42 protein-coding genes and 2 pseudogenes (1 of these 44 running past the window's edge) are annotated in these 57,671 nt (G+C 72.4%); 20 read left to right on the plus strand and 24 right to left on the minus strand.

Going from position 1 to position 57,671, the window contains the following annotated elements; all coding sequences use genetic code 11:
• Positions 1-145: 145 nt before the first annotated feature.
• Positions 146-1,225: pseudogene (locus ACFXGX_RS25705) on the plus strand (glutamate-1-semialdehyde 2,1-aminomutase); the annotation flags it as partial.
• Between the two features lie 265 nt (positions 1,226-1,490).
• Here ACFXGX_RS25705 and ACFXGX_RS25710 read toward each other — a convergent pair.
• Positions 1,491-2,168: pseudogene (locus ACFXGX_RS25710) on the minus strand (phosphatase PAP2 family protein); the annotation flags it as partial.
• 117 nt (positions 2,169-2,285) lie between these two features.
• Positions 2,286-4,598, minus strand: a complete 2,313-nt coding sequence (locus ACFXGX_RS25715) for an FdhF/YdeP family oxidoreductase (protein WP_384795344.1) — start codon at positions 4,596-4,598, stop codon at positions 2,286-2,288.
• A 288-nt stretch (positions 4,599-4,886) separates the two neighbouring features.
• Between ACFXGX_RS25715 and ACFXGX_RS25720 the strand changes: the two genes are divergently transcribed.
• A complete protein-coding gene (locus ACFXGX_RS25720) occupies positions 4,887-5,351 on the plus strand; it encodes a GreA/GreB family elongation factor (RefSeq protein WP_384795346.1) in 465 nt (154 codons plus the stop codon).
• Between the two features lie 73 nt (positions 5,352-5,424).
• Here ACFXGX_RS25720 and ACFXGX_RS25725 read toward each other — a convergent pair whose 3' ends face one another.
• The 6 genes from ACFXGX_RS25725 to ACFXGX_RS25750 form a co-directional block, all read right to left on the minus strand.
• Positions 5,425-5,703: a hypothetical protein gene (locus ACFXGX_RS25725; RefSeq protein ID WP_384795348.1), complete on the minus strand. Its 279-nt coding sequence runs from the start codon at positions 5,701-5,703 to the stop codon at positions 5,425-5,427.
• 94 nt (positions 5,704-5,797) lie between these two features.
• Positions 5,798-8,368 (minus strand): ATP-dependent Clp protease ATP-binding subunit, encoded by a 2,571-nt coding sequence (locus tag ACFXGX_RS25730; protein WP_384795350.1) that lies wholly within the window; start codon positions 8,366-8,368, stop codon positions 5,798-5,800.
• A 236-nt stretch (positions 8,369-8,604) separates the two neighbouring features.
• On the minus strand, positions 8,605-9,513 hold the full coding sequence (locus ACFXGX_RS25735) for a family 1 encapsulin nanocompartment shell protein (RefSeq protein WP_384795352.1): 909 nt from the start codon (positions 9,511-9,513) through the stop codon (positions 8,605-8,607).
• Positions 9,510-10,580 (minus strand): Dyp-type peroxidase, encoded by a 1,071-nt coding sequence (locus tag ACFXGX_RS25740; RefSeq protein WP_384795354.1) that lies wholly within the window; start codon positions 10,578-10,580, stop codon positions 9,510-9,512. The genes ACFXGX_RS25735 and ACFXGX_RS25740 overlap by 4 nt, the downstream gene beginning before the upstream one ends.
• A gap of 119 nt (positions 10,581-10,699) precedes the next feature.
• Entirely contained in the window at positions 10,700-11,344 is a 645-nt protein-coding gene (locus ACFXGX_RS25745) for a DUF1345 domain-containing protein (protein ID WP_384795356.1), read from the minus strand.
• Between the two features lie 105 nt (positions 11,345-11,449).
• Complete coding sequence (locus tag ACFXGX_RS25750) at positions 11,450-11,935, minus strand: PaaI family thioesterase (protein ID WP_384795358.1); 486 nt, start codon at positions 11,933-11,935, stop codon at positions 11,450-11,452.
• 121 nt (positions 11,936-12,056) lie between these two features.
• Here ACFXGX_RS25750 and ACFXGX_RS25755 point away from each other — a divergent pair, with 121 nt between their 5' ends.
• The 3 genes from ACFXGX_RS25755 (at position 12,057) to ACFXGX_RS25765 (ending at position 14,752) form a co-directional block, all read left to right on the plus strand.
• Positions 12,057-12,551, plus strand: coding sequence for a winged helix-turn-helix transcriptional regulator (locus tag ACFXGX_RS25755; RefSeq protein WP_384795360.1), 495 nt, complete (start codon positions 12,057-12,059; stop codon positions 12,549-12,551).
• 323 nt (positions 12,552-12,874) lie between these two features.
• Positions 12,875-14,242, plus strand: coding sequence for a diacylglycerol/lipid kinase family protein (locus tag ACFXGX_RS25760; protein ID WP_384795362.1), 1,368 nt, complete (start codon positions 12,875-12,877; stop codon positions 14,240-14,242).
• 69 nt (positions 14,243-14,311) lie between these two features.
• The gene (locus ACFXGX_RS25765) at positions 14,312-14,752 is read left to right on the plus strand and encodes an SRPBCC family protein (RefSeq protein WP_384795364.1); all 441 of its coding nucleotides are present in this window, start codon (positions 14,312-14,314) and stop codon (positions 14,750-14,752) included.
• Positions 14,753-14,929: 177 nt separating this feature from the next.
• On the opposite strand, the gene ACFXGX_RS25770 is transcribed toward ACFXGX_RS25765, so the two are convergent.
• The 6 genes from ACFXGX_RS25770 to ACFXGX_RS25795 form a co-directional block, all read right to left on the minus strand.
• Positions 14,930-16,105, minus strand: a complete 1,176-nt coding sequence (locus ACFXGX_RS25770; protein ID WP_384795366.1) for a glycoside hydrolase family 6 protein — start codon at positions 16,103-16,105, stop codon at positions 14,930-14,932.
• A gap of 165 nt (positions 16,106-16,270) precedes the next feature.
• Positions 16,271-17,425 (minus strand): XdhC family protein, encoded by a 1,155-nt coding sequence (locus ACFXGX_RS25775; RefSeq protein WP_384795368.1) that lies wholly within the window; start codon positions 17,423-17,425, stop codon positions 16,271-16,273.
• Between the two features lie 43 nt (positions 17,426-17,468).
• Positions 17,469-18,926, minus strand: a complete 1,458-nt coding sequence (locus ACFXGX_RS25780; RefSeq protein WP_384795370.1) for an NCS2 family permease — start codon at positions 18,924-18,926, stop codon at positions 17,469-17,471.
• Between the two features lie 297 nt (positions 18,927-19,223).
• Positions 19,224-21,611 carry a xanthine dehydrogenase family protein molybdopterin-binding subunit gene (locus tag ACFXGX_RS25785; RefSeq protein ID WP_384795372.1) on the minus strand — a complete coding sequence of 796 codons (2,388 nt, stop codon included), beginning with the start codon at positions 21,609-21,611 and terminating at the stop codon, positions 19,224-19,226.
• A 2-nt stretch (positions 21,612-21,613) separates the two neighbouring features.
• Positions 21,614-22,216: a (2Fe-2S)-binding protein gene (locus ACFXGX_RS25790; RefSeq protein ID WP_384795374.1), complete on the minus strand. Its 603-nt coding sequence runs from the start codon at positions 22,214-22,216 to the stop codon at positions 21,614-21,616.
• Positions 22,216-23,106 carry an FAD binding domain-containing protein gene (locus ACFXGX_RS25795; protein ID WP_384795376.1) on the minus strand — a complete coding sequence of 297 codons (891 nt, stop codon included), beginning with the start codon at positions 23,104-23,106 and terminating at the stop codon, positions 22,216-22,218. The genes ACFXGX_RS25790 and ACFXGX_RS25795 overlap by 1 nt, the downstream gene beginning before the upstream one ends.
• Positions 23,107-23,595: 489 nt before the next feature.
• Here ACFXGX_RS25795 and ACFXGX_RS25800 point away from each other — a divergent pair, with 489 nt between their 5' ends.
• Positions 23,596-25,269, plus strand: coding sequence for a PucR family transcriptional regulator (locus ACFXGX_RS25800; protein WP_384795378.1), 1,674 nt, complete (start codon positions 23,596-23,598; stop codon positions 25,267-25,269).
• Positions 25,270-25,405: 136 nt separating this feature from the next.
• Positions 25,406-26,185, plus strand: coding sequence for a hypothetical protein (locus tag ACFXGX_RS25805; protein ID WP_384795380.1), 780 nt, complete (start codon positions 25,406-25,408; stop codon positions 26,183-26,185).
• 296 nt (positions 26,186-26,481) lie between these two features.
• Here ACFXGX_RS25805 and ACFXGX_RS25810 read toward each other — a convergent pair whose 3' ends face one another.
• The gene (locus ACFXGX_RS25810) at positions 26,482-27,225 is read right to left on the minus strand and encodes a GntR family transcriptional regulator (protein WP_384795426.1); all 744 of its coding nucleotides are present in this window, start codon (positions 27,223-27,225) and stop codon (positions 26,482-26,484) included.
• A gap of 563 nt (positions 27,226-27,788) precedes the next feature.
• On the opposite strand from ACFXGX_RS25810, the gene ACFXGX_RS25815 reads away from it, so the two are divergent.
• A complete protein-coding gene (locus ACFXGX_RS25815; RefSeq protein ID WP_384795382.1) occupies positions 27,789-28,700 on the plus strand; it encodes a (2Fe-2S)-binding protein in 912 nt (303 codons plus the stop codon).
• 334 nt (positions 28,701-29,034) lie between these two features.
• Entirely contained in the window at positions 29,035-30,081 is a 1,047-nt protein-coding gene (locus ACFXGX_RS25820) for a DUF2637 domain-containing protein (protein WP_384795384.1), read from the plus strand.
• Between the two features lie 72 nt (positions 30,082-30,153).
• Here ACFXGX_RS25820 and ACFXGX_RS25825 read toward each other — a convergent pair whose 3' ends face one another.
• Positions 30,154-30,552, minus strand: a complete 399-nt coding sequence (locus tag ACFXGX_RS25825; protein ID WP_384795428.1) for an ATP-binding protein — start codon at positions 30,550-30,552, stop codon at positions 30,154-30,156.
• A 269-nt stretch (positions 30,553-30,821) separates the two neighbouring features.
• On the opposite strand from ACFXGX_RS25825, the gene ACFXGX_RS25830 reads away from it, so the two are divergent.
• Positions 30,822-33,866: an alpha-mannosidase gene (locus ACFXGX_RS25830; RefSeq protein ID WP_384795386.1), complete on the plus strand. Its 3,045-nt coding sequence runs from the start codon at positions 30,822-30,824 to the stop codon at positions 33,864-33,866.
• A 99-nt stretch (positions 33,867-33,965) separates the two neighbouring features.
• Positions 33,966-35,417: a helix-turn-helix domain-containing protein gene (locus tag ACFXGX_RS25835; RefSeq protein ID WP_384795388.1), complete on the plus strand. Its 1,452-nt coding sequence runs from the start codon at positions 33,966-33,968 to the stop codon at positions 35,415-35,417.
• Positions 35,418-35,446: 29 nt separating this feature from the next.
• On the opposite strand, the gene ACFXGX_RS25840 is transcribed toward ACFXGX_RS25835, so the two are convergent.
• On the minus strand, positions 35,447-37,189 hold the full coding sequence (locus ACFXGX_RS25840; RefSeq protein WP_384795390.1) for a pyruvate dehydrogenase: 1,743 nt from the start codon (positions 37,187-37,189) through the stop codon (positions 35,447-35,449).
• A gap of 100 nt (positions 37,190-37,289) precedes the next feature.
• The gene (locus tag ACFXGX_RS25845) at positions 37,290-39,431 is read right to left on the minus strand and encodes a protein phosphatase 2C domain-containing protein (protein WP_384795392.1); all 2,142 of its coding nucleotides are present in this window, start codon (positions 39,429-39,431) and stop codon (positions 37,290-37,292) included.
• A 504-nt stretch (positions 39,432-39,935) separates the two neighbouring features.
• Here ACFXGX_RS25845 and ACFXGX_RS25850 point away from each other — a divergent pair.
• Entirely contained in the window at positions 39,936-40,916 is a 981-nt protein-coding gene (locus ACFXGX_RS25850) for a helix-turn-helix domain-containing protein (RefSeq protein ID WP_384795394.1), read from the plus strand.
• Between the two features lie 36 nt (positions 40,917-40,952).
• The gene (locus ACFXGX_RS25855) at positions 40,953-41,435 is read left to right on the plus strand and encodes a DUF456 domain-containing protein (protein ID WP_384795396.1); all 483 of its coding nucleotides are present in this window, start codon (positions 40,953-40,955) and stop codon (positions 41,433-41,435) included.
• Here the strand turns inward: ACFXGX_RS25855 and ACFXGX_RS25860 are convergent.
• Positions 41,422-42,681 carry an SGNH/GDSL hydrolase family protein gene (locus ACFXGX_RS25860; RefSeq protein WP_384795398.1) on the minus strand — a complete coding sequence of 420 codons (1,260 nt, stop codon included), beginning with the start codon at positions 42,679-42,681 and terminating at the stop codon, positions 41,422-41,424. The genes ACFXGX_RS25855 and ACFXGX_RS25860 overlap by 14 nt on opposite strands.
• Before the next feature lie 267 nt (positions 42,682-42,948).
• Here ACFXGX_RS25860 and ACFXGX_RS25865 point away from each other — a divergent pair, with 267 nt between their 5' ends.
• Positions 42,949-43,317, plus strand: coding sequence for a PPOX class F420-dependent oxidoreductase (locus ACFXGX_RS25865; RefSeq protein WP_384795400.1), 369 nt, complete (start codon positions 42,949-42,951; stop codon positions 43,315-43,317).
• On the opposite strand, the gene ACFXGX_RS25870 is transcribed toward ACFXGX_RS25865, so the two are convergent.
• The 4 genes from ACFXGX_RS25870 to ACFXGX_RS25885 all read right to left on the minus strand — a co-directional run bounded on the left by ACFXGX_RS25870 (position 43,256) and on the right by ACFXGX_RS25885 (position 49,710).
• A complete protein-coding gene (locus tag ACFXGX_RS25870) occupies positions 43,256-44,794 on the minus strand; it encodes an AlkA N-terminal domain-containing protein (RefSeq protein ID WP_384795402.1) in 1,539 nt (512 codons plus the stop codon). The genes ACFXGX_RS25865 and ACFXGX_RS25870 overlap by 62 nt on opposite strands.
• A 294-nt stretch (positions 44,795-45,088) precedes the next feature.
• Complete coding sequence (gene rsgA / locus ACFXGX_RS25875) at positions 45,089-46,204, minus strand: ribosome small subunit-dependent GTPase A (RefSeq protein WP_384795404.1); 1,116 nt, start codon at positions 46,202-46,204, stop codon at positions 45,089-45,091.
• A gap of 254 nt (positions 46,205-46,458) precedes the next feature.
• The gene (locus tag ACFXGX_RS25880; protein ID WP_384795406.1) at positions 46,459-47,970 is read right to left on the minus strand and encodes a cellulose binding domain-containing protein; all 1,512 of its coding nucleotides are present in this window, start codon (positions 47,968-47,970) and stop codon (positions 46,459-46,461) included.
• Between the two features lie 417 nt (positions 47,971-48,387).
• Entirely contained in the window at positions 48,388-49,710 is a 1,323-nt protein-coding gene (locus ACFXGX_RS25885; protein ID WP_384795408.1) for a radical SAM protein, read from the minus strand.
• A 163-nt stretch (positions 49,711-49,873) separates the two neighbouring features.
• Between ACFXGX_RS25885 and ACFXGX_RS25890 the strand changes: the two genes are divergently transcribed.
• Complete coding sequence (locus ACFXGX_RS25890; protein WP_384795410.1) at positions 49,874-50,722, plus strand: alpha/beta fold hydrolase; 849 nt, start codon at positions 49,874-49,876, stop codon at positions 50,720-50,722.
• 303 nt (positions 50,723-51,025) lie between these two features.
• Here ACFXGX_RS25890 and ACFXGX_RS25895 read toward each other — a convergent pair whose 3' ends face one another.
• A complete protein-coding gene (locus tag ACFXGX_RS25895; protein WP_384795412.1) occupies positions 51,026-52,003 on the minus strand; it encodes a hydroxyacid dehydrogenase in 978 nt (325 codons plus the stop codon).
• Positions 52,004-52,231: 228 nt separating this feature from the next.
• Between ACFXGX_RS25895 and ACFXGX_RS25900 the strand changes: the two genes are divergently transcribed.
• From ACFXGX_RS25900 to ACFXGX_RS25920, 5 genes are all read left to right on the plus strand, one after another.
• Positions 52,232-53,482, plus strand: a complete 1,251-nt coding sequence (locus ACFXGX_RS25900) for an FAD-binding protein (RefSeq protein WP_384795414.1) — start codon at positions 52,232-52,234, stop codon at positions 53,480-53,482.
• Positions 53,483-53,622: 140 nt separating this feature from the next.
• The gene (locus ACFXGX_RS25905; RefSeq protein ID WP_384795416.1) at positions 53,623-54,870 is read left to right on the plus strand and encodes an ROK family transcriptional regulator; all 1,248 of its coding nucleotides are present in this window, start codon (positions 53,623-53,625) and stop codon (positions 54,868-54,870) included.
• A 268-nt stretch (positions 54,871-55,138) separates the two neighbouring features.
• The gene (locus ACFXGX_RS25910) at positions 55,139-56,401 is read left to right on the plus strand and encodes an ABC transporter substrate-binding protein (RefSeq protein WP_384795418.1); all 1,263 of its coding nucleotides are present in this window, start codon (positions 55,139-55,141) and stop codon (positions 56,399-56,401) included.
• Between the two features lie 20 nt (positions 56,402-56,421).
• Positions 56,422-57,387, plus strand: a complete 966-nt coding sequence (locus ACFXGX_RS25915; RefSeq protein WP_384795420.1) for a carbohydrate ABC transporter permease — start codon at positions 56,422-56,424, stop codon at positions 57,385-57,387.
• Positions 57,384-57,671: the 5' end (the start) of a carbohydrate ABC transporter permease gene (locus tag ACFXGX_RS25920; protein ID WP_384795422.1), read on the plus strand. 606 nt of this gene lie beyond the right edge of the window; 288 of the gene's 894 nt are visible here — the first part of the coding sequence; the start codon lies at positions 57,384-57,386; the stop codon falls past the right edge of the window. Before ACFXGX_RS25915 ends, ACFXGX_RS25920 begins: the two co-directional genes overlap by 4 nt.

The raw sequence follows: 57,671 nt of genomic DNA on the forward strand, positions 1-57,671 counted from the left end.
TACTACAAGGACGGCTCCGCCCAGGCCCTCGGCGAGCAGGCCCTGGCCCGCGCCGCCCCCCACGACCCCGCCGCGGCCGGGGACCGCCGGTTAGTGTCAACGCGAAAGGGCAGCGCCCGCCCCCCCCCGCGCGCCCCCGGCGCCGGCCCGGCGGGAACTCGACCGCGGCAGCAACTTCGTCCGGCCGTCCATCCTGGAGGTCGAGGCCGCGGAACGCTTCCTGGCCACGGTGCCGACCGCCGAGATGGTGAAGTTCGCGAAGAACGGCTCGGACGCGACCACCGCGGCGGTGCGCCTGGCCCGTGCCGCCACCGGGCGTCCGCGGGTGGCGATCTGCGCCGACCATCCGTTCTTCTCCGTCGACGACTGGTTCATCGGCACCACGCCGATGTCCGCCGGCATTCCGGCGGAGACCAACGAGCTCACCGTGACGTTCCCCTACGGCGACCTGGCCGCCACGGAGGAGCTGCTCACCCGGTACGAGGGCGAGGTCGCCTGCCTGATCCTCGAACCCGCCGCCCAGACCGAGCCCCCGCCCGGGTATCTCGCCGGGCTGCGCGAGCTGGCCGACCGGCACGGCTGTGTCCTGGTCTTCGACGAGATGATCACCGGCTTCCGCTGGTCCGAGGCGGGCGCCCAGGGCCTGTACGGCGTCGTCCCCGACCTCTCCACGTTCGGCAAGGCGCTGGGCAACGGATTCGCCGTCTCCGCGCTGGCCGGGCGCCGCGAACTGATGGAGCTGGGCGGTCTGCGTCACTCCGGCGAGCGGGTGTTCCTGCTGTCCACCACGCACGGCGCCGAGACGCACTCGCTGGCGGCCGCGATGGCCGTCCAGACCGTCTACACCGAGGAGGGCATCACCGCGCGGCTGCACGCCCTCGGCGAGCGGCTGGCCGCCGGCGTCCGCGAGGCCGCCGCCGGCATGGGCGTCGGCGACCACCTCGTCGTCCGGGGCCGGGCCAGCAACCTGGTCTTCGCCACCCTCGACGAGAACGGGCAGCCCTCGCAGGAGTACCGCACCCTGTTCCTGCGCCGGCTCCTCGCGGGCGGGGTGCTGGCCCCGTCGTTCGTGGTGAGCAGCGCGCTCGACGACGCCGACATCGATCAGACGGTCGACGTGGTCGCCCAGGCATGTGCGGTGTACCGCAAGGCACTTGACGCCGCCGATCCCACCCCCTGGCTCGCCGGACGGCCGGTGAAGCCCGTGTTCCGCCGTCTGGTGTGACCTGAGGTGAGGTGACATGGCGTCAGCGCACCTCCCGGCGGGCGGTGTCGGCCGTGCGACCGGCCGTCCGGCCCGCGATCCGGCCTTTCTGCGCGCCGGTTGACCGGCCGGCTCTGCGGTCCGTGGCGCGGTCGGCTGTCCGGTGCGCCGTGTGGCCGGCGTTCCGGTCCGCCGTGTGGCCGGCTCTCCGGTCCTCCATGCGGTCGGCCGGCCGGTTCGCGGGACGGCCGGCCGGCGGCCGTCGCGTCGTCCCGTCGGTCCGGCGGTCCACCGGCCGGTCATCCGCCCGGCCGGTCGTCCGGTCCGCCGTCCGGTCGACCAGCCACGCGGCTGCCGGGACCACCGCCAGCGCGGTGCACCAGCCGCCGAGGGCGTCGGTCGGGTAGTGCGCGCCGAGGGCGACCTGCGCCCAGCCCATGGCGGCGCCGGCGGTCAGCGCCGCGCCGAGCACGAGTGCGGTGCCCGCGGTCCTGCCGAGGCCGAGCCGGCCGGTCGCGGTCAGCGCCACCGCGAGGGCGAGCGCGGTGGCGAAGGCGGTGTGGCCGCTCGGGTAGGACAGGTTCCCGTCGCCGTGAATGGTGCGCCCCACCAGGGACTTGAGCAGCGTCGCCGTGACCACGGCCACGGCGGCGCCGACGGCGACGAGCGCCGCGGCGCGGGGACGCCGAAGGAGCAGGCACCCCGCCATGAGGGTCACGACCAGTGCGGTCGCGCCGGCGGGCTCCCCCAGGAAGTCCAGTGCCAGAGCGACGCGCCGCCACGACGAGCCCACGTCGTACGCCGCTGTCCCGAGCCGCGCGTCCACCGGGCCGGGCTCGCTGTCACCGGCGTAGAAAACCCCGAGCGCGAGGACCGTCAGCGCGGCGAGGACCGCGGTCAGCGCGAGCTGTAATCGGAGTGCCGGGGGCACCACGGCGGCTTCCGCCTGACGCCAACTCCCCACCGACGAACCCCCGTTGTGTCCGACTCGGCCCGTACGCGAGCCTTTGTCACCCTAACCAAGAACGCGGGCGCGGCGCACCGGCGCCGGGTAAGGAGCGAGTCAACACTTGGCGAAGTCTCAGCCGGACGGCGCGATGGTGACCTTGACGTGTTTCATCAACGGCTGGTCGCTCTGGACGCTGTAGTCGCCGATCGCGCAGAGGACGTTCATCTCGGGCATGTAGCCGGCCGCGCAGCCGCGGGGAATGTCGTAGGGGATGGCCAGATAGCCGTCGAGACTGCGGTGGCTGCCGTCCTTGGCGGTGCTGACGATCTCGACCGGGGTGAACTCGGAGATGCCGCGTTCGCGCATGTCGTCCTCGTTCATGAAGACCAGCGTGCGCAGGTTCTTGACGCCCCGGTAGCGGTCGTTGTCCGAGTAGATCGTGGTGTTCCACTGGTCGTGGGACCGCATGGTGCCGAGCGCGAGGGTGCCGGGTTCGGGGATCACGTCGGGCAACGGGGCCGCGGAGAACTCGGCCAGGCCCGACGGGGTGAGGAAGACCAGTTCGCGGGCGGGCTGTTTGATCCGGAACCCGAGCGGCAGGCGCACGCGCCTGTTGCAGTCCTCGAATCCGTCGAGGACCCGGGCCATCGTGTCGCGGATGCGGTCGTAGTCCTCGATGTACCACTCCCACGGGGTCCCGCTGTCCGGGAGGGCGGCGCGCGCGATGCCCGCGATGACGGCCGGCTCGGACAGCAGGTCCTTGGAGGCGGGGCGCTTCATGCCGACGGACAGGTGGACCATGCTCATCGAGTCCTCGACCGAGGTGCTCTGGAGCCCGCCGCGCTGCTGGTCCTTCTCGGTCCGGCCCAGGCACGGGAGGATCAGCGCCCGGCGGCCGTGCACGAGGTGGCTGCGGTTGAGCTTGGTGCTCACCTGGACCGTGAGGTCGCAGTTGCGCAGGGCCGCGTAGGTGTACGGGGTGTCGGGCGCGGCGAGGGCGAAGTTGCCGCCCATGCCGACGAACACCTTCACGTCGCCGCGGTGCATGGCCCGGATGGTGGCCACGGTGTCCATGCCGTGCTCGCGGGGCGGGTCGATCCCGCAGACCTCGGCGAGCCGGTCCAGGAACTCCCCGGCCGGCCGGTGGTCGATCCCGCAGGTCCGGTTGCCCTGGACGTTGCTGTGCCCGCGCACCGGTGAGGGGCCGGCGCCCTCGCGGCCCAGATTGCCGCGCAGCAGAAGGAGATTGACGATCTCCCGTACGGTGTCGACGCCGTGCTCGTGCTGGCTGACGCCGAGGCACCAGCTCATGATGGAGCGGTCGGCGTCGCGGTACACGCGTGCCGCCTGGAGGATGCCGTCCCGGCCGATCCCGGACTGGCGCTCGATCGCGTCCCAGGAGGTGGCCTCGCAGACCGCGCGGTACTTGTCGAAGTACGCCGTATGACGGTCGATGAACTCCTGGTCCAGGGCCTTGGGATCCGTCGCGGACTGCTCCAGGATCGCCTTGGCCATCCCCCGCAGGAGCGCCATGTCGCCGCCGATGCGCGGCTGGAGGTTCAGGGTGCTGGTCCGGGTGGACTTGAGGACGGCCATGTCCGTGAAGTCGTGCGGGACGATGGTCCGGGTGGCGGCGGCCTCGATCAGGGGGTTGATGTGCACGATCTGGGCGCCGCGGTGGTAGGCCTCGGCGAGGGCGGTGAGCATCCTCGGCGCGTTGGAGGCGGCGTTGACACCCATGATGAACAGGGCGTCGGTGGTCTCCCAGTCCTTGAGGTCGGCGGTCCCCTTGCCGGTGCCGAGCGATGCCGTCAGCGCCCGGCCGCTGGCCTCGTGGCACATGTTCGAGCAGTCGGGCAGGTTGTTCGTGCCCAGTTCGCGGGCCAGGAGCTGGTAGAGGAACGTGGCCTCGTTGCCCAGGCGTCCCGAGGTGTAGAAGGAGGCCTGGCCGGGATCGTCGAGTTCGCGCAGCGTGCGCCCGGCGAGTTCGAACGCGTCGCGCCAGGCGATCGGCACGTAGTGGTCCGACTCCGGGTCGTAGACCATCGGTTCGGTCAGCCGGCCCTGGTCCTCCAGGGCGTAGTCGCTCCAGCCGGACAGCTCGGTCACCGAGTGCGCGGCGAAGAACTCGCGGCCGACCCGCTTGCCGGTCATCTCCCACGTGACGTGCTTGATGCCGTTCTCGCAGATGTCCAGGTGCAGGCCCTTGGTGTCGTCGGGCCACGCGCATCCCGGGCAGTCGAAGCCCGTGTTCTCGTGGTTCATGCGCATGATGGCGCGGGGGCCGTCCACGAGGGCCCGTTCCCGCACGAGGAACCGGCCCACGCTCTTGGCCGCACCCCAGCCGGCGGCCGGGTGATGGTACGGATGGAATTCCGGTTCGCCCTGCGGGTCGGGCCCGACGTGGGGCACCCGGCCGTCCTGTCCGTTCTGGGATGCGTTCAAGAGTCTCACCGACCTAGGTCGTGTCCGCACCTAGCACTGGGGTCGCCTTCCGTGGTTGGCGGCGTGCTTGCGGCGGCCCTTCTTCTTCCGGCGTCGCTTCGAGGACATGGGGCCTCCCTGGCTCACTCGTGACGCACGCGCGGGACAGCGCGAAGCGTCCTGAACTCCGGTGCCCCACGATTCCATACATCACATACCACCGCGATCCGACTCATCAGCGCACAAGCCTGCGTGGATATGCTGATACCACTCCGATTCGACTCAGACTGCGCACACCGAGGAGCAGGCATGGCCAGCGAACCGGCACCGATCAGCGAGGCCGCCCGGCAGGCACTGGAGCGGGAACGCGACGACCTGCGCACCGAACGCGCGACGGTCGCGGCGACCCTCCAGGACTCGGACGCGGAGGTGGGCGACCACGCGGACGCGGCCGACGAGTTGCAGCGCGCGGACGACCTGCGGCGCCTGGATGACCGGATCTCGCAGATCACCACACGGCTCGCCGGGGCGGACGTGGCGGGTCCCCCGCCCACGGACACGGTCGGCGTGGGCAGTACGGTCACCGTCCGGTTCGCGGACGGCACGACGGACACGGTTCAGATCGGCGAGGGGGCCGCGGTGCTGGACCGGACGCTCGTCACGGCCGACAGCCCGCTGGGGCGTGCGCTCCTCGGCCACCGGGCGGGCGACACCGTGGACTTCCAGGCACCCGACGGACCCGGCAGCGCGGTCGTGGTCTCCCTGGGCACGTAACCGCATGGCGGCGGGCCGACCGGAGGATCCGTGATCCGGAGTCCTCCGGTACGTTCGCGGCCCGCGGTGGGCCTCAGTCCCCGTAGCTGGAGGGCGGATAGGGGGCCCTGCCCCGCCGGGTGACATCGCCCGTCGGGATCCGGCCGGAGCCCACCTCCAGATCGATCTCCACGCGCTCGCGCCGGTAGGCGGCCTCGGGATCGTCCATGGGCCCGCCGAGCAGTCCGGCTTCCCGCCGCTCGCGGACCGTACGTGCGTAGAGCTCGTCGTCGTCGGACCGCAGGGGCATTCCCCTGTTGTGGGCGTGCTCCGGATCGCCTTCGACAGCCTGGTTGGACTTGTGGTGCGTCATGCGCAGCCTCCTCAAACGACTGCCCGGCGTCTCGCGAGCCCGGGCAGGTCCTCGGTGTCAGGAGTCCTCCGTCCCGTCGTTCGTCGTACGTCGGTCACTTCGCTGTGTCGCCGGCGGGCGCCGCGCTCCCCCGCTCCGCCTCCGCGCCGTCGCCCGAAGGCCCGTCGCCCGAGGCGCCGCCGGCCGCGGCGCCCTTGCGCACGGTGCAGCGCACGGAGCCGTCCCGGTCCTCGGCGACGATCGTGTCGCCGGGTTCGGCCTCGCCGCCGAGCATCAGCTCCGCGATGCCGTTGTCGAGCTCCGTCTGGATCGTGCGCCGGAGCGGGCGCGCGCCGAACTCCGGTTGGTGGCCGTGGGCGATCAGCAGCTTCTTGGCCGCCTCGGTCACCTCCAGTTTCATGCCCTGCGCGTGCACCCGGCGTTCGCTCCGGCCGAGGAGATGCCCGACGATCTGCGCCAGATCGTCCTCCTTCAGGCCGTGGAAGATGATGATGTCGTCGATGCGGTTCAGGAACTCGGGCAGGAACCGGGTCCGCAGCTCGTCCATCAACGCGTCCTTGAGATCGGACACATCGCCCTTGTGGTCCAGGATCCGGTGCGCGCCGATGTTGGACGTCATGATCACGACGCAGTGCCGGAAGTCGACGGTGCGCCCCTGACCGTCCGTCAGCCGCCCGTCGTCGAGGATCTGGAGCAGCGTGTTGAAGATATCGGGGTGCGCCTTCTCCACCTCGTCGAACAGGACGACGCTGTACGGCTGTCTGCGGACCTTCTCGGTCAGCTGCCCTGCCTCGTCGTACCCGACGTATCCGGGCGGCGCCCCGACGAGACGGGCGACCGTGTGCTTCTCCTGGAACTCGCTCATGTCGAAGCGGACCATGCGGCTCTCGTCGCCGAACAACTGCTCGGCGAGGGTCTTGGCCAGCTCCGTCTTGCCCACGCCGGTGGGGCCGAGGAAGAGGAAGGAACCCACGGGGCGGTTCGGATCGCCCATGCCGGCCCGGTTGCGGCGTACCGCCTGCGAGACGGCGGTGACCGCCTCGTCCTGGCCGACGATCCGGGAGTGCATCTCCTCCTCCAGCTTCAGGAGCTTCTCCTTCTCGCTGGCGGTGAGCTGGGACACCGGGATGCCGGTGCGCCGGGAGACGATGTCCGCGATGTCACGGGCGGTCACGGACACGACACCGGCGCGCCGCTCCTCGATGCCCGCGAGCTCGCCCTCCGCCTCGGCGATCCGCCCCTTGAGCTGTCCCGCGCGCTCGAAGTCCTCGGCGGCCACGGCCTGATCGCGCTCGCGGCGCAGCTTCGCGATGCGGTCCTCGCGTTCGGAGACCTCGGTCGAGCGGACGGCGCCGCGCAGCCGCACCCGGGCGCCCGCCTGGTCCATCACGTCGATCGCCTTGTCGGGCAGGAACCGGTCGCTGATGTAGCGGTCGGACAGTTCCGCCGCGGCGGCCAGGGCTCCGTCGGCGAAGCGGACCTGGTGGTGCGCCTCGTACGCGTCGCGGAGCCCTTCCAGGATCTGCACGGTCTCCTCGACCGACGGCTCGGGCACCATCACCGGCTGGAAGCGGCGTTCGAGCGCGGCGTCCTTCTCGACGTACTTGCGGTACTCGTCGATGGTCGTCGCGCCCACCACGTGCAGCTCTCCGCGGGCCAGAGCGGGTTTGAGCATGTTGCCCGCGTCCATGGAGCCCTCGCCGGTCGCACCCGCGCCGACGACCGTGTGCAGTTCGTCGATGAAGAGAACGATCTCCCCGTCCGACGCCTGGACGTCCTCGATGACCTTCTTCAGCCGCTCCTCGAACTGTCCGCGGTACTGGGCTCCCGCCACCATGCCGGACATGTCGAGGGAGACGACACGCTTGCCCTTGAGCGTGTCCGGGACGTCACCGGAGACGATGCGCTGCGCGAGTCCTTCGACGATCGCGGTCTTGCCGACGCCCGGCTCACCGATGAGCACGGGGTTGTTCTTGGAGCGCCGGGAGAGGATCTCGATGGTCTGCTCGATCTCCTCGGCGCGTCCGACGACCGGGTCGAGCCTGCCGGCCTTCGCCTCCTCGGTGAGGTCCCGTCCGAACTCGTCGAGGGTCGTGGCGGGCTTGTCGGGCTCGGCGGGGCGGCTTTCGGGACGGGCCGTGCGTTCCGTGAGACCCGCGAGCTTCTGCGCGTCCTGTCCGTCGGCGCGCAGCAACCGGGCGGCGCCGGTGTCGGCGTCGCCGAGCAGGGCGGCGAGGATGTGTTCGGGGCCGATGTAGGACACCCCGGCCGCCTGCGAGCGTGCGTACGCGGCGGCGAGGGTGCGCTTGGCCGCGGGGGTCAGGCCCGGCTCCGAGGACGGTTCGCTGCTCTCCCGGGGGAGGACCTCGGCGAGCTGGGCCGCGAGGGCGTCGGGGTCCAGCTCCGCGCGGGCCAGCAGCGAGCGGGCGGGTTCGACCTTCGTGGCGGCCCACAGCAGGTGCTCCGTGTCGAGGTCGGAGGTCCCGTCCTGCTGGGCGCGCTGTGCGGCCAGGTTCAGGAGCTCCTGCGAGGACTCCGTCAGCAGCCGTCCGATGGGTACGCGCTGCACGGCCGGTGGAGACGACGCGGGCGACATCCCGAAGAAGCGGTTCAGCAGATCACCGAAGGGGTCGGACGAGCCGAAACCGTAGGACGACATCGACATGGACAGCTCCCGGTGCGGCGACGAGTCCTTTCCACCATTTCGCGGCGCCTATTGGTCCGCAACCGGAGCGGCCATCCGCGCCGCGAGGGTCCTGGCCTGCGCGTTCATCCCGGTGAGGGCGGAACTCACCGAGGGGAAGCGGGCGTTGGTGAGCGCCGGAAAACGGGATACGGCCCGGCCCGCGGACCCCCGCGAGGGCCCGCCCCGCCCGGGTGACACGCGCGCACCCGCCGGGCTCAGACCGCTCCCCCGCCGGTGTCCCTGTCCCCGCCCACGTGCCCGTTCGTGTCCCTGCCCGAGTCGGTCGACGGGTCGAGTGCCACCACGGCCTCGTCCGTGTGGACGAGGAAGGTCAGGGTCTGGCGGAAGTACAGGTCGACACCCGTGGCGTCGTGGGCGGTGTAGCCGATGGCGAGATCCTCGCCGAGGCGCAGTTCGTAGTCGCCGCCCCGGGTGGTGAGCAGGAAGGCCCCCTCCACGGCGGGTGCCCAGATCAGCCGGCCGTCGAGCAGCCTGCCGAGGTGGGCGGCGACGGGATAGCCGTGGTCGGAGGTCTCGCTGACCGCCGTGTACGCCTCCGCCCCCAGCAGCAGCGCGTACGGGCCCTGCACGCCGGCCAGCCGGAGGGTGCTCAGGGCGTGGCTGACGGCGTCGGGGAAGTCGCACGGCTCCGCGGGAAGACGGAGCACGGGGTTGGACGTACGGGTGCGCAGACCGTCGACGCGGGCCGCCGCGTATCCGTTGAAGACGGTCTGGTCCTCGGCGAACGCCATGGTGCGGGCCGCGTCCTTGACCGGCTGCCAGTCGGAGTCCTGGGCGCCCCGGTCCACGTCGTCGACGGCGTCGCGGCTCACCCGGAACGGCACGGTGAGCTCGACCAGGGGCTGAACCTGGCGGAGCCGGGCCGCGACACCGGGTGACGGGCCGTCGATGCGGGACAGATGGCCGGTCCCGACGGCGGCGAGAACGGGCCCGTCGGGGCCCGTGACGTCCACGACGCGCCGGCCGGCGAGGTTGCGCCGGAACGTGCGGCGCGCCTCGTCCTCGATCTCGTTCCACGCGGCGGGCGTGACGGGTGCGAGTTCGCGGTGCAGGTTTCCGGTTCCGGCGGCGCCGGCGGTGGTGGCGTCGGGTGCGGTCGTCATGTGCGGACTCCTTTGAGGCTGCCGATCCCCAGTGAGCCGTCCGGCGTCGCGGCCTCGCCGTTCACGGCGGCGGGGCCGGCGGCGGGCTCGCGGGTCACGGCGGTCGGTTCCCCCGCGCCCTCGTCCGCCTCCCGCTCGCCGGGGGCGGCGGGAAGGTCGTCGAGAAAGCCGGCGGGCGGCACGTGGAAGAGGCATCCGGTGATCGCGGTCGAGAAGTCGAGGATGCGGTCGTGCGTGGCCCGGCCGTCTCCGAGGAACATGTTGCGCAGCATCTGCTCGGTCACCTCGGGGGTGCGCGCGTAGCCGATGAAGAAGGTGCCGAACTCGCCCTCGCTCAGGGTGCCGAACGGCATGTTCTCCCGCACGATCTTGCGTTCGTCGCCGTTCTCGTCGGTGACGGTGTTGCGGGCGACATGGGAGTCGGCCGGTTTGATCTCGTCGGGGAGTTCGGTGTTGGCGAGCTTCGTGCGCCCGATGACCCGCTCCTGCTCGTCCGACGGCAGCGCGTTCCAGGTCCGCAGGTCGTGCAGGTACTTCTGGACGATCACGTAACTGCCGCCCGTGAAGGCGGGATCCTCGTCACCGACGACCACGGCGTCGACGGCCGCCGGGCCCTCGGGGTTCTCGCTGCCGTCGACGAAGCCGAGCAGGTCGCGCTCGTCGAAGTACTTGAATCCATGGACCTCGTCGACCACCGTGACCGCGCCCTCCAGCCGTTCCACAATGAGCCGGGCCAGTTCGAAACAGAGGTCATGGCGGCGGGCCCGGAGGTGGAAGAGGAGGTCTCCCGGCGTGGCCGGGGCGCGGTGGCGCCGGCCCGTCAACTCCACGAACGGGTGCAGTTCCTGGGGCCGGGGACCGCTGAACAGCCGGTCCCAGACGGTCGATCCGATGCCGACGACACAGCCCAGTTCGTCGTCCGGGGCCCGGAAGGAGACGGAGCGGCGCAGTCCGGAGACGTCCTCCAGGAGACCGCGGACCGTGTCCTCGTGCCCCGGCGTGACGGTGACCACGAGGAACACCGTGGCCCTGGCCGGTCGGGAGATCACAGCCTGTGGCTCGGCCAAGAGTCGGCCTCCTCATGGGACGCGGAGGTGTCCGTCGCGCACGGACCGGACGGTTCTTGCTCCCATCCTGCTGCGTCCCGGGGCAAACCGCACCAGAACGGCTCGCTCCCCCGCCTGCGTCAGCCGCTCACGAGTCCGACGACGACATTGATGGCCGTGGCGAGGATGCTGGTGCCGAACACGTACGACAGGAGGCAGTGCCTCAGCACGATCGAGCGGATCTCCACGCTGGAGACGCTGGTGTCGGACACCTGGTAGGTCATCCCGAGGTTGTAGCTGAAGTAGAAGAAGTCGCGGTACGCCGGTGGGTCGTCCGTGTTGAAGTCGATGCCGCCGTTCCCGTCGTAGTACAGGTAGGCGTAGCGGGTGGCGTACATCAGGTGCAGGGCGGCCCAGGCCAGGAACACTCCGCCCAGGGCGGTCACGGCCACGGCGTCACCGCGGTCGGACCCGCCCCCGCGCAGGAGCAGCAGGGCGATGGCGCCCAGCCCGCACAGGGCGACCGCGACCACGACGAGTTCGTCGGTCAGCGGGCGCAGGTCCTCCCGGCACGCGCTGCCGCGGGTCGCCTCGGCGCTCATCGGCCACAGCACCACCCAGCCGGCCAGGACGAAGAACAGTTCCGTAGCGGCGATCCCGGCCAGCGAGCCCAGGAAGACGTCGTTCGAGAATCCGACGGCCACCCCGACCGCGGCACCGAGGATCAGCGAGATGATCAGGCGCGGCACGGCGTTCAGGGGCAGTCTCGGCAGGCTGGTCCTCATACGCCGTCACGCTAGGGCATGTCCGTGGCGTCCCGCCTGCCCGGCGGCGCCCGGCAGGTCCTGGCCCCGGGACCGCCCGGCCCGGTGGAGACGGCGGGCGGCGGGTCAGACGGGGAACAGCAGGCAACTGCTGGTGGTGTGGGCGAGCAGCCGGCCGGACGCGTCGAGGAGCTCCGCCTGGGCGAGCGCGGTGCGGCGGCCGCTGTTCAGGACGGTGCCTACGGCGTGGACCCTGCCGGTGTCCACGGTGACCGGGCGCAGGAACTTCACGTTCAGGTCGAGCGAGGTGTAGCCGGTGCCCCGGGGCAGCACGGACTGCACCGCACAGCCCGCCGCGGAGTCCAGCAGGGTGGCGTAGATGCCTCCGTGGACGCTTCCGATCGGGTTGTAGTGCTCCTCCCCCGGGATCAGGGAGAAGACCACCCGGCCGTGCTCGACCTCTTCGAGAATTATGCCGAGGGTCGCGGAGATCGGCGGTGCGGGGAGCCGTCCGGCCTGCATCTCGCGGAGGAAGTCGAGACCGCTGTAGCGGGCGACGGCGTCCGCGCAGACGGCCGGGTCCTCCCAGTCGTACGTACGAGACCTGCCCATGCTTCTCCCACACTCCCCGCTCGGACGATCTGACTCTGTTTTTCACAGTCAGCCGGTACGACAGAAGTTAGCCAGCGCCACACCTGGCTGTCAATCTCACAGTCAGCCTACGATGGGGCTCATGACGTGGCTCGACACCAGTACCGAGAACTGCACGGTCCAGCGGACGCTCGACCTGATCGGCGAGAAGTGGTCGATGCTGGTCCTGCGGGACGCGATGAACGGCGTACGGCGCTTCGACGACTTCCGGCGCCATGTCGGGCTCTCCGAGAGCGTGTTGGCGGACCGGCTGCGGAAGCTGGTCGCGGCCGGGATCCTGGACACCGTGCCGTACAGCGAGCCCGGCAGCCGCGCCCGTAACGAGTACCGGCTCACCCGCAAGGGCTGGGACCTGTGGCCCGTCATGATCGCCCTCAAGCAGTGGGGCGACCGCTACACGGCGGATCCCGAGGGGCCGCCGCTGGAGGTCGTGCACGCGGACTGCGGCGAGCAGGTGCGCGCGGCGGTCGTGTGCGGGGCCGGACACGGCACGCTGATCCCGCCGGAGGCCCGGACCCGCCCGGGCCCGTCGGCACGACAGGCGGAGCCCGCCGCCCGGCCCGCTTCCGGTCGGTGAGGCACCCGGGCCCCGCTCCCGGCGGTGTCACCCGGTCCCGCTCCCGGGCGGTGAGGCACCCGGGCCCGCCGCCGGGGCGGTGAAGATGTTTGGGGCGCCTTCGGACGGCGAACCGGAGGGGACGCCCGGCACGAAACGGGCCGGGACACAGGCCGCCTCGTGGTGCTGGGGCCCGGCTCGTGGCAGCGTGACCCCATGAGGGCTGTCCCGGCACGTCGGACATGGACGTCCGCCGCGCGGGCATCCGGTTCCGCGTGACCGGCGATGCGGTGCCCTCTCGGACGGCGGCCGCGGTGCCGGACGGACCGACCGGTGGAGGAACGATGAGCACGGAGACGGGGCCACCGGCCCGCGAACGATGGGCGGCGAGAGCCTCGCTCGCGGCGGCGGCGCTCGCCGTGGCACTGCCGCTCGCCTTCGGGGGCGTACGCGGCCTCCTGCTCCTGCTCGCCGCTCTCGCGGCCATGGCCGTCGCGGCCGCGGCGCTGTGGTGGGCGCTGACCCGGCGCGGCCCGGTGCGCTGGATCGCGGGCCTGCTCGCCGTCGTGCTCCCGCTCGCCGTCGTCGTGGTCCTCGCGATCACGCTGCTGTGGACCCTGCTGCTGTCCCCCGTGCTGTGGATCGCCGCCGTGTGGTGCGGCCGCTACGCGCTGCGCAGCGCCCGCGGCCGGGTCAGGTCCATGAAGGAGCACCGCACTCCGCCGCCGCGACGGCCGTTCGTCATCATGAATCCCCGGTCCGGGGGCGGCAAGGTGGAGCGGTTCGGTCTCGTGGAGAAGGCCGAGCGGCTGGGCGCCCATGTCGTGCTCCTCGACCCGGAGCGGCACCAGGACGTCACCGAGCTGGCTCGGCGGGCGGTCGCGGACGGGGCCGACCTGCTGGGCGTGGCGGGCGGCGACGGGACGCAGGCGCTCGTCGCCGCGGTCGCCGCCGAACACGGTCTGCCGTTCCTCGTCGTCTCGGCCGGCACCCGCAACCACTTCGCCATGGACCTCGGCCTCGACCGCGACGACCCCGCCACCTGCCTGGACGCGCTGAAGGACGGGGTGGAACTGCGGGTGGACCTCGGCTTCGCCGGAGAGCACCCGTTCGTCAACAACGCCTCCTTCGGGGCCTACGCGGCGGTCGTCCAGGATCCCGCCTACCGGGACGACAAGATCGGCACGATCCTGGAGCTCCTGCCTGACCTGCTCACCCGCCAGCGCGGACCCGAGCTGACCGCCCACGCCGCCGGCACGACGCTGGAGGCGCCGCAGGCCGTACTGGTGAGCAACAACCCCTACCGCACGAACGACCCGGCGGGTCTGGGCCGGCGCGAGCGGCTGGACTCGGGGCTGCTCGGGGTTCTCGGCGTCAAGGTGGACAGCGCGGTCGAGGCCGCCGCCCTGCTGCTCTCCCCCGTCCCGCACGGCCTGTCGGTCCTCACCGCGCGCGAGGTGGTCGTGACCGCCGACGGCGGCGAGCTGGAGGCCGGCATCGACGGCGAGGCCATGGTCCTGCCCACCCCGGTCCGCTGCCGTGTCGAAGCGGGCGCGCTGCGCGTACGTGTCCCGCGCAAGCGCCCGGGCGTCCCCGCGGTCCAGCCAACCCTGGACTGGCGCCGGCTGATGGCCATGGCCCTGCTCGTGAGCCGCACGGCCGGTGTGCACCGCCCGGGCCACGGACCGGGGCGGGCGGACGGGAGCCGTTGACGGCGTCCGCCCCGGACGCCGGAGAGTCCGTCTCCGGTCCGCGGTCTTCCCAGCGCCTACGATCGTGCCGTGGTCCTCTTCGTCCTGGAACGCGTGTCCCGGCACTCGGTCGCCGAGAGCTGGCGGCGGCTGACCGACTGGCCCCGGCACGCGGACGTCGTGCCGCTGACCCGGGTCACCGTGCGCACACCGGCGCCGACGCGGCGGGGCACGGTCTTCGTGGCACGGTCGGGACTCGGGCCGCTCGCGTTCGACGACCCGATGGAGGTCGTCGCGTGGAGCCCGCCGGGCGACGGGGGCCCCGGAACGTGCCGGCTGGTCAAGCGCGGCACGTTCGTCACGGGCTGGGCCGAGTTCGAGGTGCATCCGGCGGACGGCGGCGGTTCACGGGTCCTCTGGCGGGAGGATCTGAATGTACGCGGCCTCCCCGCCTTCACCGACCGGCCGCTGGGCGGGACGGCGCGGTGGATGTTCGGGCGGGCGGTGGACGGGTTGCTGGGGCTGGGGTGAGCCCCGGCCGTACGCCCGAGCGGCGGCGACCGGGGCACGTACCCCGTTCTCAGGTCCTTCGGCGGGCCCGGCTCCCGGGGGCCGGCCTCCCGAGACGTCGACGCCCCCGGCGGTCAGGCTCTTGGAAGGCCGGCGTACTCGGCCGTCACGCTCCCGGAAGGCCGGCGTACTCGGCCGTCAGGCTCCCGGCAGAAGCGGCGGCTCGGCCAACCGAGCCAGTTCCAGTGCCTGTTGGGGGAACCAGTCGCCCGCCTTCGGGTCGACCGTGCCGCGTTCGGGGTCCTCGGGGCCCGTAGTTCCGCGCAGGCAGAGGCCGTCCGACTCGCCGGGCGTCTTGATCCACAGGCGGGCGTCCTGGAGCGGGTCGCCGGTGTGCAGCGTCGGGCGGGCGCCGAGTCCGCGGTTCGGCGGGTTGCACCAGTCCTGCGCGTCGGTGTACTTGCCGGCCGGCGGGGTCCAGGTGCCCTGCCCGTTGCGGCTGGAGTCCGTGACGAAGTGCTTCATCCGGGAGGGCGGGGTCGTCACCCGCGCGTCGATCCAGGCCTGTGCGTCGGCGCGCGGCCACCACTGGTTGGGGCACTGGGCGACGTCACCGCCGCCGTCGGCGTAGGCCAGGCAGGACGAGATGAGCTTGCCGTACCAGGAGTTGGCGTCGTCGGTGTGGTAGTTCGAGGCGTTGGTGTAGAAGCCGGAGGCCCGTGCCACCCCGCCCTGGATCAGCCGCGGCACGATGTCGTTGACGGAGTGCCAGCCCGGATGCCCGGTGTCGAGATACACCTTCGTGCCGCGCAGCGGCTCCAGAGCGTCGACGGCGTAGTTGACCTCGGTGTAGCGCGCGGCCGTCTTCCTGCCCTGCGCGTCGTCCTGGCCGCAGTCGGAGGGCAGCAGGGCGAGGGCGTCGGGTTCGAGGGTGACGATCGCGTCGCCGCGCCCGATCCCACGGGCCACCGCGTCGATCCAGGCCTGGTACTCCACGGTGTTCGCGGCGCCGCCCGCCGAGTAGTTGGAACAGTCCCGGCCGGGGATGTCGTACAGCGCGAGCGCCGGGATCGCGCCCTCACGGCCCGCGTCGCGGACCACAGCGCGGACCTCCTTCTCCACCTCGGCCGGCGTCTGGTCGCCGAACCACACGGACTGCGGCGTGTTCACCATCGCCAGGATGCCCGCCGCGTCGCGCAGCCGGCCGGCCCGGGCGAGGCCGAGGGCCTGCCGGTAGGCCGCCGGGTTGGCGTCGGGGACGTACAGCGACGGTCCGCGGCCGGCGGACTGTGCGGCCTGCGCCGGCGGTGCGGCGAAGAGGGCGGCCAGACCGACGGACAGGGCGGCGAGCCAGATGGGCGTACGTCGTCTCATACAGGTTCACTCCGGGGTCGCGTCGGTCACGAGGGACTTGCGGGAGCGCTCCCACAGGAGGTTCGCCGAGAGGCGGGCGCGCGTCAATACGGGGCACGGAAGAACACGAATACCGGCCACGGAAGAACCCGCCCGAAAACAGCGCGACGGCCCGGAGGCGGGCCCTCAGGCCACCGACCCGATGCGCCGCACCGGGGCCGAGGGCGCGTCGTGATGGATGGGGGTGTGCGCCCCGGTGAGGGAGACCCCGCTTCCTCCGCGCCGGTCGGCCACGATCTCCGCGGCGATCGACAGGGCCGTCTCCTCGGGGGTCCGCGCCCCGAGGTCCAGGCCGATCGGCGACCTGAGGCGGGCCAGCTCCATCTCGGTGACGCCGACCTCGCGCAGCCGTTCGTTGCGGTCCAGGTGGGTGCGGCGCGAGCCCATGGCGCCGACGTACGCCACGGGGAGCCGCAGCGCGAGCCGGAGCAGCGGGATGTCGAACTTGGCGTCGTGGGTGAGGACGCACAGGACGGTGCGGGAGTCGACCTCCGTGCGTTCCAGATAGCGGTGGGGCCACTCCACGACGATCTCGTCCGCCTCGGGGAAGCGGGCCGCCGTCGCGAAGACGGGACGGGCGTCGCACACCGTCACCCGGTGGCCGAGGAACTTGCCCACCCGGACCAGCGCCGAGGCGAAGTCGATGGCACCGAAGACGATCATGCGCGGGGGCGGGACCGAGGACTCCACGAGGACCGTGAGCGGCGCTCCGCAACGAGAGCCCTGCTCTCCGATCTCCACGGTGGCGGTGCGGCCGGCGTCCAGCAGGGCCGCCGCCTCGCCCGCCACCGTACGGTCGAGTCCGGGATGGGCGCCGAAGCCGCCCTCGTGGGAGCCGTCGGGACGCACGACGAGGGCGCGGCCCATCAGGTCGGCGGGCCCGCTCACGACGCGGGCGAGCGCCGCCGTCCGTCCGCCCGCCGCGGCGGCCAGGGCCGCCGCGAGCACCGCCCGCCGGGCGGTGTCCCGCGAGCGGACCGGGGTGACCAGGATGTCGATGACACCGCCGCAGGTCAGACCGACCGCGAAGGCGTCGTCGTCGCTGTAGCCGAAGCGTTCGAGGACGGTCTCGCCGTCCTCCAGCGCCTGCGCGCACAGGTCGTAGACCGCCCCTTCCACACAGCCGCCCGAGACCGAGCCGATCGCCGTGCCGTCGGCGTCGACGGCGAGCGCGGCGCCCGGCCGGCGGGGCGCGCTGCCGCCGACCGCCACCACGGTGGCGACGGCGAAGTCGCGGCCCTGCTCGACCCACCGGTGCAGTTCTTCGGCGATGTCCAGCATGTCTCGGTCTCCTTGGCAGCGGTTGCGTGGAAGGGGCTCGGCATCAGCGGACGCCCAGCCAGCCCTCGATCGGGTGGAGCGCGAAGTAGACGAAGAAGACCGCCGTCAGACCCCACATGAAGGCCCCGGTCTCCCGGGCCCTTCCCTGTGCGGCCTTGACGGCGACGTAACTGATCACGCCGGCCGCCACGCCCGCGGTGATCGAATAGGTGAACGGCATGATCACGACCGTCAGGAAGACGGGGACGGCGGTGGCACGGTCGGCCCAGTCGACGTGACGCGCGTTCGTCATCATCATGGCGCCGATGACCACCAGGGCCGCCGCCGCGATCTCGCCCGGGACGATCGCCGTGAGCGGGGTGAAGAAGAGGCAGGCCGCGAAGAGGAGGCCGGTGACGACGGAGGAGAGGCCGGTACGGGCGCCCTCGCCGACGCCGGTCGCGGACTCGACGAAGACCGTCTGGCCGGAGGCTCCGGCCACTCCGCCGACCGCTCCGCCGGCGCCGTCGATGAACAGCGCCTTCGACAGACCGGGCATCCGGCCCCGGTCGTCGGCCAGTCCGGCCTCGGTACCGACGCCGATGATCGTGGCCATCGCGTCGAAGAAACCGGCGAGCACCAGAGTGAAGACGATCATGCCGACCGTCATGGCACCGACGTCGCCCCAGCCGCCGAACCCGACCTTTCCGAAGAGCGAGAAGTCGGGCATCGAGACGGCGCTGCCGTGCAGTTCGGGGGCTCCGCCGGCCCACTGTCCGGGGGCGATGACACCGGTCACGTCGAGGACGACGGACAGAGCCGTGCCGGAGACGATGCCGATGAGGATCGCGCCGGGGACCCCGCGCGCCTGGAGCGCGAAGATCAGCAGCAGGGTCGCGGCGAAGAGCAGCACCGGCCAGCCGGCGAGTTCGCCGGTGGCGCCGAGGGTGAGGGGGGTGGCCTTGCCCTGGTGCACGAAGCCGGCCTTGACCAGGCCGATCAGCGCGATGAACAGGCCGATGCCCATGGTGATGGCGTGCTTGAGCGCGAGCGGGATCGCGTTCATGATCATCTCGCGCAGCCCGGTGACGACCAGGAGCATGATGACCACGCCGTACATCACGCACATGCCCATGGCCTGCGGCCAGGTCATCTGCGGGACGACCTGCGAGGAGAGCACTCCGGACACCGAGAGCCCGGCGGCGAGGGCGAGCGGCACCCTGCCGACGAAGCCCATGAGAAGGGTGGTGAAGGCCGCCGCGAACGCGGTCGCGGTGATCAGGGCCTTCTGCCCGAGCACGTCCCCCGCCACGTCCTTGCCGGACAGGATGAGGGGGTTGAGCAGCAGGATGTACGCCATCGCCATGAAGGTGGTGACGCCGCCGCGCACCTCGCGCGCGATCGAGCTCTCCCGCCGGGAGATGTGGAAGTACCGGTCGAGCCAAGACCGTCCGGCCGGGACGCGGCTGCCCGCGCCCGCGTCCTGCGCGGTGGTCTTCGGCTCCAGTGACTGCTGGGTCATGTGGGCCTGCTCCCAAGGTTCAAAGGGGCACCCGGACAGCCGTCCTGACGGCTGGTCAACCGCTCGTGCGGTTGCGGGATTTGGGAAGGTGCTTGGGCCGCACGACCCGGGGGACGGCCCGAGACGAACGTGGGAAACGAGAGGAACGAGACGAACGGAAGGAACGGAAGGAACGGAAGGAACGGAAGGAACGGAAGGAACGAGAGCAACGGGAGGAACTCCGTTGCCGTACTTGCCTCCGGGCGGCGCGGCGGCCTGTGACGTTCCCGGTGCCGCCCGGAGGGGACTGCCCGGCGCCTACGCGGTCCCCGTGAGGTGTTCGGGGCGTACCGGCGTCCGGTCGAGCTCCAGACCCGTCGCGTTCCGGATCGCCGCGAGGACGGCCGGGGTGGACGACAGGGTCGGGGCCTCGCCGACGCCACGGAGCCCGTAGGGGGCGTGGTCGTCGGCGAGTTCGAGCACATCGACGGGGATGGTCGGTGTGTCGAGGATGGTGGGGATCAGATAGTCCGTGAAGGAGGGGTTGCGCACCTTCGCGGTCTTCGGGTCGACGATGATCTCCTCCATGACCGCGATGCCCAGGCCCTGGGTGGTGCCGCCCTGGATCTGGCCGATGACGGACAGCGGGTTGAGCGCCTTGCCGACGTCCTGGGCGCAGGCCAGTTCGACGACCTTGACCAGCCCGAGTTCGGTGTCCACCTCGACGACGGCGCGGTGCGCGGCGAAGGAGTACTGGACATGGCCGTCGCCCTGCCCGGTGCGCAGGTCGAAGGGTTCGGTGGGACGGTGGCGCCACTCGGCCTCGATCTCGACGGCCTCTCCTTCGAGCACGTCGGCGAGATCGGCGAGCACCTCGCCGCCGTCGGTGACGACCTTGCCGCTCTCCAGGAGGAGTTCGGCCGTGGCCCACGCGGGGTGGTACGTACCGAACTTGCGGCGGCCGATCTCCAGGACCTTCTCGCGGACGAGCTCGCAGGAGTTCTTGACGGCGCCGCCGGTGACGTACGTCTGGCGGGAGGCGGACGTCGAACCGGCGCTGCCCACGCGGGTGTCGGCCGGCTGGATCGTCACCTGGGCGACGCCCAGTTCGGTGCGGGCGATCTGCGCGTGGACGGTGACGCCGCCCTGGCCGACCTCCGCCATCGCGGTGTGCACGGTGGCGACCGGCACACCGCCGACGACCTCCATGCGGACCCGCGCGGTCGAGTAGTCGTCGAAGCCCTCGGAGAAGCCGACGTTCTTGATGCCGACGGCGTACCCGATCCCACGGACGACGCTCTCGCCGTGCGTGGTGTTGGACAGACCGCCGGGCAACTGCCGTACGTCCGCGGCCTCGCCCGCGGACAGCCACTGCCGCTCGGGCGGAAGGGGCATCGCCTTGACGCGGCGCAGGAGTTCGGCGACCGGGGCCGGTGAGTCGACGCGCTGTCCGGTCGGCAGGAGCGAGCCCTGTTCCATCGCGTTGAGCTGACGGAACGCGACCCGGTCCATGCCCACCTGGTCGGCGAGCTTGTCCATCTGCGCCTCGTACGCGAAGCACGCCTGGACCGCGCCGAAGCCGCGCATCGCGCCGCAGGGCGGGTTGTTGGTGTAGAGCGCGATGGCCTCGATGTCGACGTCGTCGACCACGTACGGACCGACGCCGAGCGAGGAGGCGTTGCCGACGACCGCCGGGGAGGCCGAGGCGTACGCGCCGCCGTCGAGGACGATCCGCGCCTTCACGTGGGTCAGCTTGCCGTCCTTGGTCGCCCCGTGCTCGTAGTACAGCTTCGCGGGGTGGCGGTGGACGTGCCCGAAGAAGGACTCGAAGCGGTTGTAGACGATCTTGACGGGCTTGCCGGTGCGCAGGGCCAGCAGACAGGCGTGGATCTGCATCGACAGGTCCTCGCGGCCCCCGAAGGCGCCGCCGACTCCGGAGAGGGTCATCCGGACCTTGTCCTCGGGCAGGCCGAGGACCGGGGCGATCTGGCGCAGGTCGGAGTGCAGCCACTGGGTGGCGATGTACAGCTCGACGCCGCCGTCCTCGGAGGGCACGGCGAGGCCGGACTCGGGGCCGAGGAAGGCCTGGTCCTGCATGCCGAAGGTGTACTCGCCCCGGACGACGAAGTCGGCCTTCCTCGCGGCCGCTTCGGCGTCGCCGCGGACGATCGGCTGACGGTGCACGATGTTCGGGTGCGGGACGTGGCCGATGTGGTGGTCGGTACGGCCCTCGTGGACGAGGACCGCGCCGGGCGCGGTCGCGGACGCCTCGTCCGTGATCACCGGCAGCTCGCGGTACTCCACCTTGATCTTGGCGGCGGCGCGGCGGGCGGTCTCGGGGTGGTCGGCGGCCACGATGGCGACCGGCTCGCCGTGGTGGCGTACCTTGCCGTGCGCGAGCACCGGGGTGTCCTGGATCTCCAGGCCGTAGTTCCTCACCTCGGTGGGCAGGTCGTCGTACGTCATGACGGCGTACACGCCGGGGGTGGCGAGGGCCTCGCCCGTGTCGATGGACACGATCTCGGCGTGGGCGACCGTGGAGCGCAGGATCTGGCCCCACAGCATGTCCTCGTGCCACATGTCGGAGGAGTACGCGAACTCGCCGGTGACCTTGAGGGTGCCGTCGGGGCGGAGGGTGGACTCGCCGACGCCGCCCTTGGTGCGCGAGCCCTGGGTGATGTTCGTGGGTGTGCCGGTGGTTCCCATGGTCAGACCGCCTCGGACTGCCGGGCGGCCGCGAGGCGGACCGCGTCCATGATCTTCTCGTAGCCGGTGCAGCGGCACAGGTTGCCCGAGAGCGCCTCCCGGATGTCCCCGTCGCTCGGGTTCGGGGTGCGCTCCAGCATCTCGTCCGCGGCGATCAGCAGACCCGGGGTGCAGAAGCCGCACTGGACGGCTCCGGCGTCGATGAACGCCTGCTGGACGGGCGAGAGTTCGTCGCCCTCGCCGGTCTGCGAGTCGTGTCCCCTGGCGGCCCAGCTCTGGGCCTCGTCGAGCGAAATACCCGTTGCCTCGGCCGTGTTGCGGGCGCCGGTCGCGCAACCGGCGTGCTCGGCACGCTGCTTGGCGAAGTCGGCCAGCCCCTCGACGGTGACGACCTCGCGGCCCTCGACCTGGCCGGCGGCGACCAGACAGGAACACACGGGCACTCCGTCCAGGCGGACGGTGCAGGAGCCGCACTCGCCCTGCTCACAGGCGTTCTTGGAGCCGGGCAGGCCGAGCCGCTCACGCAGGACGTAAAGAAGGCTCTCGCCCTCCCAGACGTCGTCGGCCTCCTGCCTGCGGCCGTTGACCGTGAAGTTGACACGCATTACGCGACTCCCTCCGTACGGGCGGCGGTGCCGCGGTAGGACTCCCAGGTCCAGGTCAGCGTGCGACGGGCCATGACGGCGACCGCGTGGCGGCGGTAGCTCGCCGTGCCGCGGACGTCGTCGATCGGGTTGCACGCGCCGGAGCACAGGGCGGCGAACTGCTTGGCCACCGAAGGGGTGATGATCTTGCCGTTGTCCCAGAAGCCGCCCTCGTCGAGCGCCGCGTTCAGGAACTCCTCGGCGGTCCTCGCGCGGACCGGGGTCGGCGCGGCCGAGCCGATGCCGGTGCGGACGGTGCGGGTCTCGGGGTGCAGGGCCAGGCCGAAGGCGCACACCGCGATCACCATGGCGTTGCGCGTGCCGACCTTGGAGTACTGCTGCGGTCCGTCGGCCTTCTTGATGTGGACGGCGCGGATGAGCTCGTCGGGCGCGAGCGCGTTGCGCTTCACGCCGGTGTAGAAGTCGTCGATCGGGATCAGCCGCGAGCCGCGCACCGACTCGGCCTCGACCTCGGCACCCGCCGCGAGGAGGGCGGGATGGGCGTCGCCGGCCGGGGAGGCGGTGCCGAGGTTGCCGCCGACGCCGCCGCGGTTGCGGATCTGCGGGGAGGCCACCGTGTGGGAGGCGAGTGCCAGCCCGGGAAGCTCACGGCGCAGGTGCTCCATGATCCCGGTGTACGGGACGGAGGCGCCCAGGCGCACGCTCTTCTCGCCGGCCTCCCACTCGCTCAGCTCCCCGATGCGGTTCAGGTCGAGCAGGTACTCGGGCCTGCGGTGATCGAAGTTGATCTCGACCATCACGTCGGTGCCACCCGCAATCGGCACAGCGGTGGGGTGCTCGGCCTTCGCGGCGAGCGCCTCCTCCCAACTGGCGGGGCGAAGGAAGTCCATGAGTGGCTCTCTTCATTCGTGTCGTGGGCGTTCTGATCAAGCCAGATCGGGTGCGGCGTCCTCGGCTCGTTCAAGAGGTCTCAACAGTGGAGTGGGGTCAGTACACAGCGGGCTCCGGCACCGGGGTCAGTCACCGAAACCATGAAGGAGTTCGCTGGCCAGCGCGCGCATCTTGTAGATTCGTATGAACCGAGGCCATCGGCAACCTCTTCGTTTTCCTCCGGAAACAGTCGGCACAGTCCTCTGGAAACAGTCGGCACAGTCCTCCGGAAACAGTCGGCCGGTCCTCCGGAAACAGTCGGCCGGTCCTCTGGAAGCAGGGACACGGCCCCTGTGGAAACGGGGACGCGGCCCGGTGGAACCCGAGGCCCCGGGACCGGTACCGCCGGTGACCGGAACCCGCGGACCGCTCCGCGGAGCCCGGGACGCCGAAGGGCCTCACTACCGATCCATCGTAGATTTCGAGACAGAAGAACGGCGGCGACGAGAATGCGGCTGCGCGCACTGCTGGACACGGACGCGCTGGGCCTGCGGCTGCTCGGCGGGGAGGACGAGCTCGACCGCACCGTGCGCGGCGTGATGACCACCGACCTCAAGGACCCGAGCCGCTACCTCTCGGGCGGCGAGCTGGTCCTCACCGGGCTCGCCTGGCGGCACGACGCCGAGGACTCCGAACCGTTCGTCCGCATCCTCGTGGGCACCGGGGTGGCGGCCCTGGCCGCGGGCGAGGCCGAGCTGGGTGACATCCCCGACGACCTGATCGTGGCCTGCGCCCGGCACCGGCTGCCGCTGTTCGCCGTGAACGAGTCGGTCGCCTTCGCCACGATCACCGAGCACGTCGTGCGGCAGGTCTCCGGCGAGCGCGCCGGGGATCTGGCCGCCGTGGTCGAGCGGCACCGGCGGATGATGACCTCGGGCCCCGCGGGCGGCGGCCCCGACGTCGTCCTCGATCTCCTCGGCACCGACCTCGACCTGCGCGCCTGGGTCCTCTCCCCCGCCGGACGGCCCATCGCGGGCTCGAAGCTCGCGGGCGGCGCGCTGCCCTCGGGCACCCGCGCCGAGCTGGCCGCTGCTCATCTGGCGGCGGTCCGCAGCGGGCGCCGGGGACCGCACCGGGTGACCGTGGGCCCGGCGATGTACTCGCTCTTCCCGGTCCGCTCCTCCGGGCGGGCCACGGGCGCCTTCCGGGACGTCCGCGAGACGGTGCTCTCCGACTGGCTACTCGCCGTCGAGGCGGACGCCGGGGACTGGCCCGACGAGCGGCTCGACCTGCTCCAGGGCGTCACCCAGCTCATCGCGGTGGAGCGGGACCGGCGGGACGCGGCGCGCACGGTGCGCCGACGGCTCGCGCAGGAGGTCCTGGAGCTGGTCCAGACGGGGGCCGCGCCCGCCGAGATCGCGGCCCGGCTGCGGGTCGCGGCCCCCGTGCTGCTTCCCGGTCTCGGCGCGGCCCCGCACTGGCAGGTCGTGGTGGCGCGCGTCGAGTGGGACGGCGGCGAGATCGCGGGCGGCCCGGTCGCCCAGGCGCTGCTGGAGGAGATCCTCGTCGACCCGCTGTCGCCGGGCCCCGAACTCTCCGACCGGATCGCCGTCGCCCACACGGGGGACGAGGCGGTCGCGCTCGTGCCCCTTCCGGCGGTCGCCTCCGACGAGGACGGCTCCGAGCCCGGTCTGCACGCCGACACGCTGCTGACGGCCGTACGGGAACCGCTGTCGGCCGGTCTGAACGACGACGGCCGGCTCACCATCGGCGTCAGCGCGGCCGTCCACTCCGCCGAGGGGCTGCGCGGCGCCCTGGAGGAGGCGCGGCACGCCCGCCGGGTCGCCGCGGCCCGCCCCGGACGGGTCTGCGCCGCCGGACACCAGGAGCTGGCCTCGCACGTCCTGCTGCTGCCGTTCGTCCCGGACGACGTGCGCCGCGCCTTCACCGCCCGCCTGCTCGACCCGCTGCGCGAGTACGACGGCCGGCACCGCGCGGAGCTGATCCCGACCCTGGAGGCGTTCCTGGACTGCGACGGGTCCTGGACGCGCTGTGCGGCCCGTCTGCACCTCCACGTCAACACGCTGCGCTACCGCGTCGGACGTATCGAGCAGTTGACGAGTCGTGATCTGTCGAGGCTGGAAGACAAGTTGGACTTCTTCCTGGCACTGCGGATGAGCTGACTCCGGGAGCGCTCCGCGGCGCGGTACGGGACCGACGACTTTGTGAAATCCTTCACCCACCCCCTTGGCCGGGCCCGGTGATCCGTGCTGAGATGCCACCACTCAACAGCTCAATGGTGTGCTCGGGGAGGGCAACGTGGCGCATACCGCCATGTCTGGTACCGGAACGACTGCAGGGGACGATCCACTCCAGACCGCGGTATGGCGGCTGCGCTCGCGCGCCTGCTGGGCCGACGCGGCCGCGCTGATCCAGCCGCACGCGGCGGGGCCGGCGCTGCAGAGAGCGTCGCTCCTGGTCGAGCGCTGTCTCTACACCGAGCAGGGCTGGGCCGAGGCGGAGGACGCGCTGCGCACCGCCGAGGCGCTGGCGCAGAGCGACGACGAGCGGGGCGCCGCCGCCTGTGAGCGGGGCCAACTCGCCTACGCGGCGACCCTGCTGGGTGTGCGCGACCGGGCCGACGAGGCCCGCGCGGCACTCGGCCGGGCCGCGGCACTGCTCGCGCCGGGCGCGCCGGGCAGGGCGCTGCTGGACTTCCGGCGCGGGCTGCTCGCCGAGAACCTCGCGCACGCGCCGCAGGCGGCCCGCGCCGCGTACCGGCGGGCGCACGCGGGCGCGACCGCCCAGAACAACGCGCTGCTGCTGTCCTTCACCTGGCGGCACCTCGCCGGAATCGCCTTGCGCGAAGGGGAGTTGGCGGAGGCCCGGCACGGGTTCGCCGAATCCCTGCGGATCCGCGAGGAGTTGGGGTACCTGGTCGGTACGGCACCGGCCCTGGCGTCCCTCGCCGACGCCGAGACCGAGCCGGAGGCGTCGCGGCTCCGGGCGGAGGCGGGCCGCCTGTTCCGTCTGCTCGGGGGCGTTCCCCTGTGGCTGGCGGACCAGTTGACTCCGGCACCGCCGGCGGCCACGGCCTGATCGGGTACGGAGCGCGCCTGCGCGGCCGGACCAGGACCGGGGCCCGACGGCTTCAGGCGGCAGGAGCCCCCGCACCCGTGCGGGGGCCGGCGGTCGCACAGGGCCGGCACTCCCGGCGGGGGCCGGCGCGCGTACAGGGCCCGCACTCCGGGCAGGGCGGGCAACTCCGGGCGGGGGCCGGCGCCCGTACAGGGCCGGCACTCCCAGCGGGGCCGGCAACTCCCGGCGGGGCCGGCAACTCCGGGCGGGGGCCAACGCTCCCGGCGGGGCCCCGCGTTCCTCCGGGGCCGGCTCCGTCAGGGCGCGCCGGTGAAGTGTTCGCGCACCAGCGCCTGGACGACCGTCAGGTCCTCGGCGATCAACGCGTCCAGCAGCGCCGTGTGTTCGGCCGCGTCGGCCACCAGGTCGGCGCGGCCCCGGGAGACGGGACCGCCGACGAGCGGCCACTGGGCACGGCGGTGCAGATCGTCGGCGATGCGCACCAGCTGCGCGTTGCCCGCGAGGGCGAGAACCGCGCGGTGGAAGGAACGGTCGGACTCCGCGTAGGTCACACGGCAGCCCGAGGAGGCGGCCCGCACGGTGGCCTCGGCGAGCGGGCGCAGCTCGGCCCAGCGGGCGGCGGGCACGGTGCGCGCGAGCCGGAGCATCACCGGGACCTCGATCAGGCCCCGGATCTCGGCGAGTTCGGCCAGATCCCGGGTGCCGCGCTCGATCACGCGGAAGCCCCGGTTGGGGACGACCTCGACGGCGCCTTCGAGGGCGAGTTGCTGCATCGCCTCCCGGACGGGCGTCGCCGACACCCCGAACCGCTCGCCGAGCGCGGGCGCCGAGTACACCTCGCCGGGGGCGAGTTCACCCGATACGAGCGCGGTACGCAGGGCGTCGAGGATCTGCCCCCGCACGGAAGCGCGCTGCACGACGGGACGGCCGGCCTCGGAGCGGACGGCGGGGCGGGCCTCCTCCCTGTGCGCGGGGCGGGCGTTCGGCTCGCGTGCGGCCGGGCGGGCCTCCTCGGTGCGCGCGCTGCGGGCGCCCTGGATGTCCGCTCCCGGCCGGGCCTCATCCGCGCGCGGGGGACCGGCGTTCTCCGGGCGGGTGGCGGGACGCGTCCCGCCGGCGGGCGCGGGCCCGGCGTCCCCGGGGTTCGCCGCGGGGTGGGCGCCGTCCGCGCGTACGGCGGGACGGGTGCCCTCGGTGCGCGGGCTCGGGATCGGCGCCTCGCTGTGCGTGTGCTCACCCCGGGCCGAGGCCAGGACGACCGGGTGCCCTCCACCCGGCCCGGCGGCGGGCCCGTCGCCCACGACTCCCGCGGGCACCGCCCCGACCCGCCCCGCGTCCGCGGGCCCCGGCTGCTGAGGAACCCGGAAGGCACCCGCGTGGACGTCCGGGGCCCACGGCCCGGCGGAGCCGTGGGCGCTGCGCGGAGCGGCCTGTTCCACGGTTCCTCCTCCGGGTCGGTGGTACGTCGGTGGCACTGGGAGTCATGACGTCGGTTGTTACCAGTCCGTCAAGCACGATAGGCGCACACGGGCCCGGTTCAAACACCCGCACGACAGGGTAAGGTAAGGCTTACCTGCCAACGATCGTGAAGCGATGGTTCCGCATGTTCACTTCCACGCTGTCGGCCGACGCCGCCACGACCGCCACAGCGGCCACGCCCGCCCCGGCCGGTCCGGGCGCGCTCGCCGGCGGCGTGTCGCCCGTCGCCGATGCCTACGCGCGGCTGACCGAGGTCTTCCCGGACCTGAGCGTCACGGAGCTGGGAGCGGGCGAAATGGCCCCGCGGGGCGGGGGTTGGGCCGCCGCCGCGCGGCTCGCCGAGGGCGGCGCGGACCTCGACGCGTTCCTCGCCTGGGACGAGGCCCAGGTGCTCCGGGACTACGGCACACGGGCACGGCCGGACGTCGTGGCCGGCTTCGGACTGCACCGGTACGCCTGGCCGGCCTGCCTGCTGATCACCGTGCCGTGGTTCCTTCAGCGCCGGGTGCCCCGCCTGCCTGTGGAGGACGTCACATTCCAGCGTGAGCTCGGCCGGATGGCCGTCCGGATCACCACGTTCGCCTGCCTGCCGGACGACCCGGCCGCCGCCCTGCCGGGCGCCCGTGTCGTACCCGACGAGGAGGCACTGCGCGCGGAGGTGCGGTCCTCGGTGGCCGAGCACCTGGAGCCGCTCCTCGGCGGATTCGGGCCGCGCATGCGGCGGCGCGGCCGGGCACTGTGGGGCATGGCCACGGACGAGATAGTCGAAGGCCTCTGGTACGTCGCCGATCTGCTCGGCGAGGAACGGCGCGCGATGCGCGAGCTCGAACTGCTGCTCCCGGGCTCGGCCCGGCCGTACGTCGGTTCGCCGGCCTTCCGCGAACTGACCGGTCCCGAGGGGCAGTCCCTGGCGACCCGCGACCGGGTGAGCTGCTGCCTCTTCTACACCGTGCGCCCCGACGACACCTGCGGCACCTGCCCGCGCACCTGCGACGCGGACCGGATCACCAAGTCGGCCGTCGCCCAGGCGAGTTGACACGACTGGGGCGAGCGCGCCACCGTACGCACCCCGGGACCGGATCCGGTCGCGGCACCCTCGGGAAACCCGCGCGGCGCCCCAGGAGCGTTCACGGATCACAGGTACTTCACACTTTCCTCACTTATCCCGGGAACATTCCGCGGAACCATCCGTATGGGTAGTCTTATTCGTACTCAACTCCCGTCCCTCGCGCGGCAGTTCGAGCAGAAAGTCGCCCTGCGCACCTTCTTGCACTTCCTTGGCGGCCTCTTGCCCCGAAAACCCCTGAGGGCCGATGTGATTGGGCCACTATGGCGGGCGTTACGCCCTCTCCCCATGCAAGGGACCCCCGATGAGACTGACCGACATATCGCTGAACTGGCTGCTTCCAGGCGCCGTTCTGCTCCTGGGCCTGCTGGCGGCGGTGGCGGTGCTGGCACGCGGCAAGCGGTCCGGGGACAGCACGAGCAGCGACGACTCGTGGGAGCGCACCGAGGAGCGCCGCAGGCGTAAGGAAGCCGTCTACGGCACCGCCTCCTACGTCCTGCTGTTCTGCTGTGCCGCCGTCGCGGCGGCACTCTCCTTCCACGGCCTGGTCGGCTTCGGCCAGCAGAACCTCGGACTCTCCGACGGCTGGGAGTACCTCGTCCCGTTCGGCCTGGACGGGGCGGCGATGTTCTGTTCCGTCCTCGCGGTGCGCGAGGCCAGCCACGGCGACGCGGCGCTCGGCTCCCGCATACTCGTGTGGACCTTCGCCGGTGCCGCGGCCTGGTTCAACTGGGTGCACGCGCCGAGGGGCATCGACCACGCGGGCGCTCCGCAGTTCTTCGCGGGGATGTCCCTGTCGGCCGCCGTCCTGTTCGACCGGGCCCTGAAGCAGACCCGCCGGGCCGCCCTGCGCGAGCAGGGCCTGGTGCCGCGTCCGCTGCCGCAGATCCGTATAGTCCGCTGGCTGCGCGCACCCCGTGAGACGTACAGCGCGTGGTCGCTGATGCTCCTGGAGAACGTCCGGTCCCTGGACGAGGCCGTGGACGAGGTGCGCGAGGACCGGCGCCAGAAGGAGCAGAACCGGCTGCGCCGCCGCAACGAGGAGCGGGTGGAGCGGGCGCACCTCAAGGCGCTCAGCCGCGGCCACCGCGGCTTCCCCGGACGCGGCGCCGCACGGGAACTGGAGACCACGACCGTGGAGCGGGCGCCCGCCGGAGCCTCCACGGAGCCTGCCATATCCACATCCGCCGCGGAGCAGCTTCCCGTCCGGTCGCGGCCCTCCCTCACCCCCGTCCGCAAGAGCACCGAGCCGATCACCGTCGACCTCACCACGGAGGACGACACGATGGCCCTGCCCCGGCTCGACTCCCTGGAGCGCAAACTCAAGGACCTTGAACAGCAGTTCGGCTGAGCCGCACACGGCCCGGCCGGCCCGCCCGGAGTTCCGGACGGGCCCGGACACGACAACGGCGGCGCGGTGTTCCTACACCGCGTCGCCGTTCAGTTCGAACCACACCGCCTTGCCCACTCCGTGCGACCGGACGCCCCACGCGTCGGCCAGGGACTGGACGAGGACGAGACCTCTGCCGTGCGTACCGTCGTCGGCGTTCGGTACGCGCAGTCGGGGCCTGCGTCCCACGAAGTCCCGGACCTCCACGCGCAGTCCGCGCGGTCCGATCGTCGCGGTCAGGACGGCGTCGTCATCCGTATGGATCAACGCGTTGGTGACGAGCTCGCTGGTCAGGAGCTCCGCCGTATCTGCCCTGCCCGGTTTCCCCCAGTGCCGTAAGTGTTCCCTCAGCGCCCTGCGTGCCTCGGGCACCGCCCGCAGATCCGCCTTGTCCAGCCGGCGCCTGAGCTGCGCGCCGTCCGGTCCGTCCATCGCCCCCTCGGACGCTTCCTCCACTGGTTCGGTGGAGAAGGCCCCTCTGGTCATGGGACCACCTCCTGGTGCCTGCCGCTTCATGACCCCCGCCTGCGTGCCGATGTCGGGTCCCCTCTGCTCGAACACGTTCACGGGATCCATGCCCTCTTCGGGAACGTGACAGTCATGTCGAATCATCGACCAGCCGCCGTACGGCCACGGGTGCGCGACGCCCGCACGGGGAAGTGAAGGCTTCGACAGAGCCGTCCGAGCGCCGAGGAGCCGCCGTGCACGACGACCGTTCGCTGGTGGAGGCCCGTCTGGAGCGCGCGCTACGGCAGTTCCTGCGCCCAGCCCAGTACGGGGAGCGGGTCCCGCTCACGCTCTCCGTATGGCAGGTGCCGGGCGAGCCGGTGCCCGTCGGGCAGGCGCTCCAGGCCTCCTACGAGCCCTTCACGACCGGCACGGTCTGGGGAAAACCCTGGTCGACGAGCTGGTTCCGCATCGAGGGCCGGGTGCCGGAGGAATGGGCGGGGCGGCGCGTGGAGGTGGTGATCGACCCCGGGTTCACCGGGGACGGGCCCGGTTTCCAGGCGGAGGGACTGCTGTACGACACCTCGGGCGTCCCCCTCAAGGGCATCCACCCGCGCAACCGCCACCTGACGGTCGGGGCACCGGCCAGGGGAGGCGAGGCGGTGCGCCTGCTGCTGGAGGCGGCCGCGAACCCCGCCGTCCTGCACGGCTTCGAGCCCACACGTCTGGGAGACGTGCTGACCGCCGGGGATGGGCCGATCTACCGATTCGCGGCTGCGGATCTCGCCGTACTGGACGAAGACGTGTGGCATCTGGTCCTGGACACCGAGGTCCTGTCGGAGCTGATGTACGAGCTGGATCCGCAGCGGCCCCGACGCCACGAGATCCTGCGCGCCCTGGAGAACATGCTCGACGCCCTCGATCTGCACGACGTGTCCGGCACGGCCGCGGCGGCACGGGCCGAACTGACGGAGGTGCTGGCGCGGCCCGCGCCGGCCAGCGCGCACCACGTCTCGGCGACCGGACACGCGCACATCGACTCGGCGTGGCTGTGGCCGCTGCGCGAGACGGTCCGCAAGGCCTCCCGGACCTTCGCCAACGTCACCGCGCTCGCCCTCGACTACCCGGAACTGGTCTTCGCCTGCTCCCAGGCCCAGCAGTACGCCTGGGTCGAGGAGCACCAGCCGCACCTCTGGGAACGCGTCAAGAAGGCGGTGGAGCAGGGCAATTGGGCTCCGGTGGGTTCCATGTGGGTGGAGTCCGACGCCAACATGCCCGGCGGTGAGGCACTGGCCCGGCAGATCGTGCACGGCAAGCGGTTCTTCCGGGAGAAACTGGGCGTCGAGACCGAGGAGATCTGGCTGCCGGACTCCTTCGGCTACACGGCCGCCTTCCCGCAACTGGCCAAGCTCGCCGGCGTCCGCTGGTTCCTCACCCAGAAGCTGAGCTGGAACCAGACCAACAAGATGCCCCACCACACCTTCTGGTGGGAGGGCATCGACGGCACCCGGGTCTTCACCCACTTCCCGCCCGTCGACACCTACAACTCGCAGTTCCACGGCAGTGAACTCGCCCACGCGGAACGCAACTTCGCCGAGAAGGGCCTGGCCACCCGCTCGCTCGCCCCGTTCGGCTGGGGCGACGGAGGGGGCGGCCCGACCCGCGAAATGCTGGAGAAGGCCCGCCGGTTGCGGTCCCTGGAGGGCTCGCCCACGGTCCGGATCGAGAAACCGGAGGCGTTCTTCGCCGCCGCCGAGGAGGAGTACGGCGCACACGCGCCGGTATGGTCGGGCGAGCTGTATCTGGAGCTGCACCGGGCCACCTACACCACGCAGGCCAAGACCAAGCAGGGCAACCGCCGCTCCGAACACGCCTTGCGGGAAGCCGAGTTGTGGTGCGCCACGGCCGCCGTGCGCGATCCGTCGTACAGCTACCCGTACGACGCGCTGGACCGGCTCTGGAAGACCGTGCTGCTCCACCAGTTCCACGACATCCTGCCCGGTTCCTCCATCGCCTGGGTGCACCGGGAGGCACGCGAGACGTACACGCGGGTGCTCGCGGAGCTCGAGGAGATCACCGCGGAGGCGGTACGTGCCCTGGGGTCCGGCCCGCCCGCGGTGCTGAACGCCTCGCCCTACGAGCGGACCGAGGTGGCCGGGGACCGGGTGGTGACCGTGCCGGGGCTGGGAACGGCCGTCGTACCGACCGGTCCCGGTCCCGGTCCCGGACCCACCGTGCGGGCCGGGCAGGCCGACGGTGCCATCGTGCTGGAGAACGACCGGCTGCGGGTGCGGATCGACGCCGACGGACTGCTCACCTCCGTACGGGATCTCGCGCACGGCCGGGAAGTGCTGTGCGGTCCCGGCAATCTGCTCCAGCTCCACCCCGACCACCCCAACGCATGGGACGCCTGGGACATCGACCGGCACTACCGGCGCACCCGCACGGACCTGACGTCCGCCGAGTCGGTGGAGCTGGTGGAGAGCGGGCCGCTGCGGGCCACCGTGCGCGTCACCCGGGCCTTCGGCTCCTCCCGGATCGTCCAGGAGATCCGGCTGACCGCCGCGAGCCGCCGGGTGGACATCGTGACGGACATCGACTGGCAGGAGTCGGAGAAGGTCCTGAAGGCCGCGTTCCCGCTCGACGTCCAGGCCGAACGGTCGGCCTCCGAGATCCAGTTCGGGCACGTGCACCGGCCCACCCACGCCAACACCGGCTGGGACGCGGCCCGTTTCGAGATCTGCGCCCACCGCTGGCTGCGGGTCGCGGAGGAGTCGTACGGCGTCGCCGTGCTCAACGACTCGACGTACGGCCACGACGTGACCCGTACACCGCATGCCGACGGCCTCGGCACCACCGTACGGCTGACCCTGCTGCGCGCCCCGCACAGCCCGGACCCCGAGACCGATCTCGGCACGCACCGGTTCACGTACGCGCTGCTGCCGGGGGCCGGTGTCGGGGACGCGGTGGCGGAGGGACTCGCTCTCAATCTGCCGCTGCGCCGGGCCCCGGTGCCGGACCTCGGACCGCTGGTGAGCGTCGACGACCCCGCCGTCACCGTCGAGTCGGTCAAGCTCGCGGAGGACCGCGGCGGCGATGTCGTGGTGCGGCTGTACGAGTCACGGGGCGGGCGGGCCCGCGCGAAGGTGACCGCCGGTTTCCCGGTGGCCCGGGCCGAGGTGACCGACCTGCTGGAACGGCCGCTGCGGGAGGCCCCGCCGGAGATCGAGCTGCGGCCGTTCCAGATCCTCACCCTGCGCCTGCGACCCGCCCGGCGGGTGCACGGCACGGACGTGTGAAAGGCGGGGCCCGCGAAGGTGGAACCATCCCAGGCCTCCCGGCCTCTCTTTCTGGGGAGTACCTGGGATGCCGTCCTGGGACGAGAAGCGGGGGAAACGATGTCATCCCGGGACGATGCCGAGGAATTCGCGGCGCTGCTGCGGCGCCTGAAGGCGGGCTCCGACCGCAGCTACGCCGCGCTCGCCCGTCACCTGAACATGAACGCCTCGACGCTGCACCGGTATTGCTCGGGCGAGGCCGTGCCGCTCGGGTTCGCACCCGTCGAGCGGTTCGCCGCGCTGTGCGGAGCGGATCCGGCCGAACGGGTCGAACTCCACCGCCTGTGGATCCTGGCGGTGGCGGCCCGCCGACGCTCCCGGACGACGGGGGCCGAGTCCGGACAGGACACGGGCGATGCCCCCGCGCCGGAGACCGGGCCGGACGCGACGGAAGCCCCGGGGTCCGGGACCGGGCCGGACGCCGCCGAGGCTCTCCCGCCGGCCGGCGGGCCCGACGCCGATGGAACCCCGCCGCCGGCGGAGGGGCGGCACACGGCCGAAGTCCTGCCGCCGGACACGGACCTCGGGCCCGTTCCCTCGGACCGCTCCGCGGAAGGCTCCCCCGGCGCGTCCCCCGTACGGGCCGGAGCGCCGCGGACGCGCCGGTTCAAGCGTCGTGTCGCGGTCACCGCGGCCGTGGTGACCGCGCTCGTCGCCACCCTGGGCAGCCTGTCCGCCCTGCCCTCCGGGCACTCCGGGAAGGACGCCGCCGGCCGCGTGGCCGGCGCGCCCACCGCGAAGGCGACGGGCGAGCGGCGCGGCTCCGCGACACCGTCCGCGTCCCCCTCGGCCACGCACGGCCGGCCGTCCGGCTCCCCGGCCCCGAGCGCGTCCGGCAGTCGCGCCACCTCACCGAGCCCGTCCACGAGCCCCTCCCCCACCGGCGTCTCCGCCGGGCCCCCGCTCACCGTGACCGTGAACTCCCACCGCTGGGCGGTCGGTTGCGGTCACACCTACATCATCGACAAGTCGCCCGATCAGGTACCGCCGCCCCCGGCCCCGCAGGACGCCTCCCCATGGGCGCAGACGCAGAACGCGGTGCACGGCGAAGAGACGATCGTGGACCTCACCGTGCAGGGGAGGTCCGACGCGGCCGTGGTCCTGGAGGCCCTGCGGGTGCGCGTCGTGGGACGCTCGGCCCCGCTGAAGGGCACGGCCTACGCTACGGGCGGGGGGTGCGGCGGTGACATGGGCGTCGGCTCGTTCGCCGTCGATCTGGACATGGACCGGCCCATCGCCCGCCCGGTCCCGAGCGACGACGACGGGACGGGCTCCCGGACTCTGAGCATGCCCTTCAGGGTGTCCGTGAAGGACCCCCAGGTGCTGATGGTCGACGCCCTGACCGAGTCCTGCGACTGCCGCTGGTATCTGGAACTCGACTGGTCCTCGCGGGGTCGCACCGGTACGGTCCGGATCGACGACCAAGGTGTCCCGTTCCGCACCAGCGGCATCAAGGGCCTGCCGCACTACTGGTACCGGGCGAACGGCTGGAGCCTGATCACCACCGACTGAACGAGGCCCGCGGATCACCCGTCGAGGCTCTACGGGCGGGGCACGTTGCGCAGGTTGGAGCGGGCCATCTGCACCATCCGGCCGACCCCGCCGTCCAGCACGATCTTCGACGCCGAGAGCGCGAACCCCGTCACCATGTCCGCGCTGATCTTAGGCGGGATGGAGAGCGCGTTCGGGTCGGTGACGATGTCGACCAGGGCCGGGCCCTTGTGGCGGAAGGCGTCCTTGAGGGCGCCGGCGAGGTGCTTGGGCTTCTCGACCCTGATGCCGAACGCCCCGCAGGCGCGGGCCACCGCCGCGAAGTCGGGGTTCTTGTTGGTGGTGCCGTAGGAGGGCAGCCCGGCGACCAGCATCTCCAACTCGACCATACTGAGAGCGGAGTTGTTGAAGAGAACGACCTTCACCGGCAGGTCGTACTGCACGAGGGTGAGGAAGTCCCCCATCAGCATGGAGAATCCGCCGTCGCCGGACATCGACACGACCTGGCGCCGCGGATCGGTGAACTGGGCGCCGATCGCCATCGGCAGCGCGTTCGCCATCGACCCGTGCGAGAACGAACCGATCACCCGGCGGCTGCCGTTGGGCGTGATGTAGCGGGCCGCCCAGACGTTGCACATTCCGGTGTCGACCGTGAACACCGCGTTCTCGTCGGCGAGTTCGTCGAGCACCGAGGCGACGTACTCGGGGTGGATCGGGACGTGCCGGTCGACCTTGCGGGTGTACGCCTTGATGACCCCTTCGAGGGCGTCCGAATGTTTCTTCAGCATTTTGTCGAGAAAGCGCCTGTTTCCCTTGGGCCGCACCCGTGGGATCAGACAGCGCAGTGTCTCCCGCACGTCACCCCACACCGCCAGATCCAGCTTCGACCGGCGCCCCAGGTTCTCCGGCCGCACGTCGACCTGGACGATCTTGACGTCGTCGGGGAGGAAGGCGTTGTACGGGAAGTCGGTGCCCAGCAGGATCAGGAGGTCGCACTCGTGGGTCGCCTCGTAGGCCGCCCCGTAGCCGAGGAGTCCGCTCATCCCGACGTCGAAGGGATTTTCGTACTGGATCCATTCCTTGCCGCGCAGCGCGTGTCCGACCGGCGATTTGATCTTCTCGGCGAACTCCATGACCTCGGCGTGCGCTCCCGCCGTGCCGCTGCCGCAGAACAGGGTGACCTTCTCCGCCTCGTCGATCATCGCGACGAGTTCCTCGATCTCGGCGTCGCCCGGCCGGACGGTGGGCCGGGACGTCACGAGGGCGGTCTCGACGGGCTTGTCCGGGGCGGGCTCGGAGGCGATGTCACCCGGCAGCGACACCACGCTGACACCGGATTGGCCCACCGCGTGCTGGATGGCGGTCTGGAGGAGCCGCGGCATCTGCTTCGGGCTGGAGATGAGTTCGCTGTAGTGACTGCACTCGCGGAAGAGCTGGTCGGGATGGGTCTCCTGGAAGTAGCCGAGGCCGATCTCGCTGGAGGGGATCTGCGAGGCGAGGGCCAGGACTGGGGCCATGGAGCGGTGCGCGTCGTACAGGCCGTTGATGAGGTGGAGGTTGCCGGGACCGCAGGAGCCGGCGCAGGCCGCGAGCCTGCCCGTGATCTGGGCCTCGGCGCCCGCGGCGAAGGCGGCGGTCTCCTCGTGGCGGACCTGGATCCAGTCGATGGCCGCGTTGCGCCGGATAGCGTCCACGACCGGGTTGAGGCTGTCGCCCACGACTCCGTACAGCCGCTCGACCCCCGCGCGGACGAGGATGTCGACGAATTGCTCGGCGACGTTCTGCTTGGCCATGCCGCACACACCTCTTCGTGATCCTCGGACCCTCGGGTGTCCCGGGTCCCCCTCGTTCCCCGGCTGATCCCTCGGATCCATGAATGCACACGCGGCGCGGTTACGCCTCCCACACGGCGGCGGCCGTCCGGTCGTCGGCGTACCCCTTGACCCGCGCCGACGCGTCCGCCAGGAACGCGGCGAGACCGGGCGGATCACCCGCCGACCACCGTGTCGTCAGGTACTCGGCCAGCCCGGGTTCGCCGCGCAGCGGCTCCGCGAGGCCGCCCGTGCACAGCAGGAGCGTGTCACCCGGGCGGGCTACGGAGGCCCGGAACCGGAAGGGGGCGTGCGGGGGCCTGGGGGCCGGCTCGTACGGGCTCGGAGGCGTCGTGATGCCCAGGTCCATCGTGAGCCGGTCGCCCTCGGGAGTCTCGTGGGGCGGTGACCCGTAGCCGACGACGGCCTCCCCGGTCGTGTCGGCGACCCGCGGTTCGATGTCCTGCCACTCGCCGTCCCGCAGCCGGAACAGACCGCCCGCTCCGACGCCGAAGAACACCCGGGTACGGCACTCGGGATCGGCCGGCAGCAGCAGACAGCGCAGGCCCGCGGTGTACTCCTCCGGGTCGACGCCCTGTTCCGCCGCGCTCGCCCGCAGCTTGCCGAGGCTGCGGTCGGTGAGCCGGTGCAGTCCCGACTTCAGCTCGCCGCGCCGGGCGGCCCTGATGTCGGCGGCGAGCCGTTCGTGGCTGCGCCCGACGGCCTGCCCGATCCAGCGGCACGCCTCCGCGGCCGCCCGGTGCGCGCCCGAGGTGGCGCGCGCGCCCGTCGCCATCGCCACCAGGACGAGCGCCTGCTCACCCGTCCCGAACCGGGCGGTCAGCAGCGCGTCCCGGCGCGGCTCGCCGCGGTAGCGCGCGGAGTCCCCGCGCAGGGACACGGCCCGCAGGGTGCTCGTCCCGTACCGTGCGCCGTCCAGCACGGTGTCGGCGACCAGGTCACCGAGTTCGTCGGGCTCGACGGCCGGCAGAGCCGTCGGTTCGGGGTCGTAGGTGGGCGGGCCGGAGCCGACGTGTCCGGCGGGGAGCGGCGGCTCGACTACGGACAGGACCGTCTCCCGGGGCTCGTCCGCCGGCACGTCCTCGGGGGCCGGCTCGGGCGGCGGTGTCCGGAAGCCCCCGGTGGTGCTGGGCAGCGCGTCCGCGGCGGGTGCGGGGGCCGTCGCGTCCGGGGGTGCGGAGGGAGCCGACTCGGGTTTCGGCGGTACGTCCGACGGTGTCCTCGACGGAGGCACCGGGTCGGCGGGCGGCGCCGAGGCCGTGTCGCCCCGGGCGTCCCGGGAGGCGTGCGGGGCGGGTTCCTGGGGGGTGAAGCCCGGCGGTTTCGGACCGGGCGGCAGGGCCGAGGGGGCGGCGGGCGCCGGACCGGCGGGCCCCGGAGGGTAGGGCGCCGCACCGGAGGGCGGGAGCTCCCAGGACGGGGGTTCCCAGGGGGTCGGCTCCCACGGGGTGGGCTCCCATGAAGCGGTCCCCGACGGGGGCGCCTCGCGGCCGGGCGGACCGCTGTCCGCGCCGGGCCCCCGCACCGGGCCCCGCTCCCAGCGACCCGGCCGGGACACGGGCTCGTCGGAGGGGGGCTCCCCGGGCGGGTCGCCGCCGGGCCGGGCGGCGGAGGCCGAGGTGCCGGGTGCCGGGCGTGGCGGCCGGGGCGAGGCCGGCCCGGCCGTGCCCTGGAGTCGCGCCGATCCGGCGGGAGGCTGTTTCGGCAGCGGGGGCGGACGCTTCCCGGCCTCGGGCGACGAGGGCTCCGGAACGGTGGGAGGCCGCTCGGGACGCGGCGGACCGTCGAGTCCGCGTGCGCCGGGCCGCGGGGCGGACCCGCGCCCCGGGAAGGAGCCCGCGTCCGCGACGGACCTCGGATCGGCGGCGGACCGCGCGTCAGGCGAGGTGGGTGTCCGGGTCGGCGTGGGCGGCACGTCCGGCGCGGGCGTCCGTCCCGGCCCGGACGGCGGCCGCGACGCCGGTGTACGACCCTGCGCGGACCGGGCGTCGGACAGCGGAGTTCGCCGCGGCCCGGGACCGGCGTCCGGCCCTGTTTCCGGGCCCGTGTCGAGTCCGTCCCCGAGCGTCCCGGACGCCGACGCGAACCGGTCGTCGAGGGAATCGGCCACGGCCGCGGCCCCCGTGTCCTCGGTGGAGTCGTCGTACAACTGCCGCCACCAGTCGTCCTCGTGACCGGTGGGCTTCTCCCCCTGCTGGCTCATGCTCCCGATTGTCCACCGAGACAGCCGGTTGAAAACGGGGCATCCGGAAAAACCGGCCAAGACGCGGACCGCCGAACGGCGAACCGAGCAAACTGTCGAACTGTCGAACTGTCGAACTGTCGAACTGTCGAACGAGAATCCGTACCGGCGGGTGCGAACGCCTGACCGCCGGGCGGCCCCACCCCCCACGGGAGAACCGCCCGGCGGCGCCTGGGTGACCGGGGCCCACGCACACCGTGAACCGGCCCGGGCCACGGCCCGGACGACCGATTCACGGTCGGCGTCGGCCCGTTCGGCACCGGCTTCGTCCCGGGGCGAAGGGATTCCTCGACCCCCATCCCGCGGGGCCGGTACGCCTACGCCGGTAGGCACCTCGGTGACGTGAGCTTGTCAGAGGGGCGGGGGGTACGGCGATGATGTGCCGAGGCGGGTTTGCGCCGTGGCCGATTTCCGCCACGACGCTGCCGGCCGGCCGGTACGCAACCACGGGAGGGGCATCGCCGCATGCTGGGAGCGATAGGTCTGGACGAGACCCACGAAACGGCGTACCGCGCGCTGGTGTCCGTGGGCGCCGCCGAGGTGCCCGATCTCGCGCGCCGGCTCACGCTCGGCGAGCACGAGACGGAGCGCGCGCTGCGCCGGCTGGAGCTGCGCGGCCTGGCCGCGCAGTCCTCGGCGCGGCCCGGCCGCTGGGTCGCCGCGCCACCGGGAGTCGCCCTCGGCGCGCTGCTCACCCAGCAGCGCCACGAACTGGAGAAGGCGGAACTCGCGGCCGCGCTGCTGGCCGAGGAGTACCGGGGCGCGGCGGGCGAACCGGCCGTGCACGACCTGGTCGAGGTGGTGATCGGCGCCGCGGCGGTCTCCCAGCGCTTCCTCCAGCTCCAGCTCGGCGCCGTCGAGGAGGTGTGCGCGCTGGTCACCGGTACCCCGATGGTGGTCTCCGGCACGGACAACGACGCCGAGGAACAGGCCGCGGGCCGCGGTGTCGGCTACCGCGTGGTCGTCGAACGGTCCGTTCTCGACCAGCCCAGCGGGATCACCGAGCTGTCCGCCGCGCTCGGCCGCGACGAGCAGGTGCGGGTCGTGGACCGGGTGCCGACCAAGCTGGTGATCGCCGACCGGGCGCTCGCCATGGTGCCGCTCACCTCGCACACCGCGGAGCCGGCCGCGCTGGTCGTGCACGCGAGCGGACTCCTGGAACTGCTGGCGGGGCTGTTCCAGTCCGTGTGGCGGGACGCGCTGCCGCTGCGGCTGGGCAACCGGGGCGTGCTGGAGCAGGAGCCGGACGGCCCCGACACCACCGACCTGGAGATCCTGTCGCTGCTCCTCGCGGGGCTGACCGACGCGAGCGTCGCCAAACAGCTCGACCTGGGCCTCAGGACCGTGCAGCGCCGCGTCAAACGCCTGATGGAGCTGACGGGCGTGACGACCCGGCTCCAGCTCGGCTGGCACGCGTACGAACGCGACTGGGTCGCCCGGGCCTGACCTGCGACCTCCCGTCCGCTCGGGCAGTCTGGGCAGATGGGAGTGTGGGAACTCCTGCTGGTCGGCGTGGTGATCCTGCTCGGCCTGGTCGGAGTACTGGTGCCCGGTCTGCCGGGGTCGTGGCTCGTCTGGGCCGCCGTGCTGTGGTGGGCGCTGAGCTACCCCCAGAGCCTGTCCTGGGCCGTCCTGGTCGCGTCGACGGCCGTCCTGCTGCTCTCCCGGGCCATCCGCTGGATGCTGCCGCCGCGACGGCTGCGCGAGAGCGGCGCCACCACCCGAATGGCGGTGTACGCGGGTGGCGGGTCGTTCCTCGGCTTCTTCCTGGTCCCGGTGGTCGGCGCCGTGGCCGGATTCATCGGCGGGATCTATCTCAGCGAGCGGCTGCGCCTGAGCGGGCACGGCCCGGCGAAGGCCGCGGTGCGGACCGCGATGCGTGCGGGCGGCTGGAGTGTGCTGACGGAATTCCTCGCCTGCCTGCTGATCCTCGGGGCGTGGCTGGGAGCGGTCATCTGGGGCTGAGGCGCTTCGCCGTCAGGGTTCGGAGGTCGATCGCCTCGGCCAGGGCGCGCATGCCGGCGTCGTTGAAGTGCAGGTGGTCCCCGGGGTCGTACGCCGGGAGGATCCGGTTCGGGCGGGCCGGGTCACGGACGGCGGCGTCGAGGTCCGCGACCGCGTCGAAGATCCGGTGGGTCCGGATGGCGGTGTTGACCGCCTGCCGCACGGCTTCCCGGGCAGGGGTGTACGCGCCGTGACCGCCGTACGGGGTGATCGTGCCGCCGATGACCTCGATGCCGCGGGCGTGGGCGCGGCGCACGACGAGCCGGTAGGCGTCCTCCAGGGCGCGCGGGTCCGTCTGCTCCGGGGTTCCCTTGATGTCGTTGACGCCCTCCAGCACGATCATCGTGCGGACACCCGCGCGGGAGAAGACGTCGGTGTCCAGGCGGGTCAGCGCGCTCGGGCCCCGGCCGTCGAGCAGGAGGCGGTTCCCGGAGATCCCCGCGTTGAGGACACCGGGCCTGCGGTGCGCGGGGAGCCCGCGCAGCCGGGCGGCGAGCCGGTCGGGCCAGCGGTGGTTGGCGCCGAACGAGGAGCCTGTGCCGTCGGTGATCGAGTCGCCGAGCGCGACGACGCTGCCCGCGGCCGAAGTGCCGAGCACGTCGACACCGGTCACGTAGTACCAACTGTCGACCCTGGTGGTGTAGGCCGTGCCGCTCTCCTCGGCGGTTCGATCGCCCCCGGGCGCGACGAAGTTGGCCTGGAGCGCGGAGCGGTGGTAGGTCGCCGGGCCGGAATCGGCCGGAGTGTGCACCGAGACGAGCAGGTTCGCGTCGGCGGGGACGCGCAGCGCGACGGGGTCGCTGACCAGGTCCCGGCCGGCCGGGACGGTGACCGGTCCGGCTCCGGAGAAGGTGACCGCGCGCACGGAGCCCGCGACGGCCCGGGGGCTCCCCGGCTCGCCGGGAAGCTGCAGGGCCAGGGTCACGGAACCGAGCCGGAGCGGCCGTGTGCCGAGCCGGTTGGACAGCCGGACGCGCGCGGCCCCGCCGCCGACGCTGGTGTGGACGACATTGCGGATCGAGGCGCCGGGGAGCGCGGGCACGGTACCGGAGGCCGCTGCCTCCCAGGTCCCCGTCCAGGTCCGGGCCGGTTTCGGGGCGCTCCGGCCGGGCGCGGACCGCGCTGCGGCGATCACACCGGTGGAGGCGAGGACCAGGGCGGTCGCCAGAGGGACGAGAAGACGCCGGAACACGATCGCGCGGGACATGCGGCGATCGATTCCCCACCCGCGCGCCCTCGCATCACATCATCACACCGTCGGACGCGCCCGGACGGGGCCGAACAGGGTTGGATGCGCCCGAACGGGGCCGGACGCACCCGGACGGGGCCGGCCGGTGCCGGACGCGCCCGAACCGGACGGAACGGGGCCGGACACGCCCGAACCGGACGGGACGGGATGCGACGGCTTCTCCTCCTCCGGTCCTAGGACCGCAACCCGATGCGCCGGGGGCCGGGGGCGTGTTTGGCTGCTGTCATGACCGAATTCAGTGAGGCCGAGCGCGCGTATCTGAGGTCGCAGCGACTGGGACGGCTGGCCACCGTCGACCCGCTCGGGCAGCCCCAGGCCAACCCCGTCGGCTTCTTCCCCCAGGAGGACGGGACCATCCTGATCGGCGGCTACTCGATGGGCACCACGAAGAAGTGGCGCAACCTCCGGAAGAACCCGAAGGTCGCGCTCGTCGTCGACGACATCGTCAGCGTCCAGCCGTGGAAGGTCCGGGGCGTCGACATCCGCGGAGAGGCGGAACTCCTCACCGGCGCACACGACTTGGGACCGCACTTCAGCGAGGAACTGATCCGGATCCATCCCCGGCGGATCCACAGTTGGGGTCTGGAGGACTGAACTCCCCCGCTGCCGCCCGCAGATGGCGGACGGCGTACGAGCGCCAGGGCCGCCAGGTGTCCGGGGCGTCCGTCCCGGGCGGTGCCACGTCCGGGTCGCCGAGGGCCCGGGTGCGGATGACCGCGGCGGTGCCCTCGTCCATGCCGGGCAGCGCGAGCAGCGCCGCCCGCGCCTGTTCGCGGTCCGCGCCCGGGTCGAGCCGCAGGGTGCCGTCTGCGAGGGCCGCGGTCAGCGCGCCGAGCGGCCCACCGGGCTCCGCCTCCGCGAGGACGGTGGCCTCGGGGAAGACATGGGTGAGCGTCTCGCACTCGGCGTCCAGCGTCTTGCCGTACCGCAGCACCAGCCGCTCGGCCTCCGCCGCCCCGACCAGCGCCCGTACCGCCAGTTCGTCCGGATCGGCGGTGCCCGGCGAACGCAGTCCCGGCCGCGCCGCGACCAGCGGACCCAGCCGCGCGTCCGCTCCCAGCCTCTCGTCGACGGCGTACGGATCGGCGTCGAGGTCGAGGAGTCGCCGCAGCCGCTGCACGGCGGTGGTGAGGTCCCGGAGATCGGTGAGGTGCAGCTGGGCGTCGAGCCAGCCTCCGGGGTGGGCGGCGTCGGCGTGGCCCGTTGCTCCGGCGGTCCGGCCCGTCGCGCCGGCCCGGGGGCGGTGGCCCGCCGCGGTGCCCGGCCGTTCCTCCACGGCCACGATTCCCGTGCCGTACGGCAGCCGCAGCGTCCGGCGGTACGTACGGCGGCCACGGCTTCCGCCGACGGTCTCGACACCCGGGACGGCCTCGGCGGCCAGCAGGTCGAAGACGGGGGTGGACTGGTAGGGGCCCCGGTGGGCGAGCCGGAGCGGTACGCCCGCGGCGGGGGTGGCCGCGCTGCGGGCGGCTGCGGCGCCGCGCGGCGCCGCTGCACGCAACTGGCTCGGTGTGGACGCGTAGACCGTGCGGATCGTGTCGTTGAACTGACGCACGCTGGCGAACCCCGCCGCGAACGCGATCTGTGTGACGGGGAGTTCGGTGGTCTGGAGGAGGATCCGCGCGGTGTGCGCCCGCTGGGCCCTGGCCAGGGCGACCGGGCCCGCGCCGACCTCCGCCGTGAGCTGCCGCTGGACCTGGCGGGTGCTGTACCCGAGCCGTGCGGCGAGGCCGCCGACGCCCTCGCGGTCCACCACTCCGTCGCCGATCAGGCGCATGGCGCGGCCGACGACATCGGCCCGTACGTTCCAGGCCGCGGAGCCCGGCACCGCGTCCGGGCGGCATCGGCGGCAGGCCCGGAAGCCCGAGCCCTGCGCGGCGGCGGCCGTCGCGTAGAACCGCACGTTGCGCCGCTTCGGCGTCACGGCGGGGCAGCTCGGCCGGCAGTAGATCCCGGTGGTCCGGACGGCGAAGAAGAACTCCCCGTCGAACCGGGCGTCCCGGCTCCGCACGGCCTCGTACCTGGTGTCCTCGTACCTGGTGTCCTCGTACCTGGTGTCCTCGTCGTTCACCCTTCCAGTGTGACCCCGCCCGAACGGCAGGGCTGGCGGAAATCGGACACGGCACCCGGGCCGGACGGTGGTCCGGCGGACCGGGGCGGAGAACCCGCGGAGCGAGCCGAAGGATGCCGGACCCCGGACCGGAGAACCCGTGGACCGGGGTGGAGAACCCGCGGACCGGGCCGGAGAACCCGTGGACCCGGGCGGAGGACAGCGGACCGGGGCGGAGGACAGCCGACCGGGGTGGAGGACAGCGGACCGGGGTGGAGGGCCGGTCGTGCGCATCGCCCTCCACCCCGTGCCCGGCTACCAGCGGCCCCGCTTGGCCTCCATGGCGGCGCGGCCCTCCGCCCCCTTGCGCTTCCAGTCACGGCGGATCTCGGCGCGCACCCGGGCGTCCGTCTTGGCGACGATCCGCTGGTTCTCGCGGAGCAGCTTGCGGTAGCTCTCCAGCCGCCGCTCCGGCAGGTCGCCGGAGTCGACGGCCGCGAGTACCGCGCACCCGGGTTCGGCGACATGGGCGCAGTCCTGGAAGCGGCAGTCGGCGGCGAACTCCTCGATCTCGGAGAACACCTGCCCGACCCCGCTCCCGGCGTCCCACAGCCCCACTCCGCGCAGCCCCGGAGTGTCGATGAGGACACCGCCACCGGGCAGCACGAGCAGGTTGCGGGTCGTCGTGGTGTGCCGTCCCTTGCCGTCCATGTCGCGGGTCGCCTTTACGTCCATGACGTCCTCGCCGACCAGCGCGTTGGCCAGGGTGGACTTGCCCGCGCCGGACTGGCCGAGCAGCACGGCCGTACCGCCCGCGAGCACGGCCTCCAGGACGTCGAGACCGGCCCCCGTCGAGGAGCTCACGGCGAGGACGGTGACCCCGGGCGCGGAGGTCTCCACGTCCTGGACGAGGTGCGCGAGGGTCGCCGCCTCCGGAACCAGGTCGGCCTTGGTGAGGACGATTACGGGCTGCGCGCCGGACTCCCAGGCCAGCGCGAGGAAGCGTTCGACGCGGCCCAGGTCGAGTTCGACGGCGAGGGAGACGGCCACGACGGCGTGGTCGACGTTGGCCGCGAGGATCTGCCCCTCGGACCGCTTGGAGGAGGTGGAGCGCACGAAGGCCGTACGGCGGGGCAGATACGCCCGTACGTAGCGCGGGTTGCCGGCCGGTTCGACGGCGACCCAGTCACCGGTGCACACGACGCGCAGCGGATCGTGCGGTGTCACGAAGGCGGTGTCGGCGCGGATGACGCCGTCCGTGGTGGCGACGTCGCACTGGCCGCGGTCGACGCGGATCACCCGTCCGGCGACGAGCCCTTCGGAGTCGTAGGGAGTGAACTCGTCCGCCCAGGCGTCGTCCCACCCGTACGGAACGAGCGGGGAGAGCCCCAGGGAGGCGGACGGGGTCGGGAAGGTGGAGCTGGAAGTCAAGGGAGACCCTTCACAAGGGCGGCCCCGGCGACGCGCACTGCGGCGCGAAGGAAAGGAGGAAGGTCAGCCGGCGGCCACGGAGGTGGACTTGATGCACTTCTGAATGCGGGCAGCGCCCATCGCAACGACAGCCATCGGTCACACCTCCTGGTACTCGCTCGAGGCTCACGCCTCGATGCCGACACGTGAACTGTATCCGGGGCCCCCGCGGACCCGTCAATCGATTTAAATGCCCCGATCCAATGCCCGACGGGTCACCGTGCCGTCGTACAACGCCCGCCATTGAGCGTGAAGGCGTCCGGGGCCGAGTTCCCGTCGCTCCAGCTTCCGTTGAAGCCGACCGCGAAGGAACCGCCCGCGGCCACCGACTTGTTGTAGTCCTTGGCGGAAGCGGTCACCCGGGAGCCGGTCTGGGCGACGGTGCCGTCCCACATCTGTGTGACCCGCTGGCCGTCGTCGAAGGTCCAGCCGATCTGCCAGGTGTCGAGGGCCTCTTCGGACGTGACGGTGACGGTGGCCTGGAAGCCGTCCGTCCACTGGTCGACGAGGGCGTACCTCACCTCGCAGGTCGCGGGGCTCTTCGTGGCGGGCGCGGGCTGTGCGGAGTCCTTGGATCCCGGGGCCTTGGGAGTGGCGTGCGCCGGGGACGACGAGGACGTGCCCTGGGGCTCGGGATCGGACTTGGAGCCCGCGTCGGCAGTGGCGTCCACGGGCTCGGGCGAGACGAGCGAACCCTCGGCACGGGTGGTCGCCGCCGGGGAGGACCCGCCCGGGTCGGCCACCGGACGGCGGTCGGCCGCGTCACCGCGCGCGGAGGCGGCGCCGCCGTTCCCGGTGCCGAAGGGCATCAGGGAGACGGTGAGGGCGAGGCCGGAGACGATGACGGCGGCGACCAGCAGTCCGGTGCGGCCGATCCGGGGCGCGGCCTCCTTCATCTCGGCCAGACCGGTGTCCGCGGCCGCGTCCGTACGGCCGCCGGCCAGCCCCGCCTCGGCGGCGCGGCGCCTTCGTTCCAGATAGGCGAGGCCGCCCCAGCCGATCACCCCGCCCGCGAGCGCGGCGGGCAGTCCGCCGCCGTGCAGCCGCAGACAGGCCGCGGCCTCCGCGCACTCCACGCACCGGGCGAGGTGCCGCGAGAGGTCCTCGGGCGTCTCGGCGCCCGGCGAGCGGGTGACCGCGTCGAGAAGCCGGGCGTAGCTGCGGCAGTCCGCGTCCATCGGGGTGTCGAGGTGGTTGCGGTGACAGCGGTCCCTGAACAGCGCCCGGACCTGGCCGAGTTCCTCGGCTGCCGCCACCGGGTCGAGACCGAGCCGCCGGGCCACCGCGGGCAGCGGGAGCGCCTCCACCTCGACCAGCCACAACAGGGCGGCGTCGGGTTCCTGAAGGTCCCTCAGACCACGCAGCGCGACCGGGCGGTGCAGCGGCGGCCCCGTGTAGCGTGCGGCCTTCTCGGAGTTGAGCCACAGCCTGAGGTCCGGGTCCAGCCGGTGTCCCTGGCCGTGCGCCTCCCAGGCGGCGGCGGTGGTCCGAACCGAGTTCAGCAGCAGGGGAATCCGGGGCAGCCCGGGGTTTCTGCGGCCCGTGGTCTTCGTACGGGACGCGGCCGAACGTGCCTCGTGGATACCGTGGGTGAACGCCTCGGTGGCGAGCTGGGTGGCCGCGGCGGAGCCGGACGTGCACAGATCGGCGTACGACAGGACGGCGTCCCAGCATTCCGAGAACAGCGCGGCCTCGGCGGCGTCCTGGGGGGTCGGCAGGTCTGACATGGGGGGCTCCTGCATCCACGGCTTCCGCGTGCAACGTGACACAAACGCCCAACTCGCCTGTTTTCAGCAAGAGTTGGGGGTGCCTCAACAACGGGCCAGAGCCTTTCACGGTTCCGACACAACTGACAAGCGACGCCGTCACATCATGCGGTCGCGCGATCACAGGACGGCCGGTCGAACGCCGGCGACCTCGGTCCGGTCTCGGGCCGCCCGAGCCGGGACTCGGGTCGCCCGAGTGTCGTACGGAACGCCTGCCCGGCGAGACCGAACGCTTCAACTTTCACAGAACCCCCCACCGGCCCCCGCTCCCCCACCCGACACCCCACGCCCGGCATACGACGCCCACCACCCCCCGACGCGCGACGGCCCGGACGTCAGGACGACGTCCGGGCCGTGCGGGTGCGCCTCAAGCACGGGTCATACCTGGGAGGCCGGCTCCTGCGCGGGGAGGCTGTCCATGAAGGAGCTGACGGAGAAGACCGCGCGCCCCGGACCGGGCTCTCCGTAGCCGGGCGGCGACTTGAGCCCGAAGTCGTCCATGGTGGCGCGATAGGCCTCCAGCAGACGGATGTGGTACTCCAGCGGCGCGCCCTGCGGGTTGGCCTTGCCCAGCGGGGTGGTCGGCTCCGGGCACCAGGTGGTGAAGCGGGGCGTGATGCCGTGCGACATGAAGAAGCGCAGCCCCTCGGTCGTCGAGGCGATGGCCTCGTCGACGCTGGTGAAGCCGAAGGGCTCGGCCATCTCCACGCCCGCGACGAAGTTCGGGATCACGTTGCGCGCGCCGAAGATCTCGGCGGAGTCGAGGATGCGCTTGTGCCACTCGTCCCGGCCGACATAGCGCTCCTTGCCGGGGCAGTACATCTTGAACAGATACTCATCCCACACCTCGTAGTTGGGGTGGTAGATCTGCACGCCGTAGTCCTTGAACCGCTGCACGTCGTCGCGGGGCAGCGCCTGGGCCACCACCTTGCCGATCCAGCGTCCGGGGAACCGCTCCTCGATGGCCTTGGCGTAGTGGCCGTAGAAGTCGGCCTCGTCACGGCCGGACACCGTCTTGGTGATCGCGCCGCCGGTGAGGGTGTAGGCGGTGGACGTCTTCGCGGTGTCGTACCGGTCGATGATCTCCAGGGCTTCGAGGACCTCCTCGACGTCCTTGACCCCGGTGTACGGGCGGCCGGCCGCCTTGTGCTGGCGCCAGTTGTGGTTGATGTCGCAGTACTGGCACTCCTCCTTGGCGCCGAAGTACTGGCAGACCCGGAACACCGTGAGGTAGATCAGGTAGCCCCACTGGATCGTCGGCGCCACCTCCATCACGGACTTCCCGTTGGAGAGCTTGTGCCGGTAGTACTCGGGCATCGGCGGCACGCCGACGTCGGAGATCCGCTTCCCGTCGAGGTAGAGCCCGAGGACTCCCTCGTCGTCGGCGGCGACCCGGTAGGGCGAGGACGGGTTGACGCGCACGGAGACCACGGTGCGCCGCAGGTCGTACGGGCCGCCGGTGAGGATGATCTCCTCGGGCGGGCGCCGGAGCGCGGCCTCGCCCAGCTCGGGCAGGGTGCCGTGGTCGAAGGAGAAGATGAAGTACGACTTCGGTTTGACCTCGCCGCCCTCGTTGTCGCTGAGGGCGGACGCGTCGAAGGCCACGCCCCCGCGGAGCAGGTCCTCCTTGATGACGGCTTCCCGCGGCACATGCGGGAACCGCTCCATCAGATCCTCGACCAGCGCGGTGCGGCTGCCCATCCCGTTCTCCTCGCTCCCGAACTGCTTCGTCTGACGTGTTCGACTCCTCACGGTAGGCCCCCGCCCGGACATCGGCCGTACCGGGTCCCCCCGCGCCGCGGGAGTCCGCCGCCGCGACGGATCTCGTTTGCTCCGTCCGGGCGCCGCTGCGAGAGTCGTCGCCATGCCTGCCTTCACCGCGTACGACGGGACCGAACTGGCCTTCGACACCTCCGGGGACGGCCCGCCGCTGGTGTGTCTGCCCGGCGGACCGATGCAGGACTGCGCGTACCTCGGGAACCTGGGCGGGCTGTCCGCGCACCGGCGGCTGATCCTGACGGATCCGCGCGGGACCGGCGGGTCGGCGGTCCCGGCGGACCCCGCCTCGTACCGCTGCGACCGGCTGGTCGACGACGTCGAGGCCCTGCGCGAGCATCTCGGCCTCGACCGGATGGACCTGCTCGCGCACTCCGCCGGGACGAACCTGGCCGTGCTCTACGCGCAGCGCCACCCGGAGCGCGTCGGGCGGCTCGCGCTGATCACCCCGAGCGTCTTCGCCCTCGGGATCGAGATCGCCCCGGAGGTCAGGCGGGAGACGGCGCTGCTCCGCAAGGACGAGCCGTGGTTCCCGGAAGCATTCGCGGCTCTTGAGGCGATCGTCGTCGGCAAGGGGGACGCCGACGCGTTCCGGGCCATCGCCCCTTTCTGGTACGGCCGTTGGGACGAGGCCGCGCGGGCTCATCGGGAGGCGGAGGACGCGCACAAGAACCACGAGGCGGCGGCCCGCTTCGCCGACGGCGCCTTCGCGCCGGAGGCCACCCGGGCGGCTCTGGCCCGCCTGGCCTCCCCGGTGCTGGTGCTCGCCGGGGAGGTCGACCTGAACTCCCCGGCGCCCGCGATGGCCGAGGTCGCCGCCCTGTTCCCGCGCGCCGAGCTGGTCGTACAGCCCAGGGCCGGACACTTCCCGTGGCTCGACGATCCGGCGCGGTTCGTGGCGGCGACGGAGGCGTTCCTGGCCCGGCCCGTCGGCTGACGGCTCGGCCTGACCTGCCCCCTGACCTCCGGCCCGTGGCGCCCGGCTCGCCTCCTGGCAGCCTGGCCCGGCCCCCTGGCGGCTGGAGCCTTGCCCGGCGGGGTGCGCGTCCTGAGGAACCCGGCCGCCGGCGGGCGGGCTTTCGGAGCGGACCGTGCGCGGCGAGGTCGCGCACGGCTGGTGGCATGGCGGGGCGGGCAAGGCCATCGCACGCAAGCCGACGGGCGGGCTGACGGGGCACGGGCCGACGGGGCGCGTAAGCCGACGGGCGTGCGGGGCGTGCGGGGCGTGCGGGGCGGACCGTCAGGCGGTCCGCTCCAGGTCCTCCAGGCCGATCCGGAATTCCGGCGTCCGCCCGGACAGCAGACGTTCCGCCTCCGCCAGCACGGTCAGACCGAGGCGGGCGACCTCGTTGCCCTGCGAGCCGGCCAGGTGAGGGGTGACGAAGGCGTTCGGAAGGTCGTGCAGCGGGGAGTCGGCGGGCAGCGGCTCGGGGTCGGTGACGTCGAGGATCGCGCCGACACGCCCCGCGCGCAGCGCCTCGATCAGGGCGTCGTGGTCGACCAGGGAGCCGCGCGCGGTGTTGATGAGCACCGATCCGGCGGGCATCAGGGCGAGTTCGCGGCGGCCGATCAGATGCCGGGTCTCCGGGGTCTGCGGGGCGTGGACGGTGACGATGTCGCTGTCGGCGAGCAGTTCGTCGAGCGGCAGCAGGGGGACACCGAGGGCGGCCGCCCCGGCCTCGTCGACGTAGGGGTCGGCGAGGTTCACCGACAGGTCGAAGGGGCGGAGCAGTTCGATGAGGCGTCTGCCGATGCGGGAGGCGCCCACGACGCCGACGCGGCGGCCGAAGTTGCCGATGCCGGGGAGGATCTCGCCGTAGGGGAAGGCCCGTTCGGTGCGCAGTCGTTCCCGGTGCGCGAAGACGTCCTTGCCCGCGAGCAGGATCATGGCGAGCGTGTACTCGGCGACGGGCAGCGCGTTCGCGGCGGCGGCCGAGGAGACGACGATGCCGCGCTCCCACACCTCGGGGGTCGCGAAGCCCTTCACGGAGCCGGCGGCGTGCAGCACGGCCCGCAGCTTCGGAGCGGCGTCGAGCGCGGCCGCGTCGAGGAGGGGGCAACCCCAGCCGGTGATCAGGATCTCGGTGTCCGCGAGCCGGGCCCGTACGCGAGGATCGGCGAAGTCGCCCGCCACGAGCGAGGGATCGACGTCCACCCGCTCGCGCAGCCGGGCGAGGGTGTCCGGAGGGAAGATCCGCGGCACGTTCTCGGGGGTCATGGCGAACATCGCCACGGGACGCCCCGAGGGCCACTCCACTGGACGTTCGGGCAAGGAGGTGGCCTTCCGGTTCGGCGGCTCCGAGGACAGCAAGCGCTCTCTACCGTAGGTCGCGCCACGCGGCCGGTCAACGGACCGGTCTGCCACCGCGACGGACCGACGGGGTAGGTTCCCCCGGGTGGTCATTGCATGGGCCACGCACAGCCACTCGCGGGAGGGACGACAGGGATGACTCGGACCCTGACCAACTGGGCCGGCAACATCACGTACGCGGCCAAGGAGCTGCACCGGCCCTCCTCGCTCGACGCGCTGCGCGCCCTGGTCGCGGACAGCTCCCGTGTCCGGGTACTGGGCAGCGGGCACTCGTTCAACGAGATCGCCGAGCCGGGCGCCGACGGCGTCCTGCTGTCGCTGGCCGCGCTGCCGCCCGCGGTGGACGTCGACACGAGGGCCCGTACGGTACGGGTCTCGGGCGGGGTCCGGTACGCCGAACTCGCCCGCCGGGTGCACGAGCACGGACTCGCGCTGCACAACATGGCCTCCCTTCCGCACATCTCGGTGGCGGGTTCGGTCGCCACCGGCACCCATGGGTCCGGGGTCACGAACGGGCCGCTCGCCGCCGCCGTGCGCGAGGTCGAGCTGATCACGGCGGACGGCTCCGCCCTGGTGATCGGCCGGGGCGAGGAGCGGTTCGGCGGCGCCGTGACCTCGCTGGGCGCGCTCGGTGTGGTCACCGCGCTCACCCTCGACCTGGAACCGGACTTCGAGGTGAGCCAGCACGTGTTCACCGAACTCCCGCTGGAGGGACTGGATTTCGAGACGGTCGCGGCATCCGCGTACAGCGTGAGCCTGTTCACCGACTGGGGGCGCCCCGGCTTCCGGCAGGTCTGGCTCAAGCGGCGTACGGACCGGCCGTCGCCGGACTTCCCGTGGGCGGCGCCCGCGACCGAGGCCCTGCACCCGGTGCCGGGCATGCCCGCCCGCAACTGCACCGAGCAGCTCGGGGTGCCGGGCCCCTGGCACGAGCGACTGCCGCATTTCCGGGCCGAGTTCACGCCGAGCAGCGGGGCCGAGCTGCAGTCGGAGTATCTGCTGGCGCGCTCGGACGCCCTGGCGGCGCTGCACGCGCTGGACGCGATCCGCGGGACGATCGCGCCGGTGCTGCAGATCTGCGAGGTGCGGACCGTGGCCGCCGACGAGCAGTGGCTGAGTCCCGCGTACGGCCGGGACTCCGTGGCCCTGCACTTCACCTGGGTCGAGGACACCGCGGCCGTACTGCCGGTGGTCCGGCTGGTCGAGCGGGCGCTGGAGCGGTTCGGGCCGCGGCCGCACTGGGGAAAGGTGTTCACCGTGCCGTCGGCGGCGCTGCGCGAACGGTCCCCGCGGCTGGACGAGTTCAGGGCGCTGGCCGGCGAGCTCGACCCGGCGGGGACCTTCACCAACGCCTTCGTGCGGGACTTTCTCGGCCCCCGCCCCTGACCTTCCCCAACCCCCGCCGCCGCCCTTTCTCCACCCCATTTCCTAACCCCTTGTCGAATGTCCCCGGCGGGCCATAGCCTGGCGCGGCGCGCAGGGGCCGACGCGCCAGGCGACCGGTGCGCGGGAGCGAGGGGAGCCCCATGAAGCGCGGTACATCACGCGACATCCGCACCGCGAACCGGTACGAGGTGCTGCGCCAGATCATCGCCGAATCCCCCACCTCACGGCAGGAGCTGGCGGCGGCGACCGGGCTCAGCCTGGCCACGGTCGCGACGCTCGTCGGTGAACTGCTCGACCTCGGGATGCTGACCGAGGTCGGCTTCGAGGACTCCGCGGGCGGCCGTCCGCGGGGGCTCGTGGCGGTGAACGCGGCCGGGGGCGCCCTCATCGGCGTCGACATCGCGGAGACGTACGTCCGTGTCGAGCTGTTCGACCTGGCCCTGAACATGCTCGCCCGCGCCGACGAGGACATGCGCCCCGGGGAGAGCCGCCCGGAGCAGGTGGTCGGCCATGCGGCGGCCGCCGTCGGCTCGGTGGTCGCCCAGGCCGGGGTGGAGGGCGCGCGGGTCCTGGGCGTGGGCGTCAGCGTCCCCGGGCAGGTCGACCGCGACACCGGGATCGCGGAGTACGCGCCCAACTGGGACTGGCACGACGTGCCGTTGCTCGATCTGCTCGCCGAGCACATCGCCCACCCCCTGTATCTCGACAACCCGCTGCGCGCCTGCGCGGTCGCCGAGTTGTGGTTCGGCGCGGCCCGGGGACGCGGTGACGCGGTCGTGGTCAATCTGGGGACGGGCGTGGGCGCCGGTCTCGCGCTCGGAGGCGGACTGCACCGCGGTGTCAGCAACAGCGCCGGCGAGTGGGGCCACACCACGCTGGTGCTGGACGGCCGGCTGTGCCACTGCGGGAACCACGGCTGTGTGGAGACGTATGTCGGGGCGCCCGGCATCATGCTGAACCTGCGGGAGCTGAGCCCCGGGAGCACGCTGCTGCACCCGGAGGACCAGACCGCCACCATCGACGCCCTCGCGGCGGGTGTCGCCGCGCAGGACCCGGTGGCCATCGAGGTCGTGCGCGACACCGCCCGTTACCTCGGCGCCGGGATCTCCGACCTGGTCAACCTGCTCAACCCCGAAGTGGTCGTGCTGAGCAGTTGGGTCGCGGCCACGCTCGGGGAACCGCTGCTGCGGGAGGTGCGCGAGGCCGTCGCCCGACGCGCGCTGCGACGTCCGCTCGCGGCCACGGAGATCGTCCTGTCCCCCATTCCGACGGACCCGGTCTGTCTGGGCGCCGCCACGTTCGCCCTCGAAGGGGCCCTCCGGTCGGTCGGCCAGCGGCAGGCCAGGCGGACCGCCCCCGCGCGGAGTCGTACAGCGCCTCCGGCCTGATTGCCGGAATCGGTTCCAACGACGCGACGCGCGTCAAGTGGCGTGATGTGTACGTGAGTTGACTGGTCGCAGGTCACCACTCCGATGGAACGGGAGCCGTGGCGTCCGGTATCCCGAACCCCCGGCAACGCTTCGCGCCGACTTCGTCCAACCCCTTGCCGAAGCCTTAGCGGAAGGTTAACGTCCCGCACCGCACGCCGCATTCGAGCCACGGCCGCACCTGACCGGCACAGCGCACTCAAACCGCCCACAAGACAAGGACGTCACCATGTCGGCATTGAGCAGCAACTGGGACCGTCGATCCGTACTGCGGGCCGCCGCCGGCCTCGCCGCCCTCGGGCCGCTTGCCGCCTGCGGCAGCAACAACGGGCGCTCCGGGGGCGGGAGTTCGGGAAAGGAGCTGGTCCAGTACTTCCACGCCTACGGGGAGGCGGGCACCGAGCAGGCCATCAAGCGGTACGCGAAGGCCTACGACCAGGCACAGGTGACCACGCAGTGGATCACCGGCAGCGACTTCGAGAGCAAGCTGTTCGCCTCACTGCTCACCAAGAACGCGCCGGACGTCTTCGAGTTCCACCCGCAGATCCAGCTCGTCAAGAGCGGCCAGGTGGCGGACCTGAGCGACATCGTGGGGCCGGTCAAGGACGACTTCAACCCGGCCGACATCGCCTCGCACACCGTCGACGGGAAGACCTACGGCGTCCGCATGATCGACGATCCGCAGTTCTTCTTCTACCGGCCCTCCCTGCTGGCGAAGGCGGGACTCGACGTGCCGACCACGCTCGACGAACTCGTCGAAGCCGCGGCGAAGTTGACGACGGACAAGGTGAAGGGCCTGTTCATCGGCAACGACCTGCACGCCGTCATCAACCCGATGATCTGGTCCGCGGGTGCCGACACCCTCGACGACAGGAACCAGATCGCCTACCACACCGAGGGGGTCAAGGAGGGGCTGAAGAAGATGCGGGGCCTGTTCACGAGCGGCCATCTGCTCCTCGACGCCCCGGCCGACTACTGGGACCCCTCGGCGATCAGCCAGGGCCTCTGCGCGATCCAGTTCTGCGGGATGTGGGCCATGCCCCAGATGCAGAAGGTGCTCGGCGACGACATCGGGGTCTTCCCCTTCCCGAAGGTCACCGACTCGGGCAAGCCGTCCGTCTACAACGGCGGCTGGTCGATGTTCGTCAACGCCAAGAGCAAGAACGTCGACCTGGCCAAGGAGTACGTGAAGTGGCTCTGGATCGACCAGAAGAAGTACCAGGAGGACTGGTCGCTGTCGTACGGCTTCCACATCCCGCCACGTACCTCGCTCGCCGCGTCCGCCACCAAGCTGAAGTCGGGTCTGCCGGCGAAGGGCGTCGAACTCTTCGGCCAGTACGGGCACTTCGACAACATCGGCTGGACCCAGTCCATGATCACCGCACTTGAGGACGTCTTCGCCAACTGCGTCCGCAAGAACGGCGACCCGGAGGCCGCGCTCGACGAGGCGGACGTGACCGTGAATCGCGAGCTCAAGAAGCTCTTCGGATAGACCGGCGGACGGACCCCGACATGTCGACCACCACGTCGCACGGTGTCTCGCGTTCCGCCCCGGCCGGCGCCACGGCGGCCCGGCAGCGGCGGTTCCGGCGAGGCGGCAGCACCCTCGCCTTCTGGCTCTTCACCGGCCCCTTCCTCATCGGCCTGACCGTCTTCGTGTACGTGCCGATCGGCTGGAGCCTGTGGCTGAGCTTCTTCGAGGCTCGCTTCACCGTCACCCCCGACACGTTCGTCGGCCTCGACAACTACCGGCAGATGCTGGAGAACGGCAACTTCACCGGTTCGCTGGTCACGTTCACCGTCTTCGCCGCCTTCATCGTGCCGCTGACCTGGGCACTCTCCCTCGGCCTCGCGCTGCTGGTGAACCGGCTGCGGTTCATGCGGGCGTTCTTCCGGTCGGTGTTCTTCCTGCCGACCGCGTGCAGCTATGTCGCCGCCTCGCTGATCTGGAAGATGTCCATCTTCAGCGGGGTCCGCTTCGGCCTGATGAACACCGTCCTCGGCTGGTTCGGGATCGAGAACACCGCCTGGCTGGCCAACCCCGATCCGCCCTGGTACTGGCTGGTCATCGTGACCGCGCGGCTCTGGCTCCAGGCGGGCTTCTACATGATCCTCTTCCTGGCCGCCCTGCAGAACATCCCTCCGGAGCTCTACGAGGCCGCCGCGATCGACGGCGCCGGTCCCGGCTGGCAGTCCTTCCGCCACATCACCCTGCCGCAACTGCGGGCCACCTCGACGGCCGTGATCCTGCTGCTCCTCGTGGCCGCCTACCAGGCCTTCGACGAGTTCTTCAACCTGCTCTCGAAGACCACCTGGGGCCGCCCGCCGCTCGTCGAGCTGTACTACACGGCGCTGGGCCAGGCCCAGGACTACGGCGCGGGCAGCGCGGGCGCGGTCATCCTCACGCTGCTCATCTGCATGGTGACCCTGCTCCAGGGCAGGTTCATGGGATTCGGACGCGGGGAGGAGGCCGGATGACCACCCTCTCCCAGGGCCGCAAGGCCCACGCGGCGGCGCGGAGAAGGCGCCGGCGGGACAGTCCGGGCGGTGTCCTCGGCAGCACCGGCCTGTACATCGCCACCGGGGTCGCCGGTCTGCTGTTCCTCGTCCCCTTCTATCTGCTCGTGCGCAACGCCCTGTCGACCGACGCCGCCATCACCGGCGAGAACTGGCAGTTCTTCCCCACCGACCTGAAGTGGGGCAACATCCGTGAGCTGTTCGACGACCCCACCGTCCCCTTCGCCCGTTCCCTCTGGAACTCC

Origin of the sequence: Streptomyces sp. NPDC059371 (genome assembly GCF_042751995.1) — a bacterium.
Classification (GTDB): Bacteria; Actinomycetota; Actinomycetes; order Streptomycetales; family Streptomycetaceae; genus Streptomyces.

Bases quoted from the DNA above. Each gene is read 5' to 3' on its own strand.
- ACFXGX_RS25720 (WP_384795346.1), top strand. From the start codon at position 4,887: ATGGCCAGCGAACCGGCACCGATCAGCGAGGCCGCCCGGCAGGCACTG.
- ACFXGX_RS25725 (WP_384795348.1), bottom strand. From the start codon at position 5,703: ATGACGCACCACAAGTCCAACCAGGCTGTCGAAGGCGATCCGGAGCAC.
- ACFXGX_RS25730 (WP_384795350.1), bottom strand. From the start codon at position 8,368: ATGTCGATGTCGTCCTACGGTTTCGGCTCGTCCGACCCCTTCGGTGAT.
- ACFXGX_RS25735 (WP_384795352.1), bottom strand. From the start codon at position 9,513: ATGACGACCGCACCCGACGCCACCACCGCCGGCGCCGCCGGAACCGGA.
- ACFXGX_RS25745 (WP_384795356.1), bottom strand. From the start codon at position 11,344: ATGAGGACCAGCCTGCCGAGACTGCCCCTGAACGCCGTGCCGCGCCTG.
- ACFXGX_RS25750 (WP_384795358.1), bottom strand. From the start codon at position 11,935: ATGGGCAGGTCTCGTACGTACGACTGGGAGGACCCGGCCGTCTGCGCG.
- ACFXGX_RS25755 (WP_384795360.1), top strand. From the start codon at position 12,057: ATGACGTGGCTCGACACCAGTACCGAGAACTGCACGGTCCAGCGGACG.
- ACFXGX_RS25760 (WP_384795362.1), top strand. From the start codon at position 12,875: ATGAGCACGGAGACGGGGCCACCGGCCCGCGAACGATGGGCGGCGAGA.
- ACFXGX_RS25770 (WP_384795366.1), bottom strand. From the start codon at position 16,105: ATGAGACGACGTACGCCCATCTGGCTCGCCGCCCTGTCCGTCGGTCTG.
- ACFXGX_RS25775 (WP_384795368.1), bottom strand. From the start codon at position 17,425: ATGCTGGACATCGCCGAAGAACTGCACCGGTGGGTCGAGCAGGGCCGC.
- ACFXGX_RS25780 (WP_384795370.1), bottom strand. From the start codon at position 18,926: ATGACCCAGCAGTCACTGGAGCCGAAGACCACCGCGCAGGACGCGGGC.
- ACFXGX_RS25785 (WP_384795372.1), bottom strand. From the start codon at position 21,611: ATGGGAACCACCGGCACACCCACGAACATCACCCAGGGCTCGCGCACC.
- ACFXGX_RS25790 (WP_384795374.1), bottom strand. From the start codon at position 22,216: ATGCGTGTCAACTTCACGGTCAACGGCCGCAGGCAGGAGGCCGACGAC.
- ACFXGX_RS25795 (WP_384795376.1), bottom strand. From the start codon at position 23,106: ATGGACTTCCTTCGCCCCGCCAGTTGGGAGGAGGCGCTCGCCGCGAAG.
- ACFXGX_RS25800 (WP_384795378.1), top strand. From the start codon at position 23,596: ATGCGGCTGCGCGCACTGCTGGACACGGACGCGCTGGGCCTGCGGCTG.
- ACFXGX_RS25815 (WP_384795382.1), top strand. From the start codon at position 27,789: ATGTTCACTTCCACGCTGTCGGCCGACGCCGCCACGACCGCCACAGCG.
- ACFXGX_RS25820 (WP_384795384.1), top strand. From the start codon at position 29,035: ATGAGACTGACCGACATATCGCTGAACTGGCTGCTTCCAGGCGCCGTT.
- ACFXGX_RS25825 (WP_384795428.1), bottom strand. From the start codon at position 30,552: ATGGACGGACCGGACGGCGCGCAGCTCAGGCGCCGGCTGGACAAGGCG.
- ACFXGX_RS25835 (WP_384795388.1), top strand. From the start codon at position 33,966: ATGTCATCCCGGGACGATGCCGAGGAATTCGCGGCGCTGCTGCGGCGC.
- ACFXGX_RS25840 (WP_384795390.1), bottom strand. From the start codon at position 37,189: ATGGCCAAGCAGAACGTCGCCGAGCAATTCGTCGACATCCTCGTCCGC.
- ACFXGX_RS25845 (WP_384795392.1), bottom strand. From the start codon at position 39,431: ATGAGCCAGCAGGGGGAGAAGCCCACCGGTCACGAGGACGACTGGTGG.
- ACFXGX_RS25850 (WP_384795394.1), top strand. From the start codon at position 39,936: ATGCTGGGAGCGATAGGTCTGGACGAGACCCACGAAACGGCGTACCGC.
- ACFXGX_RS25855 (WP_384795396.1), top strand. From the start codon at position 40,953: ATGGGAGTGTGGGAACTCCTGCTGGTCGGCGTGGTGATCCTGCTCGGC.
- ACFXGX_RS25860 (WP_384795398.1), bottom strand. From the start codon at position 42,681: ATGTCCCGCGCGATCGTGTTCCGGCGTCTTCTCGTCCCTCTGGCGACC.
- ACFXGX_RS25865 (WP_384795400.1), top strand. From the start codon at position 42,949: ATGACCGAATTCAGTGAGGCCGAGCGCGCGTATCTGAGGTCGCAGCGA.
- ACFXGX_RS25880 (WP_384795406.1), bottom strand. From the start codon at position 47,970: ATGTCAGACCTGCCGACCCCCCAGGACGCCGCCGAGGCCGCGCTGTTC.
- ACFXGX_RS25885 (WP_384795408.1), bottom strand. From the start codon at position 49,710: ATGGGCAGCCGCACCGCGCTGGTCGAGGATCTGATGGAGCGGTTCCCG.
- ACFXGX_RS25890 (WP_384795410.1), top strand. From the start codon at position 49,874: ATGCCTGCCTTCACCGCGTACGACGGGACCGAACTGGCCTTCGACACC.
- ACFXGX_RS25895 (WP_384795412.1), bottom strand. From the start codon at position 52,003: ATGACCCCCGAGAACGTGCCGCGGATCTTCCCTCCGGACACCCTCGCC.
- ACFXGX_RS25900 (WP_384795414.1), top strand. From the start codon at position 52,232: ATGACTCGGACCCTGACCAACTGGGCCGGCAACATCACGTACGCGGCC.
- ACFXGX_RS25905 (WP_384795416.1), top strand. From the start codon at position 53,623: ATGAAGCGCGGTACATCACGCGACATCCGCACCGCGAACCGGTACGAG.
- ACFXGX_RS25910 (WP_384795418.1), top strand. From the start codon at position 55,139: ATGTCGGCATTGAGCAGCAACTGGGACCGTCGATCCGTACTGCGGGCC.
- ACFXGX_RS25915 (WP_384795420.1), top strand. From the start codon at position 56,422: ATGTCGACCACCACGTCGCACGGTGTCTCGCGTTCCGCCCCGGCCGGC.